We start from the raw sequence: 54396 nt of genomic DNA, 5'->3' as shown, positions 1-54396 counted from the left end.
CCGTCTGGGTCGCCGTGAACCACTATCGCCCCCGTATCGAGGCGCGCCGCGCCGCCCACCGCCAGGCGGCCGAAGCCGCCGCCGCAGCCGCCGCTGTCGAATGACCCGGACCCGACCATGACCGACGCTACCCCCGCCCCCGCTCCAGCCCCCGCCGCTCCGGCCGCCCCGCCGCCCGCGCCCCAGCCGTCGATGGGCCGCCGCGCGATGTGGAGCGTGATCCTCGGCCTGATCGCCCTGGTCGGGGTCGGGCTGATCCTGCACGCCTGGCGCCTGCCCCCGTTCGACGGCGGACCGCAGACGACCGACAACGCCTATGTGCGCGGTCAGGTGACGATCATCAGCCCACAGGTCAGCGGCTATGCAGCCTCGGTCGAGGTGCAGGACTTCCAGACTGTGCAGCAGGGCCAACTTCTGGCGACCATCGACGACCGCATCTATCGCCAGCGGCTGGAGCAGGCGAAGGCGGCCCTGCATTCGGCCGAGGCGGCCCTGGCCAACTCGACCCAGAGCCAGGCCTCGGCGCGCGGCTCGGTCGCCCAGACCCGCGCCTCCATCGCCGGGGCCGAGTCCGCCGTGACCAAGGCCCGCGCCGACGCCCGGCGCGTGCGCACCCTGTTCGCCGGCGGCTGGGTGGCCCAGGCCCAGGTCGACACGGCCCAGAACGCCCTGCGCGCCGCCGAGGCCCAGTTGGCCGCCGCCCGCGCCGCCGAGGGCGTGGCCCAGACCGGCGTCACCTCGGCCGTGGTCGGGCGCGGCTCGCTGGAAGCCGCCGTGGAAAACGCCCGCGCCCAGGTGCGTCTGGCCCAGATCGATCTGGACAACACCCGCATCACCGCCCCGCGCGCCGGCCGGCTCGGCGAGGTCTCAGTGCGGCAAGGCCAGCAGGTCGCGGTGGGCACACAGCTTATGGCCCTGGTCCCCGACACGATCTGGGTCACGGCCAATATGAAGGAGACCCAGATGCGCGACATCCGCGTCGGCCAGCCGGTCGAGATCGCGGTCGACGCCCTGGGCGGCGCCAAGCTGAAGGGCAGGGTCGAGCGCATCTCGCCCGCCACGGGCTCCGAGTTCAGCGTCATCCGCCCCGACAACGCCACCGGCAACTTCACCAAGGTGGCCCAGCGCGTGCCGGTCCGCATCGCCATCGACCCCAGTCAGGAGGCCGCCGCCCGGCTGGCCCCCGGCATGTCGGTGACGGCGCGGATCGACGTCAGCGGAGGCCGCGACACCTCACGGTGACGTTATGTTGCAGCGCAAAATAGATAAGCTTTCGGGGTTGCGTCAGCCTGTCGCAGCCCGCATCTGGTCCCGATGACCAGCGCCCCGACCACAACAGCCGCGACGCCCAAGGGGCCGGGGTTCGCCGAATTCGTCTGCCTGGTCGCCATCATGATGGCGCTGAACGCCCTGGCCATCGACGCCATGCTGCCGGCCCTGCCGCACATCGGCGAGGATCTGGGCGTCGCCAACGAGAACACCCGCCAGTGGGTCATCACCGCCTATCTGCTGGGCTTTGGCGGGGCGCAGCTCTTCTATGGGCCGCTGGCGGACCGGTTCGGGCGCCGCCCCATCCTGTTCATCGGCATCGGCCTCTATGTCGGCTTCAGCATTCTGGCCGCCTTCGCCCATTCGTTCGAATGGCTGATCCTGTCGCGCATCGGCATGGGTCTGGGCTCGGCGGCGACGCGGGTGCTGGCCGTGTCGATCGTGCGCGACCGCTACGCCGGGCGGACCATGGCGCGGGTCATGTCGCTGAGCTTCCTCGTCTTCCTCGGCGTGCCGATCCTGGCCCCGACCGTGGGCCAGTTGATCATGCTGGTGGCGCCCTGGCGCTGGATCTTCGGCTTCTTCGCCCTGTTCGGCGGCGCCTTCCTGCTGTGGGCGGCCCTGCGCCTGCCCGAGACCCTGCACGCCGACGACCGGATGCCGATCAATGTGAAGCGGATCGCGGGCGCCTTCGGTCAGGCGCTGAGCAGCCGCATCGGCATGGGCTACACCCTGGCCATGACGGCGATCAGCGGCGCCCTGTTCGCCTTCATCAACTCGTCGCAGCAGATCTTCTTCGACGTGTTCAAGTCGCCCGGCCTGTTCACCACCGTCTTCGCCCTGGTGGCCGGCGGCATCGCCCTGGCCTCGGTGCTGAACGCGCGGCTGGTCGAGAAGCTGGGCTCGCGCCTGATCGCCCATACGGCCCTGTTCGGCTTCATCGGCTTCAGTCTGCTGCACGCCGCCATCGCCTATGCGGGGCACGACAGCCTGTGGGTCTTTGCAGCGCTGCAGGCCTGCAAGATGTTCTGCTTCGGCTTCATCGCCGGCAATTTCGGGGCCATGGCCATGGAGCCGATGGGCCATATCGCCGGCACGGCCTCGTCGGCCCAGGGCTTCATCTCGACCATAGGCGGGGCCCTGCTGGGCTTCTGGATCGGCCAGCATTTCGACGGCTCGACCGTGCCGATGACGGTGGGCTTCGCCGCTCTGGGCGTCCTCGCGCTGCTGCTGGTGCTGGCCGCCGAGAAGGGGCGGCTGTTCAAGGCGCAGCACCTGCCGCCGGTCGCGGCAAGCTAAGCCAAGGCTTGATCTTTCGCGGCCGAGGGGGCCATTTCGCACGCATCTGAATACGGAGCGTTCGATGACCCTGAAGCTGGTTGGGCGGGTTTCCGCCCTCGCCCTCGCCGCCGCCCTCGCCACGTCCCTGGGCGCGTGCGCCACGGCCCCCGGAGGCGAACCGATGACGACGCCCGTCGCCGCGGCCCCCGTTCCGGCGTTCACCTACGCTGACGACATCCACTCCAACGCCCGTCCGGCCGAGGCGCGGGTCGGCCACGTGGCTCTGGACCTGACCGCCGACTTCGCGGCCAAGACCCTGTCGGGCTCGGCGACGCTGGACGTCACCGGCCGCGTCGGCGCGACCGAGGTGGTGCTGGACACCAAGAACCTGAACATCCGCGGCGTGCGCGACGCGCAGGGCCGCGCGCTGCGCTTTGAACTGGGCGCCGTGGACGCCATCAAGGGTCAGGCCCTGACCGTCCACCTGCCCGCCTTCACCGGGACCGAAGTCCAGAAGGTCGTCGTCGACTATTCCACCCGCCCCGACGCCGCGGCCCTGCAGTGGCTCAGCCCGCAGCAGACGGCCGGCGGCCAGAAGCCCTATCTGTTCAGCCAGGGCCAGGCCATCCTGACCCGCACCTGGGTTCCGACCCAGGACAGCCCCGGCATCCGCCAGACCTATTCCGCCCGCATCAATGCCCCCGCCGACCTGACCGTGGTCATGTCCGCCGCGCACCTGACGCCGACCGGCGAGGCCGCCGCCGCTGGCCAGAAGGCCTGGCGCTTCGACATGGACCGGCCGATCCCGCCCTATCTGATCGCCGTGGCCATCGGCGACATCGCCTTCGCCGCCTTCGACGAACGCACCGGCGTCTGGACCGAGCCGAGCCGGCTGGAAGCCGCGCGCGCCGAACTGCCGTCGACCCCGCGGATGGTCGATGCGGCCGAAGCCCTGTTCGGTTCCTATCGCTGGGGCCGCTTCGACCTGCTGGTCCTGCCGCCCAGCTTCCCCTTCGGCGGGATGGAGAACCCGCGCCTGACCTTCGCCACCCCGACCATCATCGCCGGGGACCAGTCTCTGGTCTCGCTGGTGGCGCACGAACTGGCCCACTCCTGGTCGGGCAATCTGGTGACCAACGCCACCTGGTCGGACATCTGGCTGAACGAAGGCACCACGGTCTATTTCGAGAACCGGATCATGGAGGCCCTCTACGGCCGCGACCGCGCGCTGCAGGAGCAGGTTCTGGGCTGGGGCGAGCTGTCGGCCGAACTAGCGACCACCGCGCCGGACGACACCAAGCTGCACATCGACCTGACCGGGCGCGACCCGGACGACGGCCTGTCGGGCGTCCCCTATGAGAAGGGCGCGGCCATGCTGCGCACCATCGAGCGCATCGTCGGGCGTGAGACCTTCGACGCCTGGCTGCGCGGCTATTTCGACCGCCACGCCTTCCAGCCCATGACCGACGTCGGCTTCCTGGCCGACATCCGCGAGCACCTGATCAAGGGCGACGCAGGCCTGGAGGCCCAGTTGCAGCTGGAGAACTGGATCTACCAGCCGGGCATGCCGTCGAACTGGGTCCCGCCGGTGTCGGACGCCTTCGTGGCCGTTGATCGCGCAGTCTGGGCCTTCGCGGCGAACGGCGGCAAGGCCTCGGACATTCCGTGGGCCGAATGGAACACCCAGCAGCGCCAGCGCTTCCTGGCCTGGCGTCCGCCGGTCGTCGATGGTTCGGGCCGCTGGTTGACGACGGCGCAACTGGCCGATCTGGAGAAGACGCTGAACCTGGCTGACGAGGGCAACGCCGAGCTGACCTTCGCCTGGCTGCAGATCGCGCTGAAGCATCGCTATGAGCCGGCCGTGGCCACCGCCGACCGCTTCCTGACCAGCCAGGGCCGTCGCAAATTCGTCCTGCCCCTGTTCCAGACCCTTTGGAACGAAGGCGACTGGGGCCGATCGAACGCCACGCGCATCTACGCCAAGGCCCGGCCGCTCTATCACCCGGTCACCTCGGGTTCGGTGGATCAGTTGGTGGGACGTCCGTAAGGCCTAGAGGTTCACCACCTCGACGCCGTCCTCGCGGGCCAGCCGGTCAGCGAGGACGGCGCGGTGGCAGCCACAGGCGTCGGCCTCGAAGCACAGCAGGGCGACGCGCTTTTCGCCTGCGACATGGCGAAGTTGCTGGAAGGCGGCCTCGGCGTCCGGCTCCTGCATATGGGCGTTGAAGACGGCGTGCATGGTCGCCACATCGCCCTTCCGCGCCGCGTCGCGCCCGGCCTTGGGCGTGCCCAGCGCGCGAAGCTGCAGATAATCGACGCCCTCCGCCTTCAGGCTCTCGCCCAGCAGCGTCTTGGAAAAGCCCGCGATGCGCGATGAGGCCACGGCGCGCACGTCGGCCACGACCTCGACCCCGGCGGTCTTCAGCCGGTCGATGACCTGAGCCTGGGTCGAGCCTTCATAGCCGATGGTGAACAGCTTCATCCGGCCAGCATCGGACGAAAGCGGCTTGACGCCAAGCCTTGCGGCACGACAGGCCCGCAGGCCGCAGCAGACCTTCATGCGGAAATGAAAACGGCCCCGCCTTTCACAGGTCAGGGCCGTTCTGCACTAGAGCTGATCAGGTGATCAGGCGGCCAGACGCCTGCGCTGAACCATCGCCGCGGCCCCGCCCGCCAGGACCAGGCCGAACAGGATCATCGCCCATTCCGACAGCGTCGGCACCGGGGCAGGGGCGGCATTAAAGTTGGCGACGAAACCAAAATCTTGGCCTGTTATGACGGGCCAGTTCGTGGACGCCCAAGCAGCAGTATTGGTGCCGTTATTGATGAAAACCAAATCGCCGCCTGCATACGGGTTGCTGGACGACGATTTCCAATTGCCTTGGCCGGATGCGCCGGCTTGATCCCGCGACGTCGTCGCGAAGATCACGTATTTCTGGCCCGGGGTCACTGTCACTCCCCCGGGCGGACTGAAGGTGATCAGTTGGGGAGTCGCACCAGTCGTCGACCTGGGCGCGCTTTCATACAGCGCCGGTCCGGTGGCGCGATTGTTGGCGTCGTCCCACAGATAGACCTCGCCCCGGAAGACGACCGTTGACGGGACGCTCTGCATCTCGAAGCCGAAGCTGGTCAATTGGGTCGAGCCAGCCGGGATGGTGATGGTCTGGCCGTAGGTCGCCGTGTTGGGCACGCCAAAGATCCCGAAAGACCCACTGGCCGCAGCCGTGGTGTCAATGTTCTGAGCGGCGGCCTGGCCTGCGAAGAGGGCTGTGGCGAGCGCAAGGGCGGCGGCAATCGTCTTCAATATGGTTTCCCCAATATCATCGCTACGTGAAAGCTTTGCTATTCGTGCAGCCCCATGCCGAAGTCAACCGCGTCAGGTGAAATCACCAAAACTTCGGCGACGCCTGGCAAAGAACGCCTATCCGGACCGCTCCGCCGTCACAATCCGGCGCCCCAAGCCCGGTGATTTCCGGGGTTTGCGTCCGCGCGACGCCCTATCGCGGGCGCCGTCGCCAAGCGTGCGATGATGGCTTCGGGCCATTGACATCGGCAACCGCCGCGTGACCGCCCAGGTCGTCCGGCCAGCCGCTGCGGCGCCTCGCCAGCGCGGCCCTCCCCAGCCCCTCGCCATTGCACCAATTGCGCTGTTTTTTCGTCGCACCATGCAATGCGCCTCCGCCCCGGACTTGACGCCGGGCCTTGCGACACGCTCCCTGCGCTGCAGTTGGAGGATGCCCCATGATCCGTTACGCCCTGATGGCCCTGCCGCTGGCCGTCGCCCTGATGGGGGCCGCAGCCCCCGCCGCCTTCGCCCAGAACCTGCTGATCCGGGGCGGGACCATCCACACCGGCAATGAGGCCCAGCCGACCGCCGAGCAGGTGATCGTCCGCGACGGACGGATCATGTCGGTGGGCGCCGAAACGGCGGTGGCGGGCCCCGCCGACATGCAGGTGATCGACCTGAAGGGGGCGACGCTCTTCCCCGGCTTCACCGACGGTCACGCCCATCTGGACGGCATCGGCTGGCGCGAGATGACGCTGAACCTGGAAGGCTCGACCTCGGTCGTCGAGGCCATGGCGCGGCTCAGCGACTGGGCCAAGGCCCACCCCGAGGGGGTCATCGTCGGGCGCGGCTGGATCGAGACCCACTGGCCCGAGAAACGCTTCCTCACCGCCGCCGACCTGGACGCCGCCGCGCCGGGCCGGATCGTGCTGCTGACCCGCGCCGACGGCCATGCGGTGGCCGTGTCGAGCGCCGCCATGACCGCTGCCGGGATCGACGCGAGCACCCCGTCGCCCTCGGGCGGCGACATCCTCAAGGGCGCGGACGGACAGCCGACCGGCCTGCTGGTCGACGCCTCGGGCGATCTGATCGCGGGTCTGGCGCCCCAGGCGGACGCGGCGGCGACGCGCGCGGCCTATCGCGCGGGCTTCGGCGTCTACGCCCGCTACGGCTGGACCGGCATCCACTTCATGAGCGCGCCGTGGAAGGACGTGCCCCTGCTGGAGCAGATGGCGCGCGAGGGCGAGGCGCCGGTCCGGGTCTACAACAGCATCGACATGGGCGACGCCCGCGCCCTGATGGCGGGCGGCCCGCGCGCCGCCGCCGACGGGCGGATCATCACCCGGGCGATCAAATTCTACGCCGACGGGGCCCTGGGCTCGCGCGGGGCCATGCTGTTCGAGCCCTATTCCGACCGCCCGGACACGCACGGCCTGATGCGCACCTCGCGCGAGGAGGTCATGCCCCTGTATCAGGAGGCCCTGCGCACGGGCATCCAGCTGGCCACTCACGCCATCGGCGACAAGGGCAATCACGAGGTCGCGGCTTGGTACGAAGAAGCCCTGCGATCCGTGCCGAAATCGGAATGGAAGCTGGCCGATCCGCGCTGGCGCATCGAGCACGCCCAGATCATCCGGCCCAGCGACTATCACTACTTCGACGAGCTGCCGATCATCGCCTCGATGCAGCCCAGCCACGCCATCGGCGACCTGCATTTCGCCGCCGACCGTCTGGGCGACGCCCGGCTGGACGGGGCCTACGCCTGGCACACCCTGACAGACCGGGGCGTGATCGTGGTCGGCGGATCCGATGCGCCGGTCGAGCGCGGCGATCCCCTGATCGAGTTCTACGCCGCCGTGGCGCGGCGTGACCTGAACGGCTTCCAGGGTCCCGACTGGCGCCCGAACGAGGCCGTGGACCGGGCGACGGCGCTGAAGATGTTCACCCTGTGGCCCGCCTACGCCTCCTTCCGCGAGGACGAGCTGGGCACCATCGAGGTCGGCAAGCGCGCCGACTTCACCGCCTTCAACATCGACCTGATGACCGTCCCCGCCGCCGACATCCCCAAGGGCCACGCCGTCCTGACCGTGGTCGACGGACAGGTGGTCTATCGGGCCGACTAATGCCCGCCTGCTCGCCCCTCTGTGCGTTGCGGCGGGACGGCGCATCGGTTAAGCCCCGGCCGTGGAATTCTTCTCCGGCCGCCCGTTGCGGTCGGGGTTTGGCGTTGGAGCGTACAGATGGCTGATTTCGCCCCCGGACTGGTCACCGTTTTCGGCGGCTCGGGCTTTATCGGAACCCAGGTGGTGCGAGCCCTGGCCAAGCGCGGCTGGCGCGTGCGCGTCGCGGTGCGCAAGCCCGCCCTGGCCTATGAACTGCGCATGGCCGGCGACGTCGGCCAGGTCCAGACGGTCCGTTGCGACATCACCGACAAGGCCGCCGTGGCCGAGGCGATCAAGGGCGCCGACGCCGTGATCAATCTGGTCGGCATCCTGTTCGAGACCGGCGGCCGCAAGTTCGAGGCCCTGCACGTCGCGGGCGCCGTCAACGTCGCCGAGGCCGCCAAGGCCGCGGGCGTCAAGCGCCTGACCCATATGTCGGCCCTGGGCGCCGACGTGAACGGCAAGGCCGAATACGCCCGCACCAAGGGCCGCGCCGAGGCCGCCGTGCGCGCCGCCTTCCCCGGCGCCGTGGTGATCCGTCCGTCGATCGTCTTCGGCGCGGGCGACGCCTTCCTGAACAAGTTCGCCGCCATGGCCGTCGTCTCGCCGGCCCTGCCGCTGATCGGCGGCGGCGTGACCAAGTTCCAGCCCGTCTATGTCGGCGACGTGGCCGAGGCCATCGCCCGCGCCACCGTCTCGCCCGAAGCCGAGGGCAGGACGTTTGAACTGGGCGGCCCGGCGGTCTGGACCTTCAAGGACATCCTGAAGTTCATCCTGCGCGAGACCAACCGCAACCGCTTCCTCATTCCCCTGCCCTTCCCCATCGCCCGCCTGATCGGTTCCCTGGCGCAGATCCCGGCGGCGATCGGCCTGAAGCCGGAACTCACCAAGGATCAGGTGCTGCTGCTGGAGACCGACAACGTCGTCTCGGCCGGCGCCGAGGGGCTGGCCGAGCTGGGCGTCGACCCTACCGGGCTGGAAGCCATCGCACCGGGCTATCTGTTCCGCTACCGCGTCGGCGGCCAGTACGCCGAGAACCCGGCCGCCGCCTGATCGGCAAGGCTTACGAATAAACCCCTCGGGACGCGGTCCCGAGGGGTTTTTCTTTGGCTGATGACCGACCTCTCCTCCCCATGAATGGGGCGGAAAAGAAGTTTACAGCGCGCCCGTAACCGCCAGGCCGATGATGCCCGTCACGCCGACGACGATCCGCCACCAGGCGAAGGGGCCGAAGCCGTGCTTGGAGACGAAGTCGAGCAGGAAGCGCACCACCGCCAGCGCCGTCAGGAAGGCGGCGATGAAGCCGACCGCGATCAGGCCCAGATCGGTGAAGTCCAGCACGTCGCGGTTCTTGAACAGGTCATAGGCCACCGCCGCCCCCATGGTCGGCAGGGCCAGGAAGAAGCTGAACTCGGCCGCCGAGCGCTTGTCCGTGCCCAGCAGCAGGCCGCCGGCTATGGTGGCGCCCGAGCGCGACACGCCGGGGATCATGGCCAGGCACTGGAACAGGCCGATCAGGAAATAGACGCGGTAGGGATAGCGGTCGGCGTCCAGATAGGTCGGGATCTTCTTCATCCGGTCCAGCCACAGCAGCAGCAGTCCGCCGACGATCAGGGCGACGCAGACCACCAGCGGCGTCTCGAACAGCACCGTCTTGATGAAGCCGTAGGCGAAGAAGCCGATCACCACGGCGGGCGCGAAGGCGGCCAGCAGGCCGATCAGAAAGCGCCGCGCCGCCGGATCAAAGGGCCAGCGCGTCGCAAGCTGCCACAGGCGCTTGAAATAGACGCTGATGATGGCCAGCAGGGCGCCCAGCTGAATGACGATCTCGAACGTCTTGCCGGTGCTTTCGAAGCCGAGGAAATGCCCCAGCAGCAGCAGGTGGCCGGTGGACGACACCGGAATGAATTCGGTCAATCCCTCGACCAGACCCAGAAGGATCGCCGTCAGCCAGTCCGCCATGGAAACTCCGCTTCAACCGGCCGCCAGCGCCGGGCACGGTCTTCCTTAGCGTCCCGGACAAGACGCCGCCATTGGCGGATGAACGGTTTTGCGCGACAAGGAGTGGGATGACCGCTCCCGCCTCCTCCCTCGACGACGCCCACGCGGCGACCCGCCGCATCACCACCCTGTCGGTGGGGACGGCCGTCGTCCTGATCGTGATGAAGGCATTCGCGCTGGGCGCCTCGGGTTCGGTGTCGATCCTGGCGACGCTGGCGGATTCGTCGCTGGACCTGATCGCCTCGCTGGCGACCTTCTTCGCCGTGCGCTGGGCCGCCGCCCCGCCGGACGAGGAGCATCGCTACGGGCATGGCAAGGCCGAGGCCCTGGCGGCGCTGGTGCAGGCGGGCCTGGTCTTCGCCTCCGCCGTCTTCATCGGCTGGGAGGCGGTGCAGCGCATCTTTGATCCGCGTCCGGTCACCGCAGGCGGCTGGGCCGTCGGCGTGGTCGTGGTCTCCATCGCCGTCACCCTGTGGCTGGTGTGGATGCAGACCCAGGCGATGAAGAAGACGGCGTCCCTGGCCGTGGCGGGCGACCGCGCCCACTACGCCGCCGACCTGGCCGCCAATGTCGTGGTGCTGATCGGCGTGATCTCCGGCGCCTTCCTCAACGCTCCCGGGCTGGACGCGGCGGCCGGTCTGGTCGTGGCGGTCTGGCTGTTCTGGGGGGCGACCTCCATCCTGCGCGACGCCGCCGATCACCTGCTGGACCACGCCGCCCCGGACGCCGATCGCGCCGCCGTGGTCGCCGCCGTCCTGGCCGACCCGCGCATTTCCGGCGTGCACCAGCTGCGCACCCGCATGGCCGGGCAGGTGCTGATGATCCAGATGCACGTCGATCTGGAGCCGAGCCTGACGCTGGAGGCGGCCCATGCCATCGTGGTCGAGGCCGAGCAGCGCGTGCTGGCCGCCTTCCCCCACGCCGACCTGCTGATCCACGCCGACCCGCGCGCGCGGGGCGAGAGCCACGGTCGCCGCGACGCGCCCGCCGCGGCGCCGGTCGCGGAAAGCGTCGATGAGCCGCTGGCGATCCGGTCCGGCCCCTGGTCATAAGCTGCGACCGAGCGTCGCGGTAAACGCCCCCTTAACGAGCGTGGGCGCATGGATCGGGCAATGTCCTCGCCCGCCGTCCTCTATCATTTCGCCTTCCACCCCGGCTCGCGCACGGCGCGACTGGCGCTGGGCGAGGCGCGCATCGATTTCGGCGAGGAACTGGTCAAGCCGTGGGAAGAGGACTGCCCCGTCTTCGATCTCAACCCCTCCGGGATGCCGCCGGTCCTGACCGTGGTTGAGAAGGGCAAGACCCTGACCCTGTGCGAGATCGACGCCATCCTCGGCTGGATCGAAGATCGCTCCAAGGGCGACGTCCTGATGCCCGCCGATATAGCCGAACGCGCCGAGGCGCGGCGTCTGGCCGCCTGGTTCAACCGCCGTTTCATCGACGAGGTCGACGCCGTCCTGCTGCATGAGCGGATGGAAAAGCCCCTGCTGCGGCTCGGCCCGCCCGAGGCGCGGATGCTGCGCGAGGGCCGCGACGCCCTGCGCACCCATCTGGCCATGTTCGAGGCCCTGGCCGCCGGTCGTGAATGGCTGGCCGGGCGTCGGCTCAGCCAGGCCGACCTGATCGCGGCGGGCCATCTGTCGGTGCTGGACTATTTCGGCGAGATCACCTGGGCGTCCTATCCGGCGCTGAAGACCTGGTATTCCAAGCTCAAGTCGCGGCCCTGTTTCCGGCCCCTGCTGACCGACCGTTTCCCCGGCGTCCATCCGGCCACCTGGTACGCCGACCTCGACTTCTGAGGCTAACGAGGGCTAAAGCGCCCTCATGGCGGCCGATCCCCGCATCTTCATCCGACAGCGCGCCGCCGAACTGGGCTTCGGCGTGTGCCGCTTCGCCTCGGCCAGCGAACCGTGGAGCGCGGGCGAGAAGCTGGCCCACTTCGTCGAGGCCGGGCGGCACGGCGACATGGGCTGGATGGAGACGACGCTGGAGCGCCGCGCCCACCCCACCGCCATGTGGGACGGAGCGAAGACCGCCATCGTCCTGGGCATGAACTACGGCCCCGAGGCCGATCCCCTGCCCGAGCTTGAAGACAGGTCGGCGGGCTATATCTCGGTCTATGCGCGCGGCGACGACTATCACGAGGTCATCAAGGGGCGGCTGAAGATCCTGGCGGGTCAGATCGGCGCGCGGTTGGGTCAGGAGGTCAAGGTCTTCGTCGACACCGCCCCCCTGATGGAGAAGCCGCTGGCCCAGCGCGCCGGACTGGGCTGGCAGGGCAAGCACACCAATCTGTTGAGCCGGACCCACGGCAACTGGCTCTTCCTCGGCGTCATCCTGACCGCCGCCGAGATCGAGCCGGACGAGGCCGAGACCGAGCATTGCGGCCGTTGCACCGCCTGTCTGGACGCCTGCCCGACCAAGGCCTTTCCCGCGCCGTTCCAGATCGATGCGCGGCGCTGCCTGTCCTACCTCACCATCGAGTTTGCCGAGCCCTGGCCGGTCGAGTTCCGGATTGCTGCGGGGCCGCGCATCTACGGCTGCGACGACTGCCTGGGCGCCTGTCCGTGGAACAAGTTCGCGCAAGGGGCGTCCGAGGCCCGTCTGCACGCCCGCGACAGCCTGAAGGGGCCGAGGCTGGCCGACCTGCTGGCGCTGGACGACCCGGCCTTCCGCGCCCTGTTCACCAAGAGCCCGGTCAAGCGCATCGGGCGGGACCGGTTCATCCGCAACGTCCTCTATGCGGCGGGGAACGCCGACGACCCGGCCCTGATCGCGCCGGTCGAGGCCCTGCTGGACGACCCGGCGTCCGTGGTGCGCGGGGCGGCGGCCTGGGCCCTGTCGCGACTGTCGCCGGAGCGGTTCGCCTTGCTGCGCGAGGCGCGGCTGGCGGATGAGCAGGACGAGACGGTCAGATCCGAATGGTCCCGACCGTCTGTCACTTCGCCAATCTAGACGTCAGCCGAGCCTACGCCCCTGCCGCCGCCGGGAACCGGCGCCACGTCCAGCAGCTTCAGCCGGAACACCAGGACCGCGTTGCCCGGGATCATCGGCGGACCGCCCGCCTCGCCGTAGCCCAGCGCGGGCGGGACGTAGAGCAGCCATTCGTCGCCGGGCTTCATCAGTTGCAGCGCCTCGGTCCAGCCCGGCACGACCTGCTCGGGCGAGAAGATGGCGGGCGAGCCGCGCTTGAACGAGCTGTCGAAGACCGTGCCGTCGGTCAGACTGCCCTCATAGTCGACGCGCGCCAGATCATTGCGATCCGGGCGGACGCCGGTCGCGGGGCCGCTGGCGACCACCTTGTACTGCAGGCCCGACGGCAGGGTCTTGACCCCCTCCGCCGAGGCGTTGGTCTTCATGAAGGCGGCGGCGGCCTCGGCGTTCTTGGCCAGATCGGCGCTGGATGCGGCGGGCTGGCGGTTGCAGGCGGCCGTGGCCAGCAGGGCGGCGGCGGAGACCGCGATCAGTGCGGGCCTAGCCCATGCGAAGTTCATAGCCACGTTCTTTCAATGCTTCGCCGATTTCCTCGGCATGTCTGGCGTCGCGGGTCTCGACCATGATGTCGAACTCCGCGCCCTTGGCCGGCACGTCCAGCGCCAGCCGGTTGTGCACGACGTCGATGATGTTGCCGCCCAGTCCGCCGATCACGGCGGCCATGGCCGACAGCATGCCCGGGCGGTCGTCGCCCAGGATGCGATAGACGATCAGCCGCTTCTCGCGGACCATTTCGCGATTCAGCACCACGGCCAGCATCCGGGCGTCGATGTTGCCGCCGGTCAGTTCGATGCCGACCTTCATGCCCTTGAACCGTTCCGGATTGGCCAGGATGGCGGCCAGACCGCCGGCCCCGGCGCCCTCGGCCACCGTCTTCTCCAGCGTCGCCAGCAGGGCCACGCCCTTTTCGAAATCGGCTTCCTCGCAGACGAAGACCTCGTCTATCAGGCTGTCGGCCAGGGCGAAGGGGATTTCGCCCACGGCCTTGATGGCGATGCCCTCGGCGATCGTTTGCCCGCTGCACTTGGCCGGCTCGCCGCGACGACGCGCGGTGAAGGAGGGATAGCGGGCGGCCTCGACGCCGAAGATCTTGATGTCGGGCTTGATCGCCTTGGCGGCGATGGCGCTGCCCGCGATCAGGCCTCCGCCGCCGATGGGGATGATGAGGGCGTCGAGATCCGGCGCGTCCTCGATGAACTCCAGGCCGCAGACGCCCTGGCCCGCGACGATGCCCTCGTCGTCAAAGGCCGAGACGAAGACGTAGCCGTGCTCGACCTGAAGCCGCTTGGCCTCTTCGGTCGAGGCCGAGAAGTCGAGGCCGTGGATGACGACATTGGCGCCGTGGGCGCGGGTGCCGTCCACCTTCACGAAGGGCGTGCCCTCGGGCATGACGATGGTCACGGGCACGCCGAGGCGGCCGCCGTGATAGGCCAGGGCCTGGGCGTGGTTGCCGGCCGAGGCGGCGACGACGCCGCGCTTGCGTTCCTCCGGCGTCAGCTGCAGCAGCCGGTTCAGAGCGCCGCGCTCCTTGAAGCTGCCGGTGAAGTGCAGGTTGTCGTACTTGATCCAGATCTCGGCGCCGGTCAGCTGCGACAGGCGGCGGGAATAGCGGACGGGCGTGCGGTCGACCTGGCCGGCGATGCGGGACTGCGCCGCGCGGATGTCGTCGATGGTGACGGTCATGAAGCCCCTGAAACGTTTCTCGGCCGGTCTCTGCGCCCGGTCTCCGGCGCTCTTGTGGCGCAGGCCGCGACGGCGGGCAACCTTGACTCGTCTCGGCTTCGGGCGTCATTCCCGTAGAGCTTGAAACGAGTTCCGGGAGCCCCCTCCATGTCAACCCGTCGCCCCTTGCCTTCCCTCGCCCTCGTCGCCGCCCTCGCGGCCGGACTGGCGCTCAGCGCCTGCGCCACCATGCCGATGGGCGGCGGGACCGGCTCGACCGAGTTCAGCGCCGACGCCTTCGCCTGGTCGACCCGCGCGGGCCAGGCCTCGATCGAGGGCCGCGTCGCCTTCGCCCAGGACGGCAAGACCTTCCACTGCATCGGCAATGTCGGCCTGATCCCCGACACCGGCTACACCCGCGCCCGGATGCAGCGCCTCTATGGCTCGACCGAAAGCGCCGCCGTGCCCGCCGCCGTGGTGCGCGCCCGCTCGGCCGGGGAACAGGCCGCCGACTATCGCGCCTTCGAACGCGCCCAGCCCTGCGCCAACGACGCCTTCCGCTTTTCCGGCCTGCCCGACGGCAGCTGGTTCCTGATCTCGCCGGTCAAGGCGGGCGACGACATCGTGGTGCTGATGAAGCGGGTCCAGACGCGCGGCGGGCGCCAGGTCGCCGTCACCCTCGGAAGTTGAACGACGCCGGGAACCGGCGTTCGCCATCCTTTGGCCTTATCGGACCGCTCTCTGAACTGATCCATTCCTGGACAGTCGGGGAGCGCGTTCTTGTCCCAACACAATATTATCGGCTCCGAAGCCTTCAGCCAGCGGCCGTTCGTGATCATTCGCGGCGTCAAGACGGGCGGGTTCCGTCGCCGCCGTTCCGGCTCGGCCGTCGCCTACGCCGTCGTCGCCGTTCTGGCCCTGTCGGCGGGCGCAGCCGTCGCCGCCTTCGCTCTCGGCCCGTTGCTGGTTCAGGCTGATCCCGCCAGCGCCGCCACGCCCGCGGCTGTCACGCCGACGCCCGCCGTCACCGGCGTTTCGATGTCCGCCGCCTCGACCTAAGGCCCGACGAAACTCAGGGCCTCGGCGAACAGCTCGCCGCGACTGCGCACGCCCAGCTTCTGATAGGCGTGCTTCAGGTGCGTGCGCAGGGTTTCGATCGAGATGTCCAGCGCCTGGGCGATGCGGCCGGTCTCGACGCCGGCCAGCAGCATCTCGATGATCCGGCCTTCGGACGGCGTCAGCAGGTGGTTCTCGATGAGCGCCTGAAAGCGGATTTCGCTGCGGGCCCGCTGCAGCGTCAGACCGATCAGGGCGTCGGGCGGCCCGCAGACCTCGCGCGCCCAGGCCACCCAGTGGCGCCCGCCCTCGCCCGGCACCACCGCGCAGCCCGCCTCTTCCGGCCGGGCCGCCGCCACCAGACTGCTGATGATGGGCGAACGCGGCGCCAGCCGTCCGTCGCAGACCTCGAACGCCTCGCCGTCGTCGCGCAAGGCGCGCGCCGCCTCGTTCAGCCACAGGACGTCCAGATCTCGCGTCACGATCAGTCGGGCGCGTCGTTCGCCGTCGATCCAATTGGCCAAGGCCCGGCTGCACGCCACGCCCGGCTCATCCTCATCGTCCGCAATCATGTCTGATCGACGTCGATCGCGGGACACCCGACGATCCGCCGAAAACCAGAACGGTTCATGCGTCAGCCCACGAGAGCTTCCGGTCTCCACAGACCCCTGTCCCACACCGAGCCTCCCAGCTCTGGCCGTCCCCGTTCGACCCGGTTACCCCCTCGTTTCACACGAAGCCACAATCCTGAACCGAGGCAACATACCTCAAAATATTCATCACTACATCCCACAGATTGGTGATACGCCAAGACACGGAAGAAATCTATTATTACAGCCGGACCACAAGCATCGATTTGCTTTCTACTTACAGCACAAAGCAACAAGCGCAGAAACTGCGCCAATCATAAAGAATAATTGAATGAAACACTGATTACTAATAAAGTGTTAACAGCTTAAGGTTTTGAAAAAGGATGGTTTTCTAAAAAACGCCCACAACCGACCCTCCGCAAGACGATGCTGCAGTCCGCGCCCTGGAGGCATTAGGCGAGGCATTACTTCGATTTCGCCGACTGACTCGTCAGACCGCCGGACCAGCCTAGCCCCCGCCGCGACGCGGCCGGGGCGCGGCGCGGAATTCAGACCCTGGCGCGCCGATCGCCACCACCGCGTTTGCGGGATCGACGCGACAAAGGGCGGGCCGGACGGGAGCGCGCTCGCGTTTTCGTTCAAACATGGGCGCTTCGGCGCGACGGCCTCGACGCGGAACAGCACGCCCCCCAGCGTTCCGCACGACCGGAGTCATCGCCGAAGCGCCAGGCCTGCCCGCCAAACGACAAATCGCCGCCCTGGAGACCCAGGGCGGCGATTGCAGAGCGGTTAGCCTGTGGGGCCTGAGACCTAGGCGAGCGCCTTGGCCTGCCCGTCCGAAGCATCGCCTTCCGGAATGTCGTCCAGTTCGCCTTCCCACTTGGCGACCACGGCGGCGGCGACGGAGTTGCCGACCACGTTGGTGGCCGAGCGGCCCATGTCGAGCAGGTGATCGACGCCCAGGACGATGGCGATCCAGGCTTCCGGCAGACCGAAGTAGGTCAGGGTCGCCATGATGACCACCAGCGAGGCGCGCGGGATGCCGGCGATGCCCTTGGACGTCACCATCAGCAGCAGCAGCATGAAGATCTGCTGCGAGACGCTGAGATGCACGCCGTGCGCCTGCATGATGAACATGGTGGCGAAGGTGCAGTAGAGCATCGAGCCGTCGAGGTTGAACGAATAGCCCAGCGGCAGGACGAAGCTGACGATGCGGCGACGCACGCCGACGGTGGGCAGGGCGTCCAGGATGCGCGGATAGGCGGCTTCCGAGCTGGCGGTCGAGAAGGCCAGCAGGGCCGGGGTGCGGATCACCTTGAACAGCGGCAGGACGCGACGGCCCAGCACCAGGGCGGCTGCCACGAACAGCAACCCCCACAGCAGGGCCATCGAGCCGTAGAAGCCCAGCACGAACTTGGCGTAGACGGCCAGCATCTCCACCCCCTGGGTGGCGATGGTCGAGGCCAGCGCCGCGAAGATGGCCAGCGGCGCCAGCTTCATCACGAACTCGGTCACCTTCAGCATGATGGAGGCGGCCTGCTCGACCAGGTTCAGCACCGCCGGCGCCTTGTCGTCCAGGGCGGCGACCGCCGTGCCGACGAACAGGGAGAAGACCACGATCTGCAGGATCTCGTTCTTGGCCATGGCGTCGAAGATCGACGTCGGCACCAGGTGGGTGACGAAGCCGTGCAGCGAGAAGGAGTCGGTCGAGGCCGCCGGCGCAGTCGCCAGCGCCGCCTGCGGCAGGTGCATGCCCGCCCCCGGCTGCAGCAGTTGCACCATCACCAGGCCCAGCACCAGCGACACCACCGAGGCGCCGATGAACCAGGTCATGGTCTTGACGCCGATGCGGCCGACCGAGGCGGCGTCTTCCATGTGGGCGATGCCCGCCACCAGGGTGGTGAAGACCAACGGCGCGATGATCATCTTGATCAGGCGCAGGAAGACGTCGGTGATGAGCCCCAGATTCTTGGCCGCGGCCTCGGCCTGGTCGGCGCCGAGATATTGGTTGATGCCCCATCCGACCAGCACGCCCAGGATCATGGCGCCGATGATGAGGTAGGCGAATGTTCGCTTCATTTTTTACGTTCCAACTTCACTCGGCCCACCCCGTCGGAATGCCTCCCCCGACCGCACGAGCCCCATCCGTTCCATACGAAAGCGGGGCCGCAGACGTTCGAAATGTCCACTGCCCCGCCTCGTTCATCTCTTTGCTAAAGCCAATCGGCCTTCGCGCCTAGATCAGAATGACTTTCGAATCGTCGCACGGCGCCATCCGCCCGAGCCAACAGCGATACCTCAACAGAGGTTGTGCCAGACGGCATAGCCCTTCATTCAGTCGGCGGGGCGCGGTGGAGGAAAACGTCGCCCTGCAGGTCCCGATCGGTCGGGACGCAGTTTTCGCGGTCGCCCCTCGAGGCGGCCGGCCTTGAGGGGGAGTTTCGCCATGACGACCGCAGATCGCACCATCCGAGCAACCGCGCCCTGGGCCGCTGGCCTGGCGGCCCTGCTGCTGTCGGCGACCAGCGCCCTGGCCTACGAGGGCGTTCTGACCCCGCCGGCCGACGCCGCATCGACGAGCGCCGCCGCGACCGCCTCGCGCATCACCTCGCCGCGCGAGGCCTTCGGCTTCGACGTCGGCGCCGACTACCACCTGATCAACTACACCCAGTGGGAAGCCTATCTGAAGACCCTGGCCGGCCAGTCGGACCGGATGAAGCTGGTCGAGATCGGCAAGTCGTCCGAGGGCCGCACCCAGTACATCGCCATCGTCTCGACGCCCGAGAACCTGGCCAACCTCGATCGCTATAAGGAGATCGCGCGCCGTCTGGCCAAGGCCGAAGGCGTCAGCGAGGAAGAGGCCCGCGCCATGTCCGCCGAGGGCAAGGCCGTGGTCTGGATCGACGGCGGCCTGCACTCGACCGAGACGGTCCCGCCGCAAGCCCTGATCGCCGCCGTCCACGAATGGCTGACGGCCGAGGACCCCGAGGCCCTGCGTGTCCTGAACGACACCGTCATCCTGTTCGCGCCGCTGAACCCGGACGGGATGGAGCTGGTCTCCAACTGGTACATGCGCAACGCGGACCCGTTGAAGCGCGAGTTCGCCTCGATCCCTGTGCTTTATCAAAAGTACGTCGGCCACGATAACAACCGCGACTACTACCTGTCGGCCATGGCCGAGACGACCAACGTCAACCGGCAGTTCTTCCGCGAGTGGTTCCCGCAGATCATCTACAACCACCATCAGACGGCGCCCGCCGGGACGGTGGTCTTCATGCCGCCCTTCCGCGACCCGTTTAACTACAACTACGACCCGCTGGTCATGGGGACCCTGTCGGAAGTCGGCGCGGCCATGCACAGCCGCCTGATCGAAGAGGGCAAGCCCGGCTCGACCATGCGCAGCGGTGCCAGCTATTCGACCTGGAACAACGGGATGGAGCGCTCCATCACCTATTTCCACAATGCGGTCGGCCTGCTGACCGAGATCACCGGCCACCCGACCCCCAGCCAGATCAGCCTGATCCCGCAGAACCAGCTGGCCCGCAACGACCTGCCCATGCCGGTCGCGCCCCAGACCTGGCATTTCGCCCAGTCGATCGAGTACTCGCAGTCGATCAACCGCGCCGTGCTGAACTACGCCTCGCGCAACAAGGACCGGCTGCTGTTCAACATCTGGCGCATGGGCCAGAACGCCATCGACAAGGGCAATACCGACACCTGGCGCATCACGCCGACCGGCGTCGAAGCCCTGGTCGAGGCTGCGGGCGAAAACGCCAACGGTCGTCGCGGCGTCGATCCGGCCCTCTATGACAAGGTGCTGCATGATCCGGCCCGTCGCGATCCGCGCGGCTATGTCATCCCGGCGGACCAGGCCGACCTGCCCACCGCCGTCGCCTTCCTCAACAGCCTGATCAAGACGGGCGTGGACGTGGACCGCGCCACGCGCGCCTTCACCATCGGCGGCAAGACCTATCCCGCCGGCTCCTATGTGGTGAAGACGGCCCAGGCCTATCGCCCGCACGTGCTGGACATGTTCGAGCCGCAGGATCACCCGCACGACCTGCAGTATCCGGGCGGTCCGCCCGCCCTGCCCTATGACGCGACCGGTTACACCCTCGCGCTGCAGATGGGGGTCGAGTTCGACCGCATCCTCGACGGCTTCGAGGCCCCGACCGAGCGCGTCGCCGACGTCATGGCTCCGCCGCCCGGCAAGATCGAAGGCTCGGGCCGCGCCGGCTGGCTGATCGACCACGCGCCGGTCAACGGCTACATCCTGACCAACCGTCTGCTGGCGGCGGGCGTGGCCGTCTATTGGCAGGAAGGCGAGACCCGTGCGGGCCGCGCCACCCTGGCCCCCGGCGCCCTGTGGATCCCGGCCGACGCCAAGGCCCGCCCCATCGTCGAGGCCGCCGTGCGCGACCTGGGCCTGAACGCCCACGCCGCCGCCCGCGCTCCCGGCGGCGACAAGATCGCGCTGAAGCCGGTGCGCGTCGGCCTGGTCGACCGCTACGGCGGCTCGATGGCCTCGGGCTGGACCCGCTTCATGCTGGAGCAGTTCGAGTATCCGTTCGAGGTGGTCTATCCGCAGCGTCTGGACGCCGGCGACCTGGCCAGGGATTTCGATGTCCTGGTCTTCGCCTCGGACATGATCCCGACCAACCTCTCGGCCGCCGCCCAGGAGGCCGACGACCGCCAGCCCGCCCCCGAAGCCATCCCGGCCGAGTATCGCGGCTGGCTGGGCAATATCACCGCCGAGAAGACCGTGCCGCAGATCGATGCCTTCGTGCGCGGCGGCGGCAGCGTGGTGACCATCGGCTCAGCCCACCGCCTGGCGACGGCCCTAGGCGCCCAGGTCGAGGATGTTCTGCGCGCCGAAGACGGCAAGGCCCTGGCCTCGACCGACTTCTTCATCCCCGGCGCCATCCTGCGCACCGAGGTCGACAACCGTCAGCCCCTGGCCTTCGGCGCCCCCGCGCAAATGGACGTCTTCTTCAACCGCAACGCCGGCTTCCGCCACGCAGGCGAAGGCGCGCCCATCGCCCGCTATCCGGAACAGGTTTCGGTCTCCAGCGGCTGGGCCATCGGCCCGCAGAAGCTGTCGGGTTCGGACGCGGTTCTGGACCTGCCGCACGGCGACGGCCGGGTGATCGTGCTGGGCCCTGACGTGGTCAACCGCGCCCAGGCCCGCGCCTCCAGCCGTCTGCTGTTCAACGCCCTCTTCTACGGACCGGCGACGACGGCGAAGGCCGACCGATAAACATGGGCAAAGCGGCGGGCCATGCGCTCGCCGCCTCGGCCTGCTCAGTCAAACATTCGGAAGAACACCCGTGCCGAAAGCCGGCGGAGCGATGGAGCGGCCGGCGGGAATCGAACCCGCGACATTCAGCTTGGGAAGCTGACGTTCTACCTCTGAACTACGACCGCATCGCCCAACAAAATCAGCGCTTTGACGACCATTCACCGAAGCCTAGACGCTTCAGTTTACAGGTCGGTTTACACCAACGTTCGACTCCCGTTCCTTATCCGGTCGCCCGCTCCGGCTCAAGCCGTGCGATCGCCCTACGTGCGATTCCAGCCGGATCCACATAGCGACGGATTATCTCCTCCACACGCGCCCGCTCCCAGCCAATGAAGGTAGCTACCTCCTGAGGAGTAAATCCGCCTTGGATAAATCTAGTAGCAGCGGTGCCTCGAAGGTCATGCAGGGTAACGCTCACTTTCGCCAGCTTCGCAGCTCGAATGAACGCCTGGGTCAAAGAAGGACCTTTCCACGGCGTGCCGAGTTCAGTTGTCAAAACGAATGCGGATGGAACCCGCCCATCCGCGATTATGCGGGCATGCTCTTCACGCAACTCGTCAATGACCTTGCGACCGTCACCCAACAAAGGGGAGATGACGAACGTCTTCCCGCGACTCTTGTTTGTCGTCAGTTCGATATGATCTTCGCGAACATGATCCCATTGCAGCCCCACTAGGTCGCCACGTCGCAGACCAAGCGCAGCCGCTAACCGAATGGCGAGCTGGGCGCGCGGCGTCGCATGAGCAAGGATCCTCGCCAGTTGGTCATCCGTCACAACGATCTCCGCGCGATTGACCTTGTAGATGGCGTCGATCCCTTTTGCGGGATTCACATCGATCAGTTCACGCTTCACCCCCAACTCCAAGACACGGCGCAGCACTTGGATTGCATAGTCAGCAGAACGGGGCGACGCGCTGAAGGAGTCTCGCCACTTGATGAAAGTCGCGCGAACTCCGCGCACCTTCAATAGTCGAAGCGGCATATCGCCAAAGTCCGCATCAATCTTATCCAGCCAGCGCGACCATTGCGCTCTAGTTGACGTCGATAGTGATTTCAGCCCTTCCGGCACCTCCTTGAACAATCGCACAAGGTCTCTGACCGTCTCGCCACCTGTTCGAACTACTTTTTGCGACGCATAGGCTTGGATCAGTTCCGAAGCGCCATCCAGTTCGGCTCGCTCCGCCTCGCGCTTCGAAGCGCCCGCGAACCGTTTCAGCAGGGGGCCTCCTCGGAAGGCATAGATGTAAATGCCAAATCGTCCACCAGCGAGTTGCTTGGTTACACGATGCGCATTGGGAAGGATTACTCGTTTACCAGCCATGACGCACCTTCCACGCCTGAAGCTCGGCGTCTACGTCTTCGATTTCGGCAATGTTGTCGTTGCTGTTTTCAGATATTGACGAGAGGCTATCCAGCCACAGATCAATAGCTTTCTTGTCCCATCGGGGCGCCCCTCGGACACCTCCCTCAATAATAGTTAGTGGGCGAACCGGAATGCGTTTCAGCGCATCAACAGATTTATAGCCGAGATATCTTGCCGCGTCTGAAGCCGATAGAAGACGCGGGATCACCGACGCAGCAGCGGAACGACCGTTGACACGGTCGGATTGGTTGGAACTTGATTGCAAGGAAGCAGTATCTCACGGAGCGCTTGGCTCGTGGGTTTTTAGCGCTCGCTGATGCGAGTTGATCCCCTAGAGCCAAGCTCCAGTTCGATGCTCAGACGCTATCCTGAGATGCGAACCGTATCGCAGATTTAGTCTTCCATTTCAATGCGTCACAGTCGTTTTTACACGACTGTCGCCGCCTCCCGCACGTCCACGAATACCCGCAAGTAGGTTCAATCCAGTCTCTTGGACCGCTCACGCTCGATAGCCTCGTCCAACGACTTAACGCGCTGCCCTTGCTTTGCCTTTTCCTTCTCCAGCGCGCGATGCTGATATCGCGCCACGGCGCAAATAAGTGCGAACAGAGCGAGGAAGCCCCCGATCCACCAAGCAGCTTCCGGAACCCAGGCCAGCCTACGCTTCAGCTCGAGGAGCAGCACGGCAGCAACAGCCAGCGCGCCGACCTGGATAGCGCAGCCTCGGATCTTCGCCGCTCCTACCAGGAGAATGGCGATGATGACTATGAGCAGGAAGACGACCACCTAAGGCCACACCATCCGGTCGATCCGGCTCTGGACATAGGCGCAGTCGCCACCACTCGACGCCTGGCTCTTCGCACCAAGCTCCATGACTTTTCCAAAATAGATCAGAACGGCACCCTTGCCTTCCGATCCGTTGGGGAACTTGCGGTCCGTCCAAGCAGCTACGCGGGAGGTTTCGCTGGATGTATCGATGCCGCACGCTACGGCAGCGCCCAAAGCCAGGCCGTAATCGCGAAACCGTTTCCACTCCTCCCCCGTCAGTCGCAGGGCAACGCTCCTAGGAGCGCCCTTGGGCGCTGCTGCGACGCTTTCCGCTTCCCCTACCGCAGGGTCGACGAAAACGGGCTCCTGGGGCTCCGGGGCGGACACAGGGGCTACCTTTGGCGGCGCTTCTGGAGGGGATAAAGCCTCCTCGTCACGCCCGCCGCACCCGACGAGCCCCGCTGAAACCAAAACCACGATCCCCCAACGCCACACGACGCGCACCCCTAACTTTCTGGTTCCAAAATGGAACCAAGCACCACCGCCCTTAGCGCACAGCTTCCTGAGGTGGAAGGCGCGCCGGATGCGGAAGTGGGTGTCATCGCCTGAATATCGGGCCGTCGTGGCGCAACTCGTTGCGGCCCGACATGCAAGCGGCCTGACCCAACGCGAGGTCGAGGCCCGCCTGGGCAAAGCCCATCATGGGTGGCTGGCAAAGATTGAAGCCAACGAGCGCCAGGCCAACGTCATCGACATGATCGCAATCCTGCGCGCGGTCGGAGCCGACGAGCGTGCCTTTTTCGACCGACTGCTTACGCAGCTTCCGGATCAGCTCGAGGTCTGATCAAGGGCGCGATAGCTTGCGCCTGCGTCCGTTGGACCTGATTGCTGCAGCATAGCGAGGTCTGCGCGCCTCAACTCGCTTGTGAACTCCTTCCGCGTGCCGTTTCGCGACCTCGTCTGACCTGTAGTGCCTCCACAACGCGGCAATGACAAAGGGGATCAAACTCCAAAGAGGGGTCAGCAGCACGAAGTAAACAATCAGAATATCTTGCAGGGTCGGCTTAGACATATGCGCCTCAGTGATTTTCGCGCAGCATGACCGGGCATCGAATAGTGGACAAACGCTGACTATTGCCTACAGGGATACGGCACGCGCCACCCGGGTCAGCACACTCGGGGTAAATACAGGATCCGCGTTCTTCACCGCGTTCCGGACCACGCGGATAAGCTCGGCTTCGTTTTCCGTCACTAGTCGGCGCTCTACCAGCTCGATGAGATCCGCCGGGATATTCGGCTCCCGCAAGCGCAACTGCTTCAGCCACAGGACGAACATCGCCACGAGGTCCACATTCAGCAGGATTGCGAGTTTCGGGAGGCGCGCCAGCGACACTGCGGCACGCCCCGTCCGCCACATACTGATCATCCCCGGCGCATCGAACCCGAAGTAGGCGGCAGCCTCGTCGTTTGTCAGACCCGTTTTGTGCCAGTTGGCGTCCAGATAGGCGGACAGAGGCGTTGCAATCGCGCTGCGTGAAGGCTTCCGGGGGCGACCCGCTTTGTTGCTCATCGGTGGTCCTGCTCGGTGGTTGATACACAACCTTACCGCACGCAACCAACGGGAATGTCGGCGTTTTCACTGCTGACAGGAGGCTTCCATCTGCGGCCCCAAGAACGTCTTGGGAGTAAGGGCAGCAGTTGTCGGCAACCGCTCACACCCATCCTAGAGGGAAGGCAGCGACTATTTCCTTCCCCACCCCTGAAAGCTTACCCCCGCCCGAAACGGACAGCCAACCAGACCTAGCGATTGCTACTCCGCAGGATCGCCCCAGCTACCATGCGTTCAGCGCGTCAATCGGGAACAGCAACAGTCGAGATGCGATCGAAATCACCCCCGCATGCTCGCTGACGCCAAAACATGACGCCAGTTAATGTCATGAAATGCACGACACCTCGGTCGATGAAGCCTTACAGGTAAGGGAAGATAAGAAACCCCAGTCGGCACAGAGCGGACCAGGGTCTCGAAGTGGACTTGGTTTTCTAGGACTTCGCGTTCCTACGAATCGCTCATGTTCGACACCAGCAACCGGGGGCGCTGACGTTCGATCAGGTCAACCGTTTGGGCGTTGCAGAGGCTCGGGGCATCGAGGCTGAACCACGTGCGATCCCGATCAAGGGCGAGATGGATCAACCCCCAAACGCCGTCCTTCACAAATCGCCGCTCCAACTCATCCTGAAGCCCGGCGCGCGTCCAAGGCACCACGTCGGGATCAGCCAGTCTTTGGCGCGTATTGTCACTGATCAGCGCATCGAGCGCTCTCGCTGCAAGGGCGCGCGCGCGGACAGCTTCATCCAGAGCAGCGCGTCGCGGGTAGATCTGATCGAACCTCCAATCAGACCGGAACTCCACATGGCGGCCCTCCCAGACGAGGTTCCAGTGCATACGGTGAAATACATATTTGATCGCCTTACGTGCCGCGTCAGCAGACACGACCTGATCCAGCCCCACGAAGGCCCGGAAACGCTCTCGTTCTAGAGAGTCGGAGAGGCTTGCGACATGCGCCCAGGCATCGCGCTCCCATTTCACTATCGACTGATCGAAATGCCTCAGAAGCTGAGAACGGACGAGGCAGCAGACACGCCACCGCAAACCATCAAGGAAATCCGACGAGGCCACGTCGTCTGGCACCTGAAGGCTCAGCTTACGGATACGCGTCTTGTTCAGCTCGCGGCGCACCAGCTCGACGAGACGGTTGGCAATCCAGGCACGAGCGACATCCGAGGATTTCCACGAGTCGCCGCCGGATAAGGCCAGCGCGAACGCGTCGTCATGTTCCACATCGAACTTCAGAGGTGCCCTTCCGGTTAGCACGATCCGCCAGTCGGTCTGTTCAGTGAGATATTCAAAGGCGCTCCACGTCGTGTGTGCGCTGATAGAGTCGGGCAGAGTTACGCCCGGCAGTGGGGTCATCATTGAGTTCATTCTCACTAGATGATTTGGGTCGTCCCGCAGCGACCTGGCTACGGTTGAGGAAGCGACTCCGGACCCTGCGGCTTTCAACAGCTGGGTCACTGTCCCTCGGACCTATCTGCGTCTTCAGGGAGGATCGTCACCCTTCCCTTCAGGCATGACTGGAACTGGCCTTGGGAACGTCTTCCCAAACCAGATCGAGCCGCATGAGCCGGAGATCGCGTAATGCGCGGCGTGCAGATTGATGCTTGTCCCGTTTTGACGGGCGCGGTCGCCCCGTCGAAGGCGATGGGCGCTTTTTATGCACCGTTATGGAAAATCCACTACCGAGTGCCCCCACCGGCCACCAGCCTTCGCACGCGAAGCGGTTCGATCATCGGGAGGAGTTCAGATCCGACTTTGAATCGCCGGACTGCGCTTAGTTTTCTATGTGAGAATGTTGGCCGAGAGCCGTGTCAGGCAAGAAAATCGCGAGTTGAGGAGAACTCGACATCGTCGTTGATTGCCTGCTTGTTAGCGTAGCGAATATATTTCGGCGCCGTTGCTAGTGCTGCAAAATGGAAGGTCGGCTTTGCATTTGGAAATACGATTAGTGGCCTGGTAGTCCGAGAAGGCTCCAGCGGAGACAGAGGCGCATCGCCATCCGGACCGATACACTCCCAAAGGAGCTTACGGAACGCGACTTCCTCGCCTGGGCGCAGGCAGACGCCGCCATGCCAATGCGGAAAGAGTTCGCCGGCTCGATTCCTGGCCTCATAGAATCCCGCAGCGAACAGCACGTCGGGATGGTCGGCGCTTAAGCCCAGCATCTGGCGCTTTGGAACGCCACGCAGCTGATGGGTAACTTCCCGGACGAACCGCTTCATCACCTTGTTCATCTCGATAGGGTCAAACTTTTTAGGATGGACCCCCAGAGCGATCGTCAGTTCGTAGTTGATGCCGTTGTCGCGCCAGAGATCCGCGTAGGCTTCAGCAAGCCTCTGCGAAATGCCGCGCGAATAACCGACGCCAATGCGGCGCGGCGCGTGAGTGCTCATAACAATGTAGGGGAAGGAGGTTTGGTCTAGACCTGCCGAAGCAGGGTGAGGTGCATTTCTGCTTTGAAAAGCATAGCAAATCTGAACCTTAAAATCCAGATCATTCTTCGCCTAAAGTGCGGTAGACACTTGCTCGCCCGATCCCCAGCTGCCTTGCTATTGCCGTCGCCCCCACCCCACTGGCGCTGAGCCGCCGGACCTCTGCGGGATCGATACTCTTGGGGCGCCCGCGATAGCGCCCCTGCACCTTGGCCTTCTCGATACCCTCGCGTTGACGCTCTTTGCGGATCGCCGTTTCGAACTCGGCAAAGCTCCCGAGCAACTGCAACATGAGCCGGCCCTCCGGCTTGGTGGTATCGACCCCGCCCTGCTGAAGGCAACGAAAGCCAACCTGCTTAGCCCCGAGCTGGTCGATGATCTTGCTCAGGTCGGAGATGGAGCGCGCCAAGCGGTCAAGCCGCGTGACCACAAGGACATCACCCTTCCGAACGAAGCGGAGCGCCAGCTCAAGCTGCTCACGCCCGGAGGTCGAAGTTCCAGTGCGCTTCTCACTGAATATCTCTACGCAGCCCGCCTCCTGAAGCTGCTCCTCCTGGATCTCAAGCGACTGCCCGGCGCTCGACACCCGACAATACCCAACCAACGCCACACCGCTTCTCCGTCTCAGAAGGTCTAGACCACCAAGAGTCTAGCGTCCCAAAACTGGCAATCAACCCAAATGAGACGGCTATCTCGACCTGATGAGACGCCTCGCCGGGGTATACTTGTCAGAGACGCTACCGAAACGCTGCGAGTAATCGGTGCATCAGATGCCAGCAGCACGAAGCTGAAGCAGGAGATCCTCTGGCGTGACAGCATGAAGGATATGCTGCTGCATCGCATCCCGCAGCGCCCGGCGCCGTTTGCGATGAGCCTTGTCCCACGCGGATTTCGACATTGCGGTGTCAAACGTCCCAACAATATCGGCGTGCGAGAGGTTGCCTGGAGCGTCGGTGTCATACACCCTGAAGTAACGTTCCGGGGTACCTACGGCGCGCAACACCCGAGCCGATACCACAACAGCTCCGACCAGCCCCTCTGCATCCTCAGCCGCCAAGAGCGTTGCCACAGTCGACAAAATCTCGTCGTCTGTCGCTCCTGATCGGATGAGGCTGAGACCGCCAGCGTAGCAGTTGGTGAGCTTACCGGTCAGTATCTCTTGGATCGTCAGGTCGTAATCGCCAGGCGAAGTAAGTACCCTGGCGACCAACTCATCGTCCGCGACCGCTGCACGCTCTGGCATCGAAAGTGAGAAAACTTCGCACTCCCCCTTTGGGAAGGCGACGTCAATCGTCCGAGCAGCCTGCAAGCCGCCCGGTTCAATCCATGCAAGTCGACAGGCTTCAGCAGTCAAGCAGCGACAGCGAGGTCGCGCTTGGGCAACGCATCGCGCAACGTGCTCGGGAGATGATTTCCGTCGAAGATCACGTCTATGTCTCCCTGATCTTCGAGACCGCCAAACCAAGCGAAGTTAAAGGTCGTGGGTGAAGTCATAACGACCTCCCCCTCCTCCTCGCCTTGCGATAGCAGCAACAGCGGACGCCCCTCTGCATCAAGAGATGCTCGCATCCGAAGCCCCTCGGGCGACAAAAAACCAACCAGGGTAATCGCAGCCTCTACAACCGCAGCATCAGGTGCAGGGGCACCTTCACCGTCCCAGTTGTCTCCGTACTTTGACATGGCCCTCAAGCGTTTCATCGCCGACAACATGTCAGAGGGACGAGCCACGCTAGCCGGAGCCTCGCGGACACTCAGGGCCGACGCCGCGAACGTTGGCGACGAAGCCCCCTCGATGGGCAACCCCGTTCCGCTTTGGTGGTGGCGCTTCGCGTGTTCGATCACGACCTGGCGCAGTTGCTCTCGAGTGAGCAACTTGGTGCTGTCCCACGGCGATGCATAAGCTGCCGCCGTCGGTGCCGTTTGCGCGAGGAGAGCGAGAATGTCGAACATGGCTACGCCAAAGAGATGGCTTGCGCCGCAGCTGGCGTCAACACCTGTGCGAGCAAACCTTTCAGTCTCTGGTGTTGCTCATCCGCGTGATTGACGATGAAGGCCCAATCCACCTGCTCCGGATCGAGCGGTGCTGACTCGGCCTGGCCGAACTGATCAACTACCTGCGTAACGATCTTTATCATGTGCGGTTTGCCGGATGGATCTCCGGGCAGAACATCGATGTTCACCTGAATGAGTCGCCGCGTCGCCGGGTCAGGGTACTCGAAGAATCCCGAATAGGTGTGCCAGAGCACCGACGACCGATGGCTACCACCAGCGACAAACGGGCTATCTGCACTGATGACCTCGGAAACATCAGGTTCTTCAGACCCAGAAAACTCGAACACATCGACGTAGCCGGACGTGATCGTCGCGAGCGAAGACACTCCCGCGAACTGCTCGACGCCCGAACTCATTAGCAGCGCCGCTCGTTCACGGAACGGAGCCCACCTGCTGTAGAGAAACTGCTCGTACTTGAAGCCATCGCGAGCAAGGGTGAACTGCTCAGCGATACCGCCGCTCTCTTCGCGTCGTCCGTAAACATAGCCTTGTTCAGCTTGCTCGACGATCGCGCCTGGAGGCAGCACAAATGGAAACGGGAACGGGCCAGCGTTCAGGGGTTGTCGTTCCATGAAGCCAGCGGGGTGCGCCTGCTTCGACACAGCAGCATCAGCACGTCGGAACAGGACATCGCCCGCCGGCTGCCCGAACTGCACACCCAGTTGCGCTGATTGAATGGCATGCGTGTCCCTAACGGGACGCCAGTGCGCCAGTGCTGCCATTGCCCCTCTCGTCATCCGCTGCGCTGCCCTATCGGCGTAACCCAGCGCAGTCAAGGTACCGTACCACCATAGGCATTCGAACCTCATTATGGGGCGTTAATGAAATACCGATTGCCTGTCACCAAGGCATCGCCCCGCCAATGAAACCGAGAGGACTCTCACGGTTTACAGTGCGCCTGATCCCGTGCGTGCTCGCTGGGCAAAAACCGAAGCGGTTTACATCCAACAGATTGTTTTTACAGAGGTTAAGTCAGCTTGGGAAGCTGACGTTCTACCTCTGAACTACGGCCGCGCTGGGGGCGGACCATAGAGGGCGGGGCTGAAAAGAAAAGGCCCGGCGCGGGGCCGGGCCTGAGGAAATTCGATCGAACCAGAGCCTCAGTCGGCGACCTGTTCGACATGGACGCCGCGCTGTTCGAGCTGGGCCTGAAGGCTGTCGGGGCCGGCCAGATGGCCCGCCCCGACCGAGATGAAGGCCGTGCCCGATCCGGCCAGCAGGGACTGGATCTGATCGGCCCAGGCCTGGTTCCGGCGGGTCAGCATGACGGCGTACATCTCGGCCGATTCATCACGCATCTCCTGGCCGATCAGGGCGTCCAGTTCATCGACGTCGCCGGTGGACCAGGCCGTCACCATCCGTCCGAGGAAGGCGTCGGCCTGATCGAATTCCTTGAGGCCGGAGCGCAGCATGGCCAGTTGGGCGGCCTCCGACATGTCGGCGACGAAGCCGATCTGCTGGGGCGCGGTCTCGAAGCCCCTGATCGGCTTGCCGGTGGCGGCGGCGCGGGCGTGAAGGATCTGGTCGCCGCCGTTGGCCGCGACGTAGCCGGCCTTCTGGATAGAGGCCAAGGCCAGTTGCAGGCTGGCCAGCCAGGGCCGCAGCGGGTTGAGTTGCGCCGCGCTGGCGCCGACGGTGCGCGCAGCGGCGTCGAGAGCGGCCATTTCGTCCGGCGTCAGCAGGCTGGACAGAGGCCGGTCGGGCGAAACCCCCTTGGCCTGGATCAGCGGCATGACGCCGGACTGGTCGTTCAGGTCGGCGATCTCGAACCAGTATTCATCGGCGCTGGCGAAGGCCTTGTCCATGCGCGCCGTGCCCCAGGGCGTGTCCGGCTTCAGCACATGGACCGTGCCGAACAGATAGAGGGTGGAATCCGCGTCGCGCACCACCCACAAGCCTGGGCCGGAGCCCTTGGGGGCGGCCGTCACGGCGACCGGCTTGGCGGCGGCGGGCGTCTGGGCCAAGGCGGACGGCGCCAGCCACAAGGCCGACGCGGCGACGCCCGCAGCGAGCATGGCGATCGATCGGGTCCAGATAGGGGCGAAGGTCATGGCGAGCTCCTTGTCAGGACGGCGGGACGAGAATCAGGCGGCCGCGAGGGCCGACCTCAGCCCTCGTCGTCGGAGAAGATGGATTCGATCGGCAGTTGGAACAGGCGCGCGATCTTGAAAGCCAGCGGCAAGGAGGGGTCGTAGCGGCCCGTCTCCAGCGCATTGACCGTCTGGCGCGAGACGCCGAGTTCGGTCGCCAGGTGGGCCTGGCTCCAGTCGCGCTCGGCACGCAGGACCTTGAGGCGGTTGTTCATGCCCCGCCCCTCAACGCCGCGCCAACCACCACCAGCCCCAGGCGATGGCGTAGCCGATGATCATCAGGGTCAACATGCCAAAGGCGCCGGTGGCGGCATAGGCTGCGGGATCGGCCCGTTCAATGAACCAAGTGGGAATGCTCACCTGCGCCGCCTGCGGCAAGGCGGCCAACATGACCAGGACGCCGCCGACAGCCATGCCGCTGGAGCCGCCCCAGTACCAGGCCCATTTATGCGCCTCGCGCGCCGCCTCGTCGATCGAGCGCATCCACAGGAAGCCGAACCACAGGGCCGCGACCATGGCGGCGACGGCGATGGCGACGATGATCCAGAAGGTGGCGGTGTTCACCGTCAAGTCCGCCCCGGACGACGACAGATACGCAATCGCCACGCCGGCGATCAATCCGGTGGCCAGCAGCCCCCCGCCCACGACGGCGGATGTCTTCATCAGTTTGCGTTTGGCGCTCATTTCGGTCCCCTGCCGATTGACAAGGAAGTTTTACAACTACGCCCCACCGCGTCAAGCGTCATTGTCACCGTAGTGAAGCGGTCACTCCGCCGCCGGAGCGTTCAGCAGTTCGGGGCGGCTGAGGGTGCGCGGCGACTGCTCGACGGCGGGCAGTTCGGGCAGGTCCTTGCCCTCGTGGTCGACCTGCAGGTCCTCGAAGCGGCGGGCCGAGACCATGACCTGGCTCTCCAGCGAGCCGACGAACTGGTTGTACTTGCCCACCGCCGTCTCCAGCGCCCGGCCGACCGAGGCGGCGTGGCCGCCCATGACCGACAGGCGTTTGTAGAGCTCCTTGCCCAGCTTGGCGACGTCCTCGGCGTTGCGCGCCTGCTCCTCGGCGCGCCAGCCGTAAGCCACCGCCTTGCACAGGGCGAACAGGGTGGTCGGCGTAACGATGACGACGCGCGAGGCCATGGCCTGGGTCATCAGGTCCGGCTCATGATCCAGGGCGGCGGCGAGGAAGGCGTCGCCGGGCACGAACATGGCGACGAAGTCGGGGCTGGGCTTGAACTGGTCCTGATAGGCCTTGGACGACAGCTGGCGGACGTGGGTCTTCATGCTGGCGGCGGTGCGGGCCGACATGGCCTTGCCCTGGGCCTCCTCGTCGCCGTCGGCCTCGTCGGCGAAGGCCAGCGACACCTTGGCGTCGATGACGAACATGCCGCCGCCGGGCAATTTGACGATAAAGTCCGGGCGCTGCTGTCGGCCCTCGTCATTGGCCGAGGAGTTCTGCTCCTCGAAGTCGAAGCGGCCCGCCATGCCGGCGGCCTCCAGCACATTGCGACAGGTCTGCTCGCCCCAGCGGCCGCGACGGCCGGTGTTGCCCTTCAGCGCTTCGGTCAGACGGCGCGCCTCGTCGCGGGTGGCGGTCGAGGCGGTCATCAGGGCGGCCAGTTGCTCCTTCAGCCCACCGGTGTCCTCGGCGCGGGTCTTCTCCAGGGCGGCGACGTGTTCCTGGAACTTGGCCAGGGTCTCGGAGACGGGCTTGAGCTGGGCCTCCATCCGCTCGCGGGCGAAGCGGTCCTGGGCCTGGAAGGTCTCGGTGGCGCGAGCCACCAGCTTGGTCGCCACGGCCTCGGCCGACTGCGAGGCCTGAGCCTTGAGAAACTCCGCCATGGAATCGCGGCTCTCCTCCATCAGTTCCAGCCGGGCGTCGGCGGCGTCGAGCGCGCCCTTGGTCTTCTGCCAGCCCATGAAGGCCCAGAAGAAGCCGGCGACAGCGGCCACGGCGACGACCAGCAGAATGAGTTCGAGCGTGTTCATGCTCCGTTCCTAGCCGGAGTCGCAGGCCGTTGAAAGCTGAGCCGCGTCGGCTTCGGACGTGGGGGGGTCAGGCGGGGCGTCGCGCCCGCAGGGCCTGGATGATGGTGCCGTCGTCCAACCAGTCCAGTTCGCCGCCGACGGGGACGCCGCGCGCCAGAGAGGTGACTTCCACCCCAGCCGCCGACAGGCGTTCGGCCAGGTAGTGGGCCGTCGTCTGGCCGTCGACGGTGGCGGGCAGGGCCAGGACGACCTCCCTCGCCTCGCCGCCTTTCGCCCGGCCGATCAGCTCGGCGATGCGCAGTTGTTCAGGGCCGACGCCGTCCAGGGCGGACAGCAGGCCCCCCAGCACATGATACTTGCCGCGAAAGGCGCCCGACCGCTCCATGGCCCACAGGGCGCCGGCCTCCTCGACCACGCAGATCAGGGCGTTGTCGCGGCTGTCGTCGGAACAGATGGAGCAGGGATCGCGGGTGTCGGGCGCGGCGCAGACCGAGCAGTTGACGACCTTCTCCGCCGTCTCGGCCAAGGACGCCGCCAGCGGCACCAGCAGTTGCTCGCGGCGCTTCAACAGGGCCAGGGCCGCACGCCGGGCCGAACGCGGCCCCATGCCCGGCAGCTTGGCCAGCAGGCTGATGAGCCGTTCGATTTCCGGCCCGGCGGAGGCGGCCATCAGAAGAGTTTCGGCATTCCCGGGATGTTCATCCCGGCCATGGGGCCGGCGGCCTCGCGCATCAAGGCGTTGTTGACCTCGTCCAGCTTGCGCTTGGCGTCGGCGTGGGCGGCGACGATCAGGTCGGCCAGGATCTCGCCTTCGCCGGGGGCCATCAGGCTGTCGTCGATCTTCACCGAGGTGATCTCGCCGGGGCCTTTCAGGGCGATGGAGACAAGGCCGCCGCCCGAGGTGCCCTCGGCGGTGGTTTCGGCCATCTTGGCCTGGGCGTCCTGCAGCTTTTGCTGCATGGCCTGGGCCTGTTGCATCAGGGCGTTGAGGTCTTTCATCCCCCCTAGATAGGGCGATCCGCCGCGCGGCTCCAGACCCTCCTGCAGAACATGGATCTGCATCAGCAACAGATTTTGTAGCGAATCCTCTTGACGGTGGCGCGCGTCGAGCCATATTAGCCACAACTGAAGTTGCTAATCCTGTTCAGGAGCTTTCCCGATGGCCTTCGACGCCCTTTCCGCCCGCGACGTTCCGGTTTCCGACACCGTTCTGGCCCAGCTGTTCACCGAGGCGCGCACACGCAACGGCTGGAGCGACCGGCCGGTGTCCGACGACCTGATCCGCCAGCTCTATGACCTGACCAAGTTCGGCCCGACGGCGGTCAACGCCACGCCCGCTCGCTTCGTCTTCATCACCTCGCCCGAGGCCAAGGCCCGTCTGTCCGTGCACATGAGCGAGGGCAACCGCGCCAAGACCCTGGCCGCGCCGGTCAACCTGATCATCGCCCAGGACATCGACTTCCACGACCATCTGCCGAAACTGTTCCCGCACGCCCCGGGCGCCCGTGACTGGTTCCTGGACGAAGCCGGTCGTCGTGAAGCCGCCTTCCGCAACGCCTCGCTGCAGGGCGGCTATCTGACCATCGCGGCGCGGGCCCTGGGTCTGGACGTGGGTCCGATGTCGGGCTTTGACGCGGCAGGCGTGAAGGCCGAGTTCTTCCCCGACAGCAACGTCGAGCCGAACTTCATCATGAACCTGGGCTACGGCACGGACGAGAACCTGTTCCCGCGCTCGCCCCGCCTCGACTTCGAGGAAGCCGCGCAGATTCTGTAAGCCAGAGACCGTCATCCCGGACGGCGCGCATCTTGCGGTCCCGGATAGCCCTGCGGGCTTCCGGGATGACGATCAGTCCTCTTCGCCGGCCTCGTCGTCTTCCGGGATGGCGGGCATTTCGACCGCCGGGGCCAGGGTCTTGATCTCCTTGATCTCGGCGCCGGGGAAGGCCTGCATGATGGAGACGATGAAGGGGTCCGCCTCGACCGCCGCACGGCGGGCGGAGCGGGCCTTTTTCTCGACCTCGATCAGGGTCTCGCCGCCGCCCTGACCATTGGCGGCGATCAGCCAGGTGCGGCCGGTCCATTCCTTGAGCCGCGAGGCCAGGCGCCGCGCCAGATCGACGGGCGAACCCGCCGCCGGTTCATAGACGATGGCCCCGGGCTTGAACGACACCGGCTTCACATAGCGCTCGACGTCCATCTGCAGCGTGATTTCACGCTTGTCGCCGATCAAGGCGACCACGGCCTCGAAGGTCTGGGGATCGGGAAGGGCCGGCTGGGCCATGGGCCGCGCCGCCAGCATGGCCGAGGCGCCGCCGCCTCCACCGCCGCCGCCGCGCGGACCGCCGGAGCCGCCCGGCAGGGTGCCGCCCGACTGGATGGCCTTCAGCGCCTCTTCCGGTCCCGGCAGGTCGGCGGCGTAGGCCAGGCGGACGATGGCCATTTCCACGGCGTCGGCCGGGTTCGGCGCGCGCCGCACCTCGTCCAGCGCCTTGAGCAGCATCTGCCAGGTGCGCGACAGGGTGCCAGCGGAAATCGCCGCGCCCAGAGCCGTCAGCTTCTGCGCCTGATCATTGGGCAGACGGGTGGCGTTCGGGCCCAGCATCTTGGCGACCGAGGCCGCGTGGCAATGCTCCAGCAGGTCGGTGGTCACCTGCACCGGATCAGCGCCATAGCCGTAGAGGGTGCGGAAATTCTCCAGCGCCTCGGCCGTGCGTCCGGCCATGATCGATTCGAACAGGGCTATGGTCTGGGTGCGGTCGGCCAGACCCAGCATGTCGCGCACGGTCGCCGTCTGCACCGTCTCGCCGTGCTCGGCCTGAACCAGGGCCTGATCCAGCAAGGACAGGCCGTCGCGCACCGAGCCCTCGGCGGCGCGCGAGATCAGGGCCAGGGCCTCCTGCTCGATCTTCATGCCTTCGCGGTCGGCGATACGCGACAGGTGCCCGACCAGTACCTCCGGCTCGACGCGGCGCAGGTCGAAGCGCTGGCAGCGCGACAGGATCGTCACCGGCACCTTGCGGATCTCGGTGGTGGCGAAGATGAATTTGGCGTGGGGCGGCGGTTCCTCCAGCGTCTTCAGCAGGGCGTTGAACGCCTGCGTCGACAGCATGTGGACCTCGTCGAGGACATAGACCTTGTAGCGGGCCTCGACCGGCGCGTAGCGGACGCTTTCCAGAATGTCGCGGATGTCGTTGACGCCGGTGTGCGAGGCCGCGTCCATCTCCATGACGTCCATGTGCTGGCCGGCCATGATGGAGGCGTCGTGGCGGCCGTGCGCCGTCAGGCTCAGCGACGGCTTGTCGATGACGTCAGTTTCGTTGTTCAGCGCGCGGGCCAGCAGGCGGGCGGTCGTCGTCTTGCCGACGCCCCGCACCCCGGTCAGCATGAAGGCGTGGGCGATGCGGCCGGTGGCGAAGGCGTTGGTCAGGGTCCTGACCATGGCCTCCTGACCGATCAGGTCCTCGAAGGTGCGCGGCCGGTATTTGCGCGCCAGAACCTTGTAGGCGCCGTCGTCGGCGGGCTCGTCCTCGACGGGCGCAGCTTTCGCAGGCGCAGGCGTCGCTGCAGGAGCCGGCGCCGCTACAGGCTCGGGCGCAGCGGCGGGCGCGCCGAACATGTCGTCGGTGTTCTCGTCCCGCTCGGGAACGTCCTCCTCCCAGGGAGGGCCATCAAGACTCGGATCGACGTCGCTCATGATCCTGTCTTAGCGCGAGAGGGCGCGGTCGCGCACCCCCTCGCGAGAGACGGGGCTCAGAGATCGGTGGGCAGACGGCCGCCGTTGTCCTTGATCTTCTGAATCACCTGGGCGTGCAGCCAGATGTTCATCGAGGCGCTGTCGGACTTGTCGCCGGCATAGCCCAGTTCGTCGGCCAGTTCCTTGCGCTCGGACAGGGAGGATTCCAGCCCGACCAGCTTCATCAGGTCGACGATGGAGGTCCGCCAGTTCAGCTTCTGCGCCTTCTGGTCGTTCATGAAGTCGAGGATGCCGGCGACATCGACCTCGGGCGCCTCGGCCACGGCTGCGGCCGCGGGGGCCGGGGTGAACTGCGTCTGGGCCGTCGGCGCGACCGTGGGCGCGGGGCCCGACGTCGGCGTGACGACCTCAGGCTTCTTCTTCTTGAAGATGCCGCCGAGGATAGACCCGAGAATGCTCATCCGCTCGCTCCTGAAAGGGTGAAGCCTTTCAGCGAACGAACCGCGTTCCGGTTCCGTGAAGCTTGCGCGAAGGGGGGCAGCGATGAAACGCCAGGACCGAAATGGCGATCATTGTTCTTCGATTTTGACCTGATACGATCATCGGGCCACAAGCGGGGGAATGATAATGAAAAACAGAGCCGTCATGGGCCTTGTCGGCTCTGCCGCCTGGCTGATCGCTAGCGCGGCGACAGCCGAGCCTGTCCAATCGTTCGTCGACATCTGCCTGACCACTAACGCCGACGCCCGCGCCATCGACGAGATCGTGCGCGATCGTGACTGGGTTGAAATGCCCTCCGAGACTCTGGGCGACCTGGGCAGTGAGTTTCAGGACCCGGCCGTTCGCCTCAGCTTCGACCCGACAAAACTCGACGAAGCAGAGCTTGCCGAAGCCGCCAGTTCCCTGGAAGTCGTGATGACCGGCTGGAGCGACGGCAACTCCGCCTTCGACATCGACGGCCTCAGGCTCGACGCCTGCATGCTGTTCTCGTTCAAGACCGACGACCCCACGCTCAATGAACGTATGACCGCGCATCTCGGCTTTCCGCCCGAAACGGCAGGAGAGATGACGCTATGGGCCTATTCTAAAAAGGACGGCGGGTTCGTACCGGAGACGGGACTGGATAGCCTCGACGCCGAGGCCCTCATCGCGGAAATGCGGAAGCGCCAAATCTACGTCATCTACACCTTGAACATAGACGACATGACCGGCTTTGCGTTGGGCGCACTTCGACCGGCCTCATAGACCTCGGCTGCATCGACTAATGTGAGGAAAGTAGAGACCGCGACCCGAAGGTGAATTCGTTGTGGCTGCTGCCTTCCGGCCCTGACCAGATTGGCGAAGCCTTCGCCCGCGATCTCCGAGAGGGGATATGACGGGTGGCGACGCGGGAATCAAGACCCCTCCCCGCGTCGTCTTGTCAGGAGTATGAAGCGCCATGCCCCATCGCAACGCCTTCTCCGGCAATCCGCTCGACCGCTCCGGCGATCTTCGCAACGACCTTGCCTGGCTGGGCGAGCAGGAAGCCAATCCCGAAGCCCTGGCCATGGTCCTGTGGGAGGGACGGCCTCTGGTCGAAGACCATGAGGGCGGACAGAGGCTGGTCTGGCTGGCGCTGGGCCACGGGCGCGATCTGGTCCCGGACCGCGACGTCTTCCTGGGTCTGTGGAAAGGCGCGCCGGTCTTCGCCGTCGAGTTCGAAGGCTCGATCGACCCGACTTCGGGTCCAGCGGGGGGCCTCGGCCAATTCATCGAGATGCGCGCGGCGGCGGCGGCCCTGTCGGAAACCGACGTCGCCATCGCCGGGACGGCCAAGAGCCTGTTCGACTGGCGCCGCCGCCACGGCTTCTGCGCCGCCTGCGGCAAGGCGACGGATCAGGCCTCGGGCGGCTGGCGGCGCGTCTGCCCGGCCTGCGGGGTCGAGCATTTCCCGCGCGTCGATCCCGTCGTCATCATGCTGCCGGTCTACAAGGGCGGAGCCGAACCACGCTGCCTGCTGGGGCGCCAGGCCGTCTGGCCCGAAGGCCGGATGTCGGCCCTGGCCGGCTTCATGGAGCCGGGCGAATCCATCGAGGAGGCCTGCGCCCGCGAGGTGATGGAGGAGGCGGGGCTGACTGTCTCGGATGTCGTCTATCACTCCAGCCAGCCCTGGCCCTTCCCGGCCCAGCTGATGATCGGCCTGATCGCCGAGGTGACGACGGACGAGGCCGCACCGGACCAGACAGAACTGGAGGCCGTGGCCTGGCTGACCCGGACCGAGGCGCGAGCGGTGCTGGCGGGAACGCACGGCGCCATCCACGCCCCGCCGCCCTTCGCCATCGCGCGGCGGCTGCTGGAGACCTGGGCGCTGGCTCAGGACTGACAGCCATCACATCGCTCATCCCGGCGAAGGCCGGGATCCAGATGCAAGCACCACGAGCAGCCTGTCGGAGCGCAGGACAGCTCCACAAGATCCTGAAGGTCGGAGCCTTTTGATCTGGATCCCGGCCTTCGCCGGGATGAGCGGCAGAGGTTGGTCTAGCGGCCTATTCCTCAAGCCAGCTTTCTGGCCGCCTCCAGATCCGCCGGATTGTCGACCGACAGCGGCGCTTCGTCGATGACCGAGGCCCATATCTGCAGGCCCATTTCCAGCGCCCGCAGCTGCTCCAGCTTTTCGCGCTTCTCCAGCGGCGACGGCGGGGCGGCGCAGAAGCGCATCAGGGCCTCGCGGCGATAGCCGTAGATGCCGACGTGGCGCCAGATCGGACCGTCGCCGTACAGGGTCGAGCGGGTGAAGTAGAGGGCGCGGCCGCTGGTCTCGCCGTCAGCCAGGGCCAGGACCGCCTTGACCACGTCGGGATTGGTCCGGTCCGAGATCTCGGCCTCGGCGGCGACCAGGGTGGCGATGTCGCAGGCCGATTCGCGCGCCAGCAGGTCGGCGCAGGCCCGCGCCAGATCGGGCGAGGCGAAGGGCATGTCGCCCTGGATGTTGATGACCAGATCATGCTCGCCGTCGGGATCGACGGCCTCGACCGCCGCGCGGATGCGGTCGGAACCGCTGGGCAGGGCGGGATCGGTCAGGACGGCGAGACCGCCCGCCGCCTCGACGACCTCGACGATCTCGGGATCGCCCGCCGCCACGGCGACGCGGAAACCGGACAGGGCCGCCTGCTCCCAGGCCCGCACGATCATGGGCTTGCCGCCGATATCGGCCAGCGGCTTGCCCGGCAAACGGGTCGCCGCCATGCGAGCGGGTATCATTATCAGCGGATTCATCGACTTGACGACGTCCAGAGGCGCCCGGAAGCGCCCGGGCCGGTTGCGAAGGTCGCGCTAGCGTGTAAGAGACGCCGACGCAAGAATACGCCTGACGCCGCTTCGCGGTGGGGGGGCTCATTAGAGACGGGAAGCGACGACGCGCATGAGCGGCGATCTGAAGTGGAACAAGATTATGGGCGCGTGCCTGGGCACCGCCTTTGTGATCCTGGTGGTCCAGCAGGTTTCGGGCATGGTGTATCACACCAAGCAGCCCGAAAAGATGGGCTACTTCGTGGATGCACCGGAAGAATCCGCAGGCGCCGAAGCGGCCGCCCTGCCGATCGACTGGGGCACGGTCCTGCCGACCGCCGACCTGGCCGCCGGTGAAGCCGCCTTCGCGCGCTGCCAGGCCTGCCACACCGCCAATGCCGGCGGCGCGGACGGCATCGGTCCGAACCTGAACGCCGTCCTCGGCGGCCCGGTCATGCACCGTGCCGGCTTCGCCTATTCGGACGCCATGACCAAGCACAAGGCCGAGGCTCCGACCTGGGGCTATGACCAGATCGACGCCTTCCTGACCGCGCCGGGCCGCTACGTCCCGGGCACCAAGATGTCCTTCGCCGGCATCCGCGACGAGAAGACCCGCATCAACCTGATCGCCTGGCTGCGCACGCAAGGCTCGGGCGGCTTCGCCATCCCGGCTGCGGACCCGGCTCGCCAGCCGGGCGCGGCTGCGGCTCCGGCGGCTGACGCGGCTGCGGCTCCGGCCGACGCCGCTGCGGCTCCGGCGGCTGAAGGCGCGGCTCCGGCCGCTCCGGCTGCGGCCCCGGCGGCAGCGCCCGCCGCCTAAGGGCAGCGACAGTCGAACGACTTGGGAAAGGCGGCCTTCGGGTCGCCTTTTCTTCGTTTCGGCAGAAGCGATCGCAAGCACCGTCATCCCGGAAGCCCGCAGGGCTATCCGGGACCGCAAGACACTCCGCCGTCAGCGTTCTGGGCGGTCCCGGCTCTACGCCTCGCGATGCGAGGCTGCGGCCGGGATGACGGAAGGAAGGGGCTGACTACAGCCGGCGGAACACAGCCGAAGCGAAGCCTTCGCCGGTCAGCCGCGCTTCGACCTCGGCCAGAGGCTCGATGACCACGCCGCCGCGCGCGCCGGTGGAGTGGATGACCTGATCGGCGTCGACCATGATGGCCGAATGGCCGGTCCAGTCGTCGCCCGCCGGGGCCATCCAGACGACGAGATCGCCGCGCTGCGCGGCTTCGCGCGCGATGGGACGGCCCAGATCAGCCTGGGCGTCGGAGCGGCGCGGGCCGGGCAGGCCGCAGGCCAGCAGCGCTTGCTGCACCAGACCCGAACAATCGGTCTCGAACGAGGAACGGGCCCCCAGGGCGTGCGGGCGGCCCAGCAAGCGCTCGGCCACGGCGACCGGCTCGCGCTCGAAGTCGCCGACGGGTTGAAGGTCAGCGTCGCTCAGCCCCTCGGCGGCGTCGCCGACCAGGGCGTTCAGCGGCAGGGCGGCGGAGACGGAGGAAACGCGACGGCTGGCCAGGGGCGCGCCGGGCGACAGAACATCAAGCGCGACCCAGCCGACGACGCCGTCGCGGCGCGCCCGGCCCCAAGCTCGCATCTGGCCTCGGTCGTTCTGACGGTGAAGCACGTCAAAGGCCTCGCCGTGCAGCAGCTGGTCGATGCGTTGGTCCGCGTCGGACAGAATGTCCGCGACCGGAACCCGGCAATGCATGGGCTCGGTCCGGCGATAGGCCTCGGCCCGCATCAGGCCTTCCAGCGCCTGTTCGGCCAGCACGGTCCGCTCTCCGTCCCGAAGGATCAGAGGCGGGCCGGGCGGAATAAGGGCCAGAAGGTCGGACAATCGAGGACTCGGCGGCGCTTCACGCGGGTGAGCCGCTGTTTGTAAACGCCGAAGCCAAATCGGGCGTTAACAGCCTTGGCTATTTGGCGAATCGCTCGCGCAGATAGCGGTAGCAGGCGCGCAGAGCCTGGGCTTCGCCGCCTTCCGGGTGCCCCGGACGGGCGCGCGGGTTCCAGGCGAAGATGTCCATGTGGGCCCACGACCCCGTCGTCGGCGCGAACTTCTGCAGGAACAGGGCCGCCGTCACCGATCCGGCCTGGGCCCAGGCGGCGGAATCATTGCGCAGATCGGCGATCTCGCTGTCCAGCGAGGCGCGATAGCCGGCCCACAGCGGCATCCGCCACAGGGGATCGCCCACCGCCCGTCCGGCGCTGAGGATGCCCTCGGCCAGGGCCTCGTCGTCGGTGTAGAGGGGCGGCAGTTCGGGACCGAGCGCCATGCGCGCCGCCCCGGTCAGGGTGGCGAAATCCAGCGTCAGGTCGGGGTCATGCTCGCCCGCCCGCGTCAGGACGTCGGCCAGGATCAGGCGGCCTTCGGCGTCGGTGTTGCCGATCTCGATGGTCAGACCCTTGCGGCTGTTCAGGATGTCGCCGGGGCGGAAGGCGTCGGCGGACACCGCGTTCTCGACAGCGGCGACCAGCACCACCAGGCGCACCGGCAGGTCGGCCTGCATGATCAGGCGACCGAGCGCCAGGGCGTGGGCCGAACCGCCCATGTCCTTCTTCATATTGCGCATCCCGGCGGCGGGCTTGAGGTCCAGACCGCCGGTGTCGAACACCACCCCCTTGCCGACCAGGGCCACCAGCGGCAGATCGATCTGGTCCAGCTTCCAGCCGATTTCCAGCACCCGCGGCGCGCGGTGCGGGGCGGCGGCGCGGCCGACGGCGTGGACGGCCGGGTAGTTGTCTTCCAGCAGGGCGTCGCCGGTGGTGACGGTCAGGGTGGCGCCGGCGCTTAGAGAAATCTCGCGGGCGATGGTTTCGATCTGCAGCGGCCCCATGTCGGCGGCGGGGGTGTCGACCATCTCGCGGGCCAGGGCGGCGGCGGCGGCGATGTTCAGCGTCTCGGCCAGATCGAGGCCGGCGGGGGCGACCAGACGGGCGCGACCGCGCTCGGGCCGGGCCTTGTAGCGGTCGAACAGATAGCCGCCGAGAGCGAAGGCCAGGGCGGCTTGTTGCGCCGCCTCGCCCTCGACGCCCTCCAGACGCCAGTCGCCGGCGGGCAGGCGCGTCGGCAAGGAGCGGACGCTCATCGGCTCGAAGGCTTCGCCCGCGCCGAACAGGGCCTCGGCCGCCGCGCCGTCGTCGCCGGGGACGATCAGCAGTTGCCCCGTCTTGCCGGTGAAGCCGTTGGCCTCGGCCCAGGCGGCCTGCTTGCCCGTCAGCCCCTGCCGCAGTCCTTGGCCCTGCGCGACCACGCGCACCGGGCTCGCGGCGTCGGAAGAAGCGATCAGCAGGTCGAGGTGGACCACGGACATGGGGCGAGCCTTTCCGGCCCTTAAAGGCCGATTAACCAAACCTTGACCCGGAGGCGCGACGCTGACGTCGCAGGAAACCGTCCGGACCCTCTCCATGTCGCGCACCGCCGCCGCCGCCGCAACCATGACGCTGGCTCTTCTGGGCCTGACGGGCGCCGCTGTCGCCCAAACCCCTGCCCCGGCAGCGGCCGCGGCGCCTGTCGCGCGCCAGCCCGCCGACGCCGCGACCCGCGCCAGCTACGACCGCGCCGACGCCCTCAGCCGTTCGGTCTTCTGGTCGCAGGAACAGCAGGTCAATCCGATGGACCCGGTCGCCGGGGTCAAGCTGGCCCAGGCGCTGCGCGAAATGGGCCAGTTCGATCAGGCCGCCGAGACGGCGCAGAACGTCCTGACCGTCCAGCCCGCCAATGTGGACGCCATGCTGGAGGTCGGCCGCGCCCACATCGCGCGCGGTCAGGCCTTCTACGGCATCGCCGCGCTGGAGCAGGCGCGCGCCGCAGCCCCGCGCGACTGGCGCCCCCTGTCGTTGCTGGGCGTGGCCTATCAGCAGGTGCGCCGAGGCGACGACGCCAAGGCGGCCTGGACCGAGGCCCTGCGCCTGTCGCCCGACAACCCGGATGTCCTGACCAACGCCGCCATCGCCCGCATGGGCGAGGGCGACGCGCAATCCGCTGAAATCCTGCTGCGCCGCGCCGCCGCCCAGCCGACGGCGACGCTGAAGGTGCGTCAGAACCTGGCCCTGTCGCTGGGTCTGCAGGGCAAGACCGCCGAGGCCGAGGCCATCCTGCGCCGCGACCTGCCGCCCGACGCCGCCGACGCCAACCTGCTCTGGCTGGCGGAGCGGACGGCGGCGACGAGGGGCGCGCCCGTTGCAGCGACCGAAACCGTCAGCCCGACGCGCACCTGGTCCTCGGTCCAGGGCGGCTGACTTCAATCCTCCCCTGCGCAGCGGGGGAGGATCGCATCTTCATTCTTCTGCCCATCGCGCCTATCTTTCCCCCATGATCGACGACCTCTACAGCGCGCGCATCCTGTCGCTGGCGGCCAACCTGCCGCACAGCGGGCGTCTGGCCGCGCCGCAAGGCAGCGCCGAGCGCGTCGCCAAGCTTTGCGGATCCAAGGCTGTGATCGACGTGGTGCTGGACGCCGACGGCCGCATCATCGAGTTCGCCCAGGCGGTGAAGGCCTGCGCCCTGGGTCAGGCGGCGGCGGGCGTGGTGGGCGAGAGCATCCTCGGCGCCTCGGCGTCGGAGATCGCCGAGGCCCGCGACGCCATGCTGGCCATGCTGAAATCCGGCGGCGACGGCCCCGAAGGCCGCTTCGAGGGCCTGCGGGTGCTGAAACAGGTCGCCGACTATCCGGCGCGTCACGCCTCGACCATGGTGGCGCTGGAAGCGACGCTCGACGCCGTGAGCCAGGCGTTGGCGAAACACCACAGCGATACGCGAACTCGCCTCGCCGGCGCGGCCTGAAGGCTTCGTCCGGTTGATCCCCCTGCGATGAAGAGGGATAAGCGGCGCGAACCCGAAACAGAGCCCCCGGCGAAGGGACAGATGTCTCTCTACGAACGCAGCGTCCGCGCGGCCCATCGGGGCTATAAGGTGACGCTGTCCCCCTTCTTCGGCCAGTCGTGCCGGTTTCTGCCGACCTGTTCGGACTATGGGCGCGACGCCCTGCTCCAGCACGGTCCGGTTCGGGGGGGATGGCTCACCATGCGCCGTCTCTGTAAATGCCATCCCTTCGGCGGTTCGGGCTATGATCCCGTGCCGCCCGCCAAGATCGAAAAAGAACGACCGTCATGATCGAACTGAAATTCCCCGACGGCGCCGTGCGTCAGTATCCGGCCGGCTCGACGGGCCGCGACGTGGCCGCCGCCATCTCGCCCTCGCTGGCCAAGAAGGCGGCCCTGGTCGTCTGGAACGGCGAGCAGCGCGACCTGGACCGCGTCATCGACGGCAACGGCGACTTCCGCCTGCTGATGCGCGACGATCCCGAGGCGCTGGAGACCATCCGCCACGACGCCGCCCACGTGCTGGCCCAGGCGGTGCAGGAACTGTTCCCCGGCACGCAAGTGACCATCGGCCCGGCCATCGAGGACGGCTTCTATTACGACTTCGCCCGCGACGAGCCCTTCTCGACCGACGACTTCGCCAAGATCGAAAAGAAGATGGGCGAGATCATCGACCGGGGCGCCCCGCTGGAGCGTCAGGTATGGGACCGCGACACGGCCATCGCCCACTTCGAGAAGATCGGCGAGACCTACAAGGCCGAGCTGATCCGCGACCTGCCGGGCACGGAGACCATCACCGTCTACAAGCAGGGCGAATGGGCCGACCTGTGCCGGGGGCCGCACTTCCCGACCACCAAGTTCGTCGGCAAGGCCTTCAAGCTGACCAAGCTGGCTGGCGCCTACTGGCGCGGCGATTCCAGCCGCGCCCAGTTGCAGCGCATCTACGGCACCGCCTGGGCGACCAAGGAGGACCTGGACGCCTATCTGCTGCGCATCGAAGAGGCCGAGAAGCGCGACCACCGCAAGCTGGGCCGCGCCATGGAGCTCTTCCACATGCAGGAAGAGGGCCGCGGCATGGTCTTCTGGCACCCCAAGGGTTGGGTCCTGTGGCGCGTGCTGGAGGCCTATATGCGCCGCCGTCTGGACGCCTCGGGCTATGTCGAAGTCAAGACGCCGCAGGTTCTGGACCGCAAGTTTTGGGAGGCCTCGGGCCACTGGGAGAAGTATCGCCCCAACATGTTCGTCTGCGAGACGGTGGAGGGCGAAACCCTCAGCCTCAAGCCGATGAACTGCCCCGGCCACGTCCAGATTTTCGATCAGGGCCAGCGCTCCTATCGCGAACTGCCGCTGCGCATGGCTGAGTTCGGCGCCTGCCACCGCTATGAGCCCTCGGGGTCGCTGCACGGCCTGATGCGCGTGCGCGGCTTCACCCAGGACGACGCCCACATCTTCTGCCGCGAAGACCAGATCGTCGACGAGACGGCCGAGTTCATCAAGCTGGCCCAGTCGGTCCACGCCGACCTCGGCATGGAGACGGCCTACATCAACCTGGCCACCCGTCCCGACGTGCGTGCCGGCTCTGACGAGTTCTGGGACAAGGCCGAGGCCCAGATGGCCGAAGCCGCCCGCGCCGCCGGGGTCGAGCCGGTCATCGCCGAGGGCGACGGCGCCTTCTACGCGCCCAAGCTGGACTTCATCGTCAAGGACGCCATCGGCCGCGAATGGACCTGCGGCACGATCCAGCTGGACTATGTCCTGCCGGACCGTCTGGACGCGACCTACATCGCCGAGGACGGCCAGAAGCACCGTCCGGTCATGCTGCACCGCGCGATCCTGGGCTCGTTCGAGCGCTTCATCGGCATCATGATCGAGAACTACGCCGGGGCCTTCCCGCTGTGGCTGGCGCCGACCCAGGCCGTGGTGGCCACCATCACCTCGGACGCCGACGGCTATGCCGAGGAAGTGGCGGCCAAGTTCCGCGCCGCGGGCCTGCGCGTCGAGACCGACCTGCGCAACGAGAAGATCAACTACAAGATCCGCGAACACTCGGTCGGCAAGGTGCCCGCCATCGCCGTCGTCGGCCGCAAGGAGGCCGAGGAAGGCAAGGTCGCCATCCGCCGCCTGGGCTCGCAGGCCCAGACCGTGGTCACCATCGAGGAAGCCATCGCCCTGCTGACGGACGAGGCCCTGGCGCCGGACCTGAAGCGCCTCCGCGACGGCGAGGCCTGAACATGAGAACGCCCCGGTCGAAATGCCGGGGCGTTTTTCTTTGAGGCCGCTTCACCTTCGTCATCCCGGAAGCCCGCAGGGCTATCCGGGACCGCCAAGAAACCCACCGACAGCGTCTTGGGCGGTCCCGGCTCTGCGCCTCGCGGAGCGAGGCTCCGGCCGGGATGACGGATAAGGTCACTGGGCCGTCATGCCGCCGTCGATCTTGAACTCGGCGCCGGTGACGAATTTGGACTCGTCAGAGGCCAGGTAGAGGACGCAGTAGGCCACGTCGTCCGGCTCGCCGAGCCGCTTCAGGGGGATGCCGCGCGCCAGCTTTTCGTGGGCCGTCGTCTCGTCGCCGCCGGCCATGGCGATGAAGGGGTCGAGGATCGGCGTCTTGATGAAGACCGGGTGGACCGAGTTGGCGCGGACGTTCCAACCCGCCTTGGCCGCCTCCAGCGCCACCGTCTTGGTGTAGAGCCAGACCGCCGCCTTGGTGGCGTTGTAGGCCCCCATGCCCGGCGCCGCCGCCAGTCCCGCGATCGACGAGATGTTGACGATCGAACCCGCGCCCGAGGCCCGCAGATGGGGCATGGCGTGCTTGCAGCCCAGCATGACGGATTCCAGGTTCACCGCCTGAACCAGCCGCCAGTTCTCCAGCGTGTCCTGCTCGGCCCACAAAAGCTGACCGCCGATGCCGGCGTTGTTCACCAGAATGGACAGGCCGCCCATGTCCTCGGCGGCGGCGGCGACCACACGGACCCAGTCGTCCTCGCGCGTCACGTCATGCTCATAGGCATGGGCGGGGGCGAAGGCCGCGCTCGGATGCTCGGCGTTGATGGCCTCGGCCAGCGCCCGCGCGCCGTCCAGGTCGCGGTCGGAGACGGCGACCTTGGCCCCCTCTCTGACCAGCATCCGCGCCATGGCCTGGCCCAGACCGCCCGCCGCCCCGGTGATGAGGGCGGCCTTGCCGGCGACGCGGCCGCTCACTCGACCTGGCCTTTGACGGCCTCGTCGATGAAGCGGGCCATCGCCACGTCCCGCTCGGTCACGCCGCCCGCGTCGTGGGTGGTCAGCAGCACCTCGACCCGGTTGTAGACGTTCGACCATTCGGGGTGGTGGTCCGCCTTGTCGGCCAGCAGGGCGACGCGGGTCATGAAGCCGAAGGCGGCGTTGAAGTCCTTGAAGCGCAGCGAGCGCGCGATGGCCGGGCGCGGGTCGTCGGCGCGGCGCCAGTCGGGCAGGCCCTTCAGAACCTCGGTCACTTCCAGGGCGGCGGCGGTCATGGGGCGTCTCCTCAGCGTTTCTTCAGGCGTATCGCGCGCCCCGACTGGCGGCAAGCAGCGAGGGCACAAGCAGGCCTGACTTATCCTCCCTTCCCCTCGAGGGGGAAGGGTCGGGGATGGGGTGTAGGAGCCGAGGTCGACGGTGTGGCGCGGGAGACTGAACGGTTCATGTCTCAGGTGCTTGATCGGTTGAGGTTGCGGCTCCACCCCCACCCAACCCTCCCCCCTCGAGGGGGAGGGCTTTCAAAGGCTGCGACGCTTCCCCGGATGACGCCGCGCGCGCGAGGCGTTACACCCGCATCCATGACCCAGGCCGATCCCTCCCCCGCCTCCGGCAAGACCTCCTCCTTCGGCTTCCGCGACGTGGACGCCAAGGAAAAGGTCCGCATGGTGCGCGGCGTCTTCGATTCCGTCGCGTCCAACTACGACCTGATGAACGACCTGATGAGCGCGGGCGTGCACCGTCTGTGGAAGGATGCTGCGGCGGCCAAGCTGAACGCCCGTCCGGGCGAGGTCATCCTCGACATGGCCGGCGGCACCGGCGACATGGCCCGGCGCTATTCGAAGATGGCGCATGCGGCGCAAGCGCGCCGCGGCGGCGAGGACGCCACCGTCATCGTCATGGACTACAACGCCGAGATGATCCTGAACGGCGTGGCCAAGGGCGGCGAGCCCGAGATGGCCTGGGGCGTCGGCGACGCCATGAACCTGCCCTTTCCCGACGCCTGCCTGGACGCCTATTCGATCAGCTTCGGCATCCGCAACGTGTCCGACGTGTCGGGAGCGCTGAAGGAGGCGCGGCGCGCGCTGAAGCCGGGCGGGCGCTTCATCTGCCTGGAGTTCTCGCGCCCCACGACCGAAGCCCTGCGCAAAGCCTATGACGCCTGGTCCTTCCACGCCATTCCGCGGATCGGCGAATGGGTCGCCAAGGATCGCGACAGCTACCAGTATCTGGTCGAGAGCATCCGTCGCTTCCCCGACCAAGCCACCTTCAAGCGCATGATCGAGGACGCCGGGTTCAGCCGCGTCAGCGTCACCAACCTGTCGGGCGGGATCGCGGCCATCCACCACGGGTGGGCGATCTGAGCCGGCTGTCCGTCAAGACCCCGCCGCCCGCGCCGCCGCCGGAACCCGTCCGCGATCCGCTGGGCGCGACGTTGCGCCTGATCGGCTGGGGCTGGGTGCTGGCGCGTCATGACGCCCTGATCCCGCGCGAGGTCAATCCTCTGCTGCCCGCCTGGACCCGGCCCTTCGCGCGTCTGGTGCAGATGACGGCCAGCCGCAAGCACCGCGCCGGTCGCCCCGGCCAGCGCGTGGGTCAGGCCTTCGAGCACCTGGGTCCCGTGGCCATCAAGCTGGGTCAGGTGCTGGCCACCCGCGCCGACATCTTCGGCATCCAGTTCGCCCAGGACCTGGGCCGACTGAAGGACAAGCTGCCGCCCTTCCCGCTGGACGAGGCCCGCGCCGAGATCGAGCGCTCGCTGGGCCGGCCGGTCGAGAGCCTGTTCCGCGATCTGGGCGCGCCCGTCGCCGCCGCTTCATTGGCGCAGGCGCACCCCGCTTATCTGGCCGACGGCCGCAAGGTGGCGGTCAAGGTGCTGCGCCCCGGCGTCGAGCGCCGCGTGGCCCACGGCCTGGATTCCATGCGCCTGGGCGCCAAGCTGGTGCAGAAATTCGTCGAACCCGCCCGGCGGCTGGAGCCGCAGGCCTTTGTCGAGATCATCGCCCGCGCCCTGTCGCTGGAGCTGGACATGCGGCTGGAGGCCGCCGCCGCCTCGGAACTGGCCGAGGTCATGGCCAAGGACGGCTACATGTCCGCCCCCGCCATCATCTGGGACGGGGTGGGCAAGCGGGTGCTGACGCTGGAATGGGCCCCCGGCCTGCCCATGACCGATCCGGCGCTGGACGCCCTGCCCGGCCTCGACAAGGATGCCCTGGCCGACAAGGTGGTGCGCGCCTTCCTGATCCAGGCGCTGGACCACGGCGTCTTCCACGCCGACCTGCACGAGGGCAATCTGTTCGCCCGCGCCCCGGCCGAGCTGACGGCGGTCGATTTCGGCATTGTCGGCCGTCTGGGTCCGGCCGAGCGCCGCTACCTGGCCGAGATCCTGTGGGGCTTCATCAGCCGCGACTATGACCGCATCAGCCGCGTCCACTTCGAGGCCGGCTATGTGCCGCCGCACCACTCGGTCGACACCTTCGCCCAGGCCCTGCGCGCGGTCGGCGAACCGGTCATCGGCCGCCAGGCCAGCCAGGTGTCGATGGGCCGTCTGCTGGGCCAGTTGTTCGAGATCACCGCCCTGTTCGACATGCATATGCGGCCCGAACTGGTGCTGCTGCAAAAGACCATGGTCTCGGTCGAGGGCGTCGCCCGCCGCCTCAACCCCGACCACGACCTGTGGGAGGCGGCCAAGCCCGTGGTCGAGCGCTGGATCAAGCGCGAACTGGGTCCGCAGGCCCAGGTGAAGGAAACCATCGAAGAAGCGGTCGCCGCCCTGAAAGCCTTGTCGCGTCTGGTGCAGAACCCGCCGCCATCTCAGACGTTGGTGGTCGAGAAGGCCGGAACCCGGGCCTGGGTGGTCGCCGCCGTCACCGTCGCCGTCTGTGCGTCGACGGCCGCCTTGGTCCTGACACTCTGGCCGATGATCGTCGCCTGACGTTTCTTCGGAGCCTGCGCGTATGAAGACCCCGATCCTCGCCGCCGCTGTCTTGGGCGCTGTTATGGGCTCCCTGTTCGCCCTGCCCGTTGCGGCGCAAACGGCGGCGGCCACGCTTCCGAACAGTTTTGGCGAGCCGGACGCGGTGAAGACGCGGACCGCGCCGCCGCCGCCCGCGACGTCCGCCCCCGATATCGCCCGCGCGGAAGAGGCGCTGCGCGCCGTGATCGCGTCGCTGCAGTCGAGCGAGATCGACTATTCGGTCTTCAGCCCCGGCCTGGCCGGGCAGATTCGCGAACGCGCCGCCGAGTTCGCGCCGCGCGTGCGGCAACTGGGGCCGGTCCAGGCTGTCGAATATCGCGGCCACACGGACGGCGCCGACCTGTTCCGCGTGGTGTTCGAGAAACAGGCCACCGACTGGGTCATCGCCTTCGACGCCGAGGATCAGATCGCGGCCCTGCTCTATCGCCCGGCGCAAGGCGACTGAGGGGCGACCGAGGGGTCGTCTAACGCCTAGTCCAACGACGGCTTGCCGCGTCCGCTCTTGATCGTCGAGCGGGTGGACTTGGTCTTCAGCCGCCGCTCCTTGGACGCCCGCGTCGGCCGGGTCGCCACGCGATAGACCGGCTTGATAGAGGCCTCGGCCACCATCTCGTCCAATCGCTCGACGGCGTCGGCCTTGTTGCGTTCCTGGGTGCGAAAGCGGACGGCGGTGATCAGGATGACCCCCTCCAGGGTCAGCCGGCTGCCCGCCAGCTTCATCAGCCGCGCCTTGACCGGGTCGGTCAGGCTGGGCGAGTTCTTGACGTCGAACCGCATCTGCACGGCGGTCGAGACCTTGTTGACGTTCTGCCCGCCCGGCCCGCCCGAGCGGAAGAAGCGAAACTCCAGCTCGTCCTCGGGAATCCGGCTCACGGAGAAACTTTCCGTGCACGGACGACCGCCGTGTCCAGGGCCTGCAGGAAGCGCGAGCGGTCGGCGGCGGCAAAAGGCGGCGGGCCGCTGGTGGCCACGCCGATGGAGCGAAGATGCTCGCCCACCATGCGCCCGGCCAGGGCCGAGCCGATGGAGTCGGGGGTGAAGGGCTGGCCGTTCGACTTCAGCGCCTGCGCCCCTGATTTCAGGCAGCGGTCAGCCAGAGGGATGTCGGCGGTGATGACGATGTCGCCCGTCACGGCCCGCTCGGCGATCCAGTCGTCGGCCACGTCGGGGCCGGCGTCGACCACCACCTGTTCGATCAGCGGCTCGCGCGGGACGTTGATCCAGGCGTTCGACACCACGAAGACCTTCAGCCCATAGCGGCGGCCTACGCGATAGACCTCCTCCTTCACGGGGCAGGCGTCGGCGTCGATGTAGAGGGTGGTGGGCATGAGCGTCTTATGACGCGTCGCGCTGACGGGGAGAAGAGCGCGCGATCTGGTCCCTTCTCCCGATGGGAGAAGGTGGCCCGAAGGCCCGGATGAGGGTCGCTCATCGGCCTTCGGCGTGAGCCGCCGCGCGACGGCGTCCGCCGACTGTAACCGTGAACCCTCACCCTTTGGCTGCTACGCGCCGCCCTTCGGGTCGCCTGACCAATCGCTTCGCTCTTGGAGGCTCAAGCCCTCTCCCGCCGGGAGAGGGCAAGGCAAGCGTCTCCTACTGCGGATAGGCGACCGGCATGGCTCCTTCGCCGCCGGTGCGGTAGCGGTCGCGCAGCAGCAGGTTGCGGGCCTGCAGCGGCTGCTCCACGCCGTCGATGAAGACGGCCGAGGGCTGGCTCAGCGGCTCCAGCGGATCGCCGGACCAGACCACCACGTCGCCGGCCGCGCCGGGCTTCAGCTCGCCGAACTGGCCGTCGAAGCCGAAGATACGGGCCGGGTTGACCGTGATCGCCTGGATCGCCGCCGCGAACGGCAGACCGTGCGAGACGGCGTTGCCAGCGTTGTAGCGGATGTCGCGGGCGCGGTGGGTCGAACCCTCATTGCCCTTGATGGCGATGACCACGCCCGCCGCGTTCAGCGCCGCCGCGTTCTGCATCCGCGCCGCCCGCATCTCGAAATTGCCGGGCAGGTTGGTGATCGGGTGCAGCAGGACCGGGACCTTGGCGGCCGCGATCTCATTGGCGACCAGCCAGCCCTCGGCGGCGCCGTCGAGGATGACCTTGACGCCTTCTTCGCGGGCCAGACGCAGGACCTGCTGGATGTCCGAGGCGCGGTTGACGCTGACGATCAGCGGCATCGTGCCATTGGCCACCGGGATCAGGGCTTCCAGGTCGGCGCGCGACAGCGACAGGTCGCGAAGCGCCGCCCGGTCATAGGCGGCCTTGTTGCGGGCGTAGAGGCGGACCTCGGCCAGGGTCTCCTTGAACAGGACGAACTCGGCCCCGCGGGCGCCGCCGGCGACGCCCTTTCCGGCCTCGCCGAAGGGGGCGACCATGGCCACGCGCGGCTTCACCAGAATGTCGGCGCCGCCCAGCTTGATGACCGCCGCCTGACCCGCGAACAGGCCCGGCGTCTGATAGCCGCCCGCGCCGGCCCCGGCGAAGTCGGAGTCGTCATGGCTGTGGCC

57 protein-coding genes, 1 tRNA gene and 1 other RNA gene (2 of these 59 only partly in view) are annotated in these 54396 nt (G+C 67.1%); 24 read left to right on the top strand and 35 right to left on the bottom strand.

The genetic code is table 11. From position 1 onward, the window contains the following. The 4 genes from AC3IS2_RS01100 to AC3IS2_RS01085 all read left to right on the top strand — a co-directional run. Positions 1–104 carry the 3' portion of an MFS transporter gene (locus AC3IS2_RS01100; RefSeq protein ID WP_489198833.1) on the top strand. Its footprint begins 1585 nt before the window's first position, so the window shows 104 of its 1689 coding nt (coding positions 1586–1689); its start codon lies beyond the left edge, outside the window; its stop codon occupies positions 102–104. A gap of 13 nt (positions 105–117) precedes the next feature. Then, a complete protein-coding gene (locus tag AC3IS2_RS01095) occupies positions 118–1242 on the top strand; it encodes an HlyD family secretion protein (protein ID WP_489198832.1) in 1125 nt (374 codons plus the stop codon). 72 nt (positions 1243–1314) lie between these two features. Further along, complete coding sequence (locus AC3IS2_RS01090; protein ID WP_489198831.1) at positions 1315–2568, top strand: multidrug effflux MFS transporter; 1254 nt, start codon at positions 1315–1317, stop codon at positions 2566–2568. Positions 2569–2632: 64 nt separating this feature from the next. After that, on the top strand, positions 2633–4597 hold the full coding sequence (locus AC3IS2_RS01085) for a M1 family metallopeptidase (protein WP_489198830.1): 1965 nt from the start codon (positions 2633–2635) through the stop codon (positions 4595–4597). 3 nt (positions 4598–4600) lie between these two features. Here AC3IS2_RS01085 and AC3IS2_RS01080 read toward each other — a convergent pair whose 3' ends face one another. Continuing rightward, entirely contained in the window at positions 4601–5032 is a 432-nt protein-coding gene (locus tag AC3IS2_RS01080) for a DUF488 domain-containing protein (protein ID WP_489198829.1), read from the bottom strand. Positions 5033–5176: 144 nt separating this feature from the next. Then, positions 5177–5854: an IPTL-CTERM sorting domain-containing protein gene (locus AC3IS2_RS01075; RefSeq protein WP_489198828.1), complete on the bottom strand. Its 678-nt coding sequence runs from the start codon at positions 5852–5854 to the stop codon at positions 5177–5179. Positions 5855–6291: 437 nt separating this feature from the next. On the opposite strand from AC3IS2_RS01075, the gene AC3IS2_RS01070 reads away from it, so the two are divergent. Further along, a complete protein-coding gene (locus AC3IS2_RS01070; protein WP_489198827.1) occupies positions 6292–7959 on the top strand; it encodes an amidohydrolase in 1668 nt (555 codons plus the stop codon). A 117-nt stretch (positions 7960–8076) separates the two neighbouring features. Next, positions 8077–9051 (top strand): complex I NDUFA9 subunit family protein, encoded by a 975-nt coding sequence (locus AC3IS2_RS01065; RefSeq protein ID WP_489198826.1) that lies wholly within the window; start codon positions 8077–8079, stop codon positions 9049–9051. A gap of 102 nt (positions 9052–9153) precedes the next feature. On the opposite strand, the gene AC3IS2_RS01060 is transcribed toward AC3IS2_RS01065, so the two are convergent. Beyond that, on the bottom strand, positions 9154–9960 hold the full coding sequence (locus tag AC3IS2_RS01060) for an undecaprenyl-diphosphate phosphatase (RefSeq protein WP_489198825.1): 807 nt from the start codon (positions 9958–9960) through the stop codon (positions 9154–9156). A gap of 107 nt (positions 9961–10067) precedes the next feature. Between AC3IS2_RS01060 and AC3IS2_RS01055 the strand changes: the two genes are divergently transcribed. Genes AC3IS2_RS01055 through queG form a run of 3 tightly spaced genes read left to right on the top strand, consistent with a single transcriptional unit; the run spans position 10068 to position 12954 of the window. Further along, positions 10068–11051, top strand: a complete 984-nt coding sequence (locus tag AC3IS2_RS01055; protein ID WP_489198824.1) for a cation diffusion facilitator family transporter — start codon at positions 10068–10070, stop codon at positions 11049–11051. 60 nt (positions 11052–11111) lie between these two features. Next, entirely contained in the window at positions 11112–11798 is a 687-nt protein-coding gene (fzlA, locus tag AC3IS2_RS01050) for an FtsZ-binding protein FzlA (protein ID WP_489198823.1), read from the top strand. Positions 11799–11823: 25 nt separating this feature from the next. Further along, positions 11824–12954 (top strand): tRNA epoxyqueuosine(34) reductase QueG, encoded by a 1131-nt coding sequence (gene queG / locus AC3IS2_RS01045; RefSeq protein ID WP_489198822.1) that lies wholly within the window; start codon positions 11824–11826, stop codon positions 12952–12954. Here queG and AC3IS2_RS01040 read toward each other — a convergent pair. Continuing rightward, the gene (locus tag AC3IS2_RS01040) at positions 12951–13493 is read right to left on the bottom strand and encodes an FKBP-type peptidyl-prolyl cis-trans isomerase (protein WP_489198821.1); all 543 of its coding nucleotides are present in this window, start codon (positions 13491–13493) and stop codon (positions 12951–12953) included. The genes queG and AC3IS2_RS01040 overlap by 4 nt on opposite strands. Further along, positions 13474–14676, bottom strand: coding sequence for a threonine ammonia-lyase (locus AC3IS2_RS01035; RefSeq protein WP_489198820.1), 1203 nt, complete (start codon positions 14674–14676; stop codon positions 13474–13476). The genes AC3IS2_RS01040 and AC3IS2_RS01035 overlap by 20 nt, the downstream gene beginning before the upstream one ends. A gap of 147 nt (positions 14677–14823) precedes the next feature. Between AC3IS2_RS01035 and AC3IS2_RS01030 the strand changes: the two genes are divergently transcribed. Together AC3IS2_RS01030 and AC3IS2_RS01025 are read left to right on the top strand one after the other, a co-directional pair. Further along, complete coding sequence (locus AC3IS2_RS01030) at positions 14824–15345, top strand: hypothetical protein (RefSeq protein ID WP_489198819.1); 522 nt, start codon at positions 14824–14826, stop codon at positions 15343–15345. Positions 15346–15435: 90 nt separating this feature from the next. Next, complete coding sequence (locus AC3IS2_RS01025) at positions 15436–15714, top strand: hypothetical protein (protein WP_489198818.1); 279 nt, start codon at positions 15436–15438, stop codon at positions 15712–15714. On the opposite strand, the gene AC3IS2_RS01020 is transcribed toward AC3IS2_RS01025, so the two are convergent. Together AC3IS2_RS01020 and AC3IS2_RS01015 are read right to left on the bottom strand one after the other, a co-directional pair. Next, positions 15711–16283: a helix-turn-helix transcriptional regulator gene (locus AC3IS2_RS01020; RefSeq protein WP_489198817.1), complete on the bottom strand. Its 573-nt coding sequence runs from the start codon at positions 16281–16283 to the stop codon at positions 15711–15713. The genes AC3IS2_RS01025 and AC3IS2_RS01020 overlap by 4 nt on opposite strands. Before the next feature lie 828 nt (positions 16284–17111). Further along, complete coding sequence (locus AC3IS2_RS01015) at positions 17112–18380, bottom strand: dicarboxylate/amino acid:cation symporter (RefSeq protein WP_489198816.1); 1269 nt, start codon at positions 18378–18380, stop codon at positions 17112–17114. Between the two features lie 367 nt (positions 18381–18747). On the opposite strand from AC3IS2_RS01015, the gene AC3IS2_RS01010 reads away from it, so the two are divergent. Then, positions 18748–21558 (top strand): M14 family metallopeptidase, encoded by a 2811-nt coding sequence (locus tag AC3IS2_RS01010; protein ID WP_489198815.1) that lies wholly within the window; start codon positions 18748–18750, stop codon positions 21556–21558. 92 nt (positions 21559–21650) lie between these two features. On the opposite strand, the gene AC3IS2_RS01005 is transcribed toward AC3IS2_RS01010, so the two are convergent. The 4 genes from AC3IS2_RS01005 to AC3IS2_RS00990 form a co-directional block, all read right to left on the bottom strand. Continuing rightward, positions 21651–21725, bottom strand: a tRNA-Gly gene (locus tag AC3IS2_RS01005). A 95-nt stretch (positions 21726–21820) separates the two neighbouring features. Then, positions 21821–22921 carry a tyrosine-type recombinase/integrase gene (locus AC3IS2_RS01000; RefSeq protein WP_489198814.1) on the bottom strand — a complete coding sequence of 367 codons (1101 nt, stop codon included), beginning with the start codon at positions 22919–22921 and terminating at the stop codon, positions 21821–21823. Further along, positions 22911–23228, bottom strand: a complete 318-nt coding sequence (locus tag AC3IS2_RS00995) for a hypothetical protein (RefSeq protein ID WP_489198813.1) — start codon at positions 23226–23228, stop codon at positions 22911–22913. The genes AC3IS2_RS01000 and AC3IS2_RS00995 overlap by 11 nt, the downstream gene beginning before the upstream one ends. 212 nt (positions 23229–23440) lie before the next feature. Further along, positions 23441–23749, bottom strand: coding sequence for a hypothetical protein (locus AC3IS2_RS00990; protein ID WP_489198812.1), 309 nt, complete (start codon positions 23747–23749; stop codon positions 23441–23443). A gap of 565 nt (positions 23750–24314) precedes the next feature. Between AC3IS2_RS00990 and AC3IS2_RS00985 the strand changes: the two genes are divergently transcribed. Next, the gene (locus AC3IS2_RS00985; RefSeq protein ID WP_489198811.1) at positions 24315–24575 is read left to right on the top strand and encodes a hypothetical protein; all 261 of its coding nucleotides are present in this window, start codon (positions 24315–24317) and stop codon (positions 24573–24575) included. A 294-nt stretch (positions 24576–24869) separates the two neighbouring features. Here the strand turns inward: AC3IS2_RS00985 and AC3IS2_RS00980 are convergent, their stop codons facing one another. From AC3IS2_RS00980 to AC3IS2_RS00920, 13 genes are all read right to left on the bottom strand, one after another. Then, positions 24870–25301 (bottom strand): hypothetical protein, encoded by a 432-nt coding sequence (locus AC3IS2_RS00980; protein ID WP_489198810.1) that lies wholly within the window; start codon positions 25299–25301, stop codon positions 24870–24872. Positions 25302–25787: 486 nt separating this feature from the next. Then, positions 25788–26705, bottom strand: a complete 918-nt coding sequence (locus AC3IS2_RS00975; RefSeq protein ID WP_489198809.1) for a hypothetical protein — start codon at positions 26703–26705, stop codon at positions 25788–25790. Positions 26706–27157: 452 nt separating this feature from the next. Next, positions 27158–27739 carry a hypothetical protein gene (locus AC3IS2_RS00970; protein ID WP_489198808.1) on the bottom strand — a complete coding sequence of 194 codons (582 nt, stop codon included), beginning with the start codon at positions 27737–27739 and terminating at the stop codon, positions 27158–27160. Between the two features lie 100 nt (positions 27740–27839). Further along, positions 27840–28388: a recombinase family protein gene (locus tag AC3IS2_RS00965; RefSeq protein WP_489198807.1), complete on the bottom strand. Its 549-nt coding sequence runs from the start codon at positions 28386–28388 to the stop codon at positions 27840–27842. A 156-nt stretch (positions 28389–28544) separates the two neighbouring features. Next, on the bottom strand, positions 28545–29132 hold the full coding sequence (locus AC3IS2_RS00960) for a hypothetical protein (RefSeq protein ID WP_489198806.1): 588 nt from the start codon (positions 29130–29132) through the stop codon (positions 28545–28547). After that, on the bottom strand, positions 29129–29728 hold the full coding sequence (locus AC3IS2_RS00955; RefSeq protein ID WP_489198805.1) for a hypothetical protein: 600 nt from the start codon (positions 29726–29728) through the stop codon (positions 29129–29131). Before AC3IS2_RS00955 ends, AC3IS2_RS00960 begins: the two co-directional genes overlap by 4 nt. Positions 29729–29730: 2 nt before the next feature. Next, positions 29731–30552: a hypothetical protein gene (locus AC3IS2_RS00950; protein WP_489198804.1), complete on the bottom strand. Its 822-nt coding sequence runs from the start codon at positions 30550–30552 to the stop codon at positions 29731–29733. A 378-nt stretch (positions 30553–30930) separates the two neighbouring features. Continuing rightward, positions 30931–31881 carry a TraB/GumN family protein gene (locus AC3IS2_RS00945; RefSeq protein WP_489198803.1) on the bottom strand — a complete coding sequence of 317 codons (951 nt, stop codon included), beginning with the start codon at positions 31879–31881 and terminating at the stop codon, positions 30931–30933. 56 nt (positions 31882–31937) lie between these two features. Continuing rightward, on the bottom strand, positions 31938–32135 hold the full coding sequence (locus AC3IS2_RS00940) for a helix-turn-helix transcriptional regulator (RefSeq protein WP_489198802.1): 198 nt from the start codon (positions 32133–32135) through the stop codon (positions 31938–31940). 10 nt (positions 32136–32145) lie between these two features. After that, on the bottom strand, positions 32146–32604 hold the full coding sequence (locus AC3IS2_RS00935; RefSeq protein ID WP_489198801.1) for a hypothetical protein: 459 nt from the start codon (positions 32602–32604) through the stop codon (positions 32146–32148). An 81-nt stretch (positions 32605–32685) separates the two neighbouring features. After that, a complete protein-coding gene (locus AC3IS2_RS00930; protein WP_489198800.1) occupies positions 32686–33906 on the bottom strand; it encodes a DNA recombination protein RmuC in 1221 nt (406 codons plus the stop codon). A gap of 67 nt (positions 33907–33973) precedes the next feature. After that, the gene (gene recR / locus AC3IS2_RS00925; RefSeq protein WP_489198799.1) at positions 33974–34576 is read right to left on the bottom strand and encodes a recombination mediator RecR; all 603 of its coding nucleotides are present in this window, start codon (positions 34574–34576) and stop codon (positions 33974–33976) included. Beyond that, positions 34576–34905 (bottom strand): YbaB/EbfC family nucleoid-associated protein, encoded by a 330-nt coding sequence (locus AC3IS2_RS00920; RefSeq protein ID WP_436356774.1) that lies wholly within the window; start codon positions 34903–34905, stop codon positions 34576–34578. The genes recR and AC3IS2_RS00920 overlap by 1 nt, the downstream gene beginning before the upstream one ends. A gap of 160 nt (positions 34906–35065) precedes the next feature. Between AC3IS2_RS00920 and AC3IS2_RS00915 the strand changes: the two genes are divergently transcribed. Continuing rightward, positions 35066–35680: a malonic semialdehyde reductase gene (locus AC3IS2_RS00915; RefSeq protein ID WP_489198798.1), complete on the top strand. Its 615-nt coding sequence runs from the start codon at positions 35066–35068 to the stop codon at positions 35678–35680. 72 nt (positions 35681–35752) lie between these two features. Here the strand turns inward: AC3IS2_RS00915 and AC3IS2_RS00910 are convergent, their stop codons facing one another. After that, on the bottom strand, positions 35753–37600 hold the full coding sequence (locus tag AC3IS2_RS00910; protein ID WP_489198797.1) for a DNA polymerase III subunit gamma/tau: 1848 nt from the start codon (positions 37598–37600) through the stop codon (positions 35753–35755). A gap of 56 nt (positions 37601–37656) precedes the next feature. Then, positions 37657–38061 (bottom strand): DUF3597 domain-containing protein, encoded by a 405-nt coding sequence (locus AC3IS2_RS00905; protein WP_489198796.1) that lies wholly within the window; start codon positions 38059–38061, stop codon positions 37657–37659. A 166-nt stretch (positions 38062–38227) separates the two neighbouring features. Here AC3IS2_RS00905 and AC3IS2_RS00900 point away from each other — a divergent pair, with 166 nt between their 5' ends. Beyond that, positions 38228–38845: a hypothetical protein gene (locus AC3IS2_RS00900; RefSeq protein ID WP_489198795.1), complete on the top strand. Its 618-nt coding sequence runs from the start codon at positions 38228–38230 to the stop codon at positions 38843–38845. A gap of 25 nt (positions 38846–38870) precedes the next feature. Here AC3IS2_RS00900 and ffs read toward each other — a convergent pair. Continuing rightward, positions 38871–38966, bottom strand: an RNA gene (ffs, locus tag AC3IS2_RS00895) — signal recognition particle sRNA small type. Positions 38967–39038: 72 nt separating this feature from the next. Here ffs and nudC point away from each other — a divergent pair. Beyond that, positions 39039–39962 (top strand): NAD(+) diphosphatase, encoded by a 924-nt coding sequence (nudC, locus tag AC3IS2_RS00890; protein ID WP_489198794.1) that lies wholly within the window; start codon positions 39039–39041, stop codon positions 39960–39962. Between the two features lie 170 nt (positions 39963–40132). Here nudC and AC3IS2_RS00885 read toward each other — a convergent pair whose 3' ends face one another. Next, complete coding sequence (locus AC3IS2_RS00885; protein WP_489198793.1) at positions 40133–40855, bottom strand: 3-deoxy-manno-octulosonate cytidylyltransferase; 723 nt, start codon at positions 40853–40855, stop codon at positions 40133–40135. Positions 40856–41000: 145 nt separating this feature from the next. On the opposite strand from AC3IS2_RS00885, the gene AC3IS2_RS00880 reads away from it, so the two are divergent. Beyond that, complete coding sequence (locus tag AC3IS2_RS00880; protein WP_489198792.1) at positions 41001–41687, top strand: c-type cytochrome; 687 nt, start codon at positions 41001–41003, stop codon at positions 41685–41687. 208 nt (positions 41688–41895) lie between these two features. Here the strand turns inward: AC3IS2_RS00880 and AC3IS2_RS00875 are convergent, their stop codons facing one another. Both AC3IS2_RS00875 and AC3IS2_RS00870 read right to left on the bottom strand, forming a co-directional pair. Continuing rightward, the gene (locus AC3IS2_RS00875) at positions 41896–42708 is read right to left on the bottom strand and encodes a C40 family peptidase (protein WP_489198791.1); all 813 of its coding nucleotides are present in this window, start codon (positions 42706–42708) and stop codon (positions 41896–41898) included. 79 nt (positions 42709–42787) lie between these two features. Then, the gene (locus tag AC3IS2_RS00870; RefSeq protein ID WP_489198790.1) at positions 42788–44185 is read right to left on the bottom strand and encodes a leucyl aminopeptidase family protein; all 1398 of its coding nucleotides are present in this window, start codon (positions 44183–44185) and stop codon (positions 42788–42790) included. Between the two features lie 94 nt (positions 44186–44279). On the opposite strand from AC3IS2_RS00870, the gene AC3IS2_RS00865 reads away from it, so the two are divergent. The 4 genes from AC3IS2_RS00865 (at position 44280) to thrS (ending at position 47924) form a co-directional block, all read left to right on the top strand. Next, positions 44280–45113: a tetratricopeptide repeat protein gene (locus tag AC3IS2_RS00865; RefSeq protein WP_489198789.1), complete on the top strand. Its 834-nt coding sequence runs from the start codon at positions 44280–44282 to the stop codon at positions 45111–45113. A 73-nt stretch (positions 45114–45186) separates the two neighbouring features. Beyond that, positions 45187–45657 (top strand): iron-sulfur cluster assembly scaffold protein, encoded by a 471-nt coding sequence (locus AC3IS2_RS00860; protein WP_489198788.1) that lies wholly within the window; start codon positions 45187–45189, stop codon positions 45655–45657. An 81-nt stretch (positions 45658–45738) separates the two neighbouring features. Next, positions 45739–45987: a membrane protein insertion efficiency factor YidD gene (gene yidD / locus AC3IS2_RS00855; RefSeq protein ID WP_489198787.1), complete on the top strand. Its 249-nt coding sequence runs from the start codon at positions 45739–45741 to the stop codon at positions 45985–45987. Further along, complete coding sequence (gene thrS, locus AC3IS2_RS00850) at positions 45984–47924, top strand: threonine--tRNA ligase (protein ID WP_489198786.1); 1941 nt, start codon at positions 45984–45986, stop codon at positions 47922–47924. The genes yidD and thrS overlap by 4 nt, the downstream gene beginning before the upstream one ends. A 177-nt stretch (positions 47925–48101) precedes the next feature. On the opposite strand, the gene AC3IS2_RS00845 is transcribed toward thrS, so the two are convergent. Both AC3IS2_RS00845 and AC3IS2_RS00840 read right to left on the bottom strand, forming a co-directional pair. Next, positions 48102–48896, bottom strand: a complete 795-nt coding sequence (locus AC3IS2_RS00845) for an SDR family oxidoreductase (protein WP_489198785.1) — start codon at positions 48894–48896, stop codon at positions 48102–48104. Next, complete coding sequence (locus tag AC3IS2_RS00840; RefSeq protein WP_489198784.1) at positions 48893–49192, bottom strand: 4a-hydroxytetrahydrobiopterin dehydratase; 300 nt, start codon at positions 49190–49192, stop codon at positions 48893–48895. The genes AC3IS2_RS00845 and AC3IS2_RS00840 overlap by 4 nt, the downstream gene beginning before the upstream one ends. 303 nt (positions 49193–49495) lie before the next feature. On the opposite strand from AC3IS2_RS00840, the gene AC3IS2_RS00835 reads away from it, so the two are divergent. From AC3IS2_RS00835 to AC3IS2_RS00825, 3 genes are read left to right on the top strand one after another with little or no spacing between them, the layout of a single operon-like run. Next, entirely contained in the window at positions 49496–50278 is a 783-nt protein-coding gene (locus AC3IS2_RS00835) for a class I SAM-dependent methyltransferase (RefSeq protein WP_489198783.1), read from the top strand. Continuing rightward, the gene (gene ubiB, locus AC3IS2_RS00830; protein WP_489198782.1) at positions 50266–51849 is read left to right on the top strand and encodes a 2-polyprenylphenol 6-hydroxylase; all 1584 of its coding nucleotides are present in this window, start codon (positions 50266–50268) and stop codon (positions 51847–51849) included. The genes AC3IS2_RS00835 and ubiB overlap by 13 nt, the downstream gene beginning before the upstream one ends. 22 nt (positions 51850–51871) lie before the next feature. Then, entirely contained in the window at positions 51872–52336 is a 465-nt protein-coding gene (locus AC3IS2_RS00825; protein ID WP_489198781.1) for a hypothetical protein, read from the top strand. A 26-nt stretch (positions 52337–52362) separates the two neighbouring features. On the opposite strand, the gene arfB is transcribed toward AC3IS2_RS00825, so the two are convergent. From arfB to AC3IS2_RS00810, 3 genes are all read right to left on the bottom strand, one after another. Continuing rightward, positions 52363–52764 carry an alternative ribosome rescue aminoacyl-tRNA hydrolase ArfB gene (gene arfB, locus AC3IS2_RS00820; RefSeq protein WP_489198780.1) on the bottom strand — a complete coding sequence of 134 codons (402 nt, stop codon included), beginning with the start codon at positions 52762–52764 and terminating at the stop codon, positions 52363–52365. Continuing rightward, positions 52761–53219: a YaiI/YqxD family protein gene (locus tag AC3IS2_RS00815; protein ID WP_489198779.1), complete on the bottom strand. Its 459-nt coding sequence runs from the start codon at positions 53217–53219 to the stop codon at positions 52761–52763. Before AC3IS2_RS00815 ends, arfB begins: the two co-directional genes overlap by 4 nt. 265 nt (positions 53220–53484) lie before the next feature. Then, positions 53485–54396, bottom strand: partial view of an amidohydrolase family protein gene (locus AC3IS2_RS00810; RefSeq protein WP_489198778.1) — the 3' portion only. The gene runs 432 nt beyond the window's last position; the window shows 912 of its 1344 coding nt (coding positions 433–1344); the start codon falls outside the window, past its right edge — the gene reads right to left on this strand; its stop codon occupies positions 53485–53487.

The sequence above is a fragment of the Brevundimonas sp. KH_025 genome, from assembly GCF_057839885.1.
The sequence above is the reverse complement of the archived record's forward strand: the minus strand, read 5'-3'. Positions and strand labels throughout refer to the sequence as shown.

What these genes read in the sequence shown, in the direction of transcription:
- fzlA (WP_489198823.1), top strand. Translation starts at nt 11,112, where the DNA reads ATGTCCTCGCCCGCCGTCCTCTATCATTTCGCCTTCCACCCCGGCTCG.
- yidD (WP_489198787.1), top strand. Translation starts at nt 45,739, where the DNA reads ATGTCTCTCTACGAACGCAGCGTCCGCGCGGCCCATCGGGGCTATAAG.
- AC3IS2_RS00910 (WP_489198797.1), bottom strand. Translation starts at nt 37,600, where the DNA reads ATGAGCGACGTCGATCCGAGTCTTGATGGCCCTCCCTGGGAGGAGGAC.
- AC3IS2_RS00920 (WP_436356774.1), bottom strand. Translation starts at nt 34,905, where the DNA reads ATGAAAGACCTCAACGCCCTGATGCAACAGGCCCAGGCCATGCAGCAA.
- AC3IS2_RS00970 (WP_489198808.1), bottom strand. Translation starts at nt 27,739, where the DNA reads ATGAGCACTCACGCGCCGCGCCGCATTGGCGTCGGTTATTCGCGCGGC.
- AC3IS2_RS01020 (WP_489198817.1), bottom strand. Translation starts at nt 16,283, where the DNA reads ATGATTGCGGACGATGAGGATGAGCCGGGCGTGGCGTGCAGCCGGGCC.
- AC3IS2_RS01010 (WP_489198815.1), top strand. Translation starts at nt 18,748, where the DNA reads ATGACGACCGCAGATCGCACCATCCGAGCAACCGCGCCCTGGGCCGCT.
- AC3IS2_RS00915 (WP_489198798.1), top strand. Translation starts at nt 35,066, where the DNA reads ATGGCCTTCGACGCCCTTTCCGCCCGCGACGTTCCGGTTTCCGACACC.
- AC3IS2_RS00835 (WP_489198783.1), top strand. Translation starts at nt 49,496, where the DNA reads ATGACCCAGGCCGATCCCTCCCCCGCCTCCGGCAAGACCTCCTCCTTC.
- AC3IS2_RS01080 (WP_489198829.1), bottom strand. Translation starts at nt 5,032, where the DNA reads ATGAAGCTGTTCACCATCGGCTATGAAGGCTCGACCCAGGCTCAGGTC.
- nudC (WP_489198794.1), top strand. Translation starts at nt 39,039, where the DNA reads ATGCCCCATCGCAACGCCTTCTCCGGCAATCCGCTCGACCGCTCCGGC.
- AC3IS2_RS00825 (WP_489198781.1), top strand. Translation starts at nt 51,872, where the DNA reads ATGAAGACCCCGATCCTCGCCGCCGCTGTCTTGGGCGCTGTTATGGGC.
- AC3IS2_RS00980 (WP_489198810.1), bottom strand. Translation starts at nt 25,301, where the DNA reads ATGAGCAACAAAGCGGGTCGCCCCCGGAAGCCTTCACGCAGCGCGATT.
- AC3IS2_RS01000 (WP_489198814.1), bottom strand. Translation starts at nt 22,921, where the DNA reads ATGGCTGGTAAACGAGTAATCCTTCCCAATGCGCATCGTGTAACCAAG.
- AC3IS2_RS01090 (WP_489198831.1), top strand. Translation starts at nt 1,315, where the DNA reads ATGACCAGCGCCCCGACCACAACAGCCGCGACGCCCAAGGGGCCGGGG.
- AC3IS2_RS01065 (WP_489198826.1), top strand. Translation starts at nt 8,077, where the DNA reads ATGGCTGATTTCGCCCCCGGACTGGTCACCGTTTTCGGCGGCTCGGGC.
- queG (WP_489198822.1), top strand. Translation starts at nt 11,824, where the DNA reads ATGGCGGCCGATCCCCGCATCTTCATCCGACAGCGCGCCGCCGAACTG.
- AC3IS2_RS00930 (WP_489198800.1), bottom strand. Translation starts at nt 33,906, where the DNA reads ATGAACACGCTCGAACTCATTCTGCTGGTCGTCGCCGTGGCCGCTGTC.
- AC3IS2_RS00880 (WP_489198792.1), top strand. Translation starts at nt 41,001, where the DNA reads ATGAGCGGCGATCTGAAGTGGAACAAGATTATGGGCGCGTGCCTGGGC.
- AC3IS2_RS00905 (WP_489198796.1), bottom strand. Translation starts at nt 38,061, where the DNA reads ATGAGCATTCTCGGGTCTATCCTCGGCGGCATCTTCAAGAAGAAGAAG.
- thrS (WP_489198786.1), top strand. Translation starts at nt 45,984, where the DNA reads ATGATCGAACTGAAATTCCCCGACGGCGCCGTGCGTCAGTATCCGGCC.
- AC3IS2_RS01055 (WP_489198824.1), top strand. Translation starts at nt 10,068, where the DNA reads ATGACCGCTCCCGCCTCCTCCCTCGACGACGCCCACGCGGCGACCCGC.
- AC3IS2_RS01070 (WP_489198827.1), top strand. Translation starts at nt 6,292, where the DNA reads ATGATCCGTTACGCCCTGATGGCCCTGCCGCTGGCCGTCGCCCTGATG.
- recR (WP_489198799.1), bottom strand. Translation starts at nt 34,576, where the DNA reads ATGGCCGCCTCCGCCGGGCCGGAAATCGAACGGCTCATCAGCCTGCTG.
- AC3IS2_RS00860 (WP_489198788.1), top strand. Translation starts at nt 45,187, where the DNA reads ATGATCGACGACCTCTACAGCGCGCGCATCCTGTCGCTGGCGGCCAAC.
- AC3IS2_RS00945 (WP_489198803.1), bottom strand. Translation starts at nt 31,881, where the DNA reads ATGACCTTCGCCCCTATCTGGACCCGATCGATCGCCATGCTCGCTGCG.
- AC3IS2_RS00935 (WP_489198801.1), bottom strand. Translation starts at nt 32,604, where the DNA reads ATGAGCGCCAAACGCAAACTGATGAAGACATCCGCCGTCGTGGGCGGG.
- AC3IS2_RS01040 (WP_489198821.1), bottom strand. Translation starts at nt 13,493, where the DNA reads ATGAACTTCGCATGGGCTAGGCCCGCACTGATCGCGGTCTCCGCCGCC.
- AC3IS2_RS00955 (WP_489198805.1), bottom strand. Translation starts at nt 29,728, where the DNA reads ATGTTCGACATTCTCGCTCTCCTCGCGCAAACGGCACCGACGGCGGCA.
- AC3IS2_RS00870 (WP_489198790.1), bottom strand. Translation starts at nt 44,185, where the DNA reads ATGTCCGTGGTCCACCTCGACCTGCTGATCGCTTCTTCCGACGCCGCG.
- AC3IS2_RS00815 (WP_489198779.1), bottom strand. Translation starts at nt 53,219, where the DNA reads ATGCCCACCACCCTCTACATCGACGCCGACGCCTGCCCCGTGAAGGAG.
- AC3IS2_RS00900 (WP_489198795.1), top strand. Translation starts at nt 38,228, where the DNA reads ATGAAAAACAGAGCCGTCATGGGCCTTGTCGGCTCTGCCGCCTGGCTG.
- AC3IS2_RS00975 (WP_489198809.1), bottom strand. Translation starts at nt 26,705, where the DNA reads ATGATGACCCCACTGCCGGGCGTAACTCTGCCCGACTCTATCAGCGCA.
- AC3IS2_RS00865 (WP_489198789.1), top strand. Translation starts at nt 44,280, where the DNA reads ATGTCGCGCACCGCCGCCGCCGCCGCAACCATGACGCTGGCTCTTCTG.
- AC3IS2_RS00950 (WP_489198804.1), bottom strand. Translation starts at nt 30,552, where the DNA reads ATGGCAGCACTGGCGCACTGGCGTCCCGTTAGGGACACGCATGCCATT.
- AC3IS2_RS01015 (WP_489198816.1), bottom strand. Translation starts at nt 18,380, where the DNA reads ATGAAGCGAACATTCGCCTACCTCATCATCGGCGCCATGATCCTGGGC.
- AC3IS2_RS01030 (WP_489198819.1), top strand. Translation starts at nt 14,824, where the DNA reads ATGTCAACCCGTCGCCCCTTGCCTTCCCTCGCCCTCGTCGCCGCCCTC.
- AC3IS2_RS01035 (WP_489198820.1), bottom strand. Translation starts at nt 14,676, where the DNA reads ATGACCGTCACCATCGACGACATCCGCGCGGCGCAGTCCCGCATCGCC.
- AC3IS2_RS00940 (WP_489198802.1), bottom strand. Translation starts at nt 32,135, where the DNA reads ATGAACAACCGCCTCAAGGTCCTGCGTGCCGAGCGCGACTGGAGCCAG.
- AC3IS2_RS00985 (WP_489198811.1), top strand. Translation starts at nt 24,315, where the DNA reads ATGCGGAAGTGGGTGTCATCGCCTGAATATCGGGCCGTCGTGGCGCAA.
- AC3IS2_RS01060 (WP_489198825.1), bottom strand. Translation starts at nt 9,960, where the DNA reads ATGGCGGACTGGCTGACGGCGATCCTTCTGGGTCTGGTCGAGGGATTG.
- AC3IS2_RS00840 (WP_489198784.1), bottom strand. Translation starts at nt 49,192, where the DNA reads ATGACCGCCGCCGCCCTGGAAGTGACCGAGGTTCTGAAGGGCCTGCCC.
- AC3IS2_RS01095 (WP_489198832.1), top strand. Translation starts at nt 118, where the DNA reads ATGACCGACGCTACCCCCGCCCCCGCTCCAGCCCCCGCCGCTCCGGCC.
- AC3IS2_RS01085 (WP_489198830.1), top strand. Translation starts at nt 2,633, where the DNA reads ATGACCCTGAAGCTGGTTGGGCGGGTTTCCGCCCTCGCCCTCGCCGCC.
- AC3IS2_RS00885 (WP_489198793.1), bottom strand. Translation starts at nt 40,855, where the DNA reads ATGAATCCGCTGATAATGATACCCGCTCGCATGGCGGCGACCCGTTTG.